This window comes from Cronobacter muytjensii ATCC 51329 (assembly GCF_001277195.1).
GTDB classification, from domain to species: Bacteria; Pseudomonadota; Gammaproteobacteria; order Enterobacterales; family Enterobacteriaceae; genus Cronobacter; species Cronobacter muytjensii.
The window spans coordinates 282,829-338,280 of the sequence record NZ_CP012268.1 but is presented as its reverse complement, the minus strand read 5'-3'; the positions used below and the strand labels follow the sequence as shown (position 1 = coordinate 338,280).

The following is a 55,452-nucleotide window of genomic DNA, read 5'->3' as shown; positions in this document are numbered from 1 at the left end:
ATTCCAACCCGAACGCCTATTTCTGGGCTGGCCGTGATTTCCACCAGCGTCCGCAACAGGGCATCAACGACTACTTCTGGATGAACCACGACGGCCAGGGCGCCGGGGTGAAAAACTTCGATCTCGGTGGCGTGCAGCTCGATCTGGCCGTGGTCGCCGCCGTGGAATCCTGTAGCCCGGAAGTGATGGAAGATGAAGCGAACCCGTCGCGCATCACCTGTACCGGCGGTTCCGGCACCGGCGATAAAGGCAACTACGCCGCCACGTCGAAACTGCACGGCATGAAAATTGGCCCGCTCGATCTGGAGCTGTATGCCAACTACGGCTTTGACTCGAAAGCGGTGGACCGCGACGAACGCCTGAAAGCCTGGCAGGGCGGCGCGGTGCTGAGCCACACCACCGACAGCGGCGTAAACAAGCTTATCGCCCGCTACTCTGATAACTCAGACAACAGCGTGTATAACAAAACCGACGATCTGACTGCCGTTTATGCGAGCTTCGAAGGGCTGCATAAGTTCACGCAGCAGGCGCAGATAGAATATCTGCTGGCGTTCCATGACTACGATAACGACGCCGACAACCGCGATAATCGCCGCAACTACAACGCGATTGTGCGCCCGATGTATTTCTGGAACGACGTTCACTCCACCTGGCTGGAAGCGGGCTGGCAGCGCGTCGATTATAAAGAAGGCGGCGACAATGACGGCTGGAAAGTGACGCTCTCGCAGAATATGTCTATCGCGATGGGGCCGGAATTCCGCCCGATGCTGCGTTTCTACGTGACCGGCGGCGAAGTGGATAACAAACGCACCGCGCGCGTGAACAATACCGAAGAATCACAGCTCGATTCGCTCAACATCGGCGCTATGTGGGAAGCCTGGTGGTAAGGCGACCACCGCGCGGCGCTGACGTGCGGCACGTATAAAAAACCCGCCGCCGGAAAACCGGGGCGGGTTTTAGCGCCTCTGTGCGCAGGTAAACCGTTACGCCGGGCTTGCCGCCTGCGGCGAGTCGTCCTGTGGTTTACCGTCCTGAGTCTTTTCTTCCTCTGGCGCGTCAGGCTGAATAATCACGCGGCTTGGCAGCGCCAGACGCACGCCAAGCTCCTGTAACCCTTCCATAATGCGCAGGTTAATCTCCTGCTGCAGATCCATGTACTGGTTGTAATCCGCCGTATTGAGAATGTGCACCACTTCATAGGTCAGGCGATCCTGATCGAACGTCGCGAAATGCGCGCGGTCGAAGCGGGTTTCGCCATATTGCTCAATGATCGATTTCACCATCGGGCCGATTTTGCGCAGTTTCTCTGGCGGCGTGGCAAGCGAGACGCCGAACGTAAACACGATGCGGCGGGTCTGCATGCGTTTATAGTTATGGATAGTCTGCTGAAGCAGAATGGCGTTGGCACAGACGATCTGCTCGCCGCTTAAGCTGCGGATACGCGTGGTTTTGAGTCCAATATGCTCGATAGTGCCGGACACATCGTTAAACACCACGAAATCGCCAATCTCAAACGGTTTATCGAAACCAATCGAGAGCGAGGCGAAGACGTCGCTTAACACCGTCTGTACCGCCAGCGCGATGGCGATACCGCCAACCCCAAGGCTCGCCACCAGCGCGGTGATATTGACGCCGGCGTTGGCAAGAATCGACAGCAGCATCACCGCCCAAATCAGCGCGCGGATCATCAGCCCAAGAATAATCGTCGTCACCGGATTGCGGTGCGCGCCGGGGCGCATCAGTGAATGACGCAGCCACGACTGCACCGCCTGATCGAACCACAGCGCGATTTGCAACGCCAGCACCAGGAACCAGGCGTGGGAAATCGTGCTGTGCAGACGGTCAGGCAGGCTGACGAACTGCAGGCTGAACAGGAACGCCGCAAATAAAATCAGGATCCGCCGCGTCTTTTTCAGCACATCGAGAAAGACTTTATACGCGGTGCTGTTGTTGTGCTCTTCCGCCCAGCGGGCGATCCGCTTGTGCAGCAGCGCCAGGATTTTATTCACGACCCAGTAGGTGATGGCGGTAACCGCCAGGACCAGCAAGACATTTCCCCAGAACGTTAACGAGGTCATCAGCCGCAAAAAATTGGTGTGCAGAATGTACTCCATTCATCCTCCGTGGTTGGCAGCCCTAAAGTGAAATCTGAGTATAGACCATCGCTAAGGACGCTCTTTTCATAGGGTTATGCACGGGCAGATGACAAATTGATGAATACCGCGCGCCGCGTTTTCACTTGTCGGCACGCCGGGGTACGTTAATATAGAAACGGCGTTTCAGATTATGAAAATAACAGACAGGAGAAACCATGCCGTACCTTGCCAACCCCGCCCGTTACGAACAGATGGAATATCGCTTCTGCGGCCGCAGCGGTCTACGCCTGCCGGCGCTCTCGCTCGGCCTGTGGCACAGCTTCGGCCATGTCGCCGCTCTGGAGTCGCAGCGCGAACTGCTGCGCAAAGCGTTTGACCTCGGCATTACGCATTTTGATCTCGCTAATAACTACGGGCCGCCGCCGGGCAGCGCCGAAGAGAACTTTGGCCGCCTGCTCAAAACCGATTTCGCGCCCTATCGCGACGAGCTGATTATCTCCACGAAAGCGGGTTACGACATGTGGCCAGGCCCCTACGGCAGCGGCGGTTCACGCAAATATCTGCTGGCGAGTCTCGATCAGAGCCTGACGCGTATGGGGCTGGATTACGTCGATATTTTCTATTCGCACCGCGTTGATGAAAACACGCCGATGGAAGAGACCGCCGCCGCGCTGGCTCAGGCGGTACAGAGCGGCAAAGCGCTCTATGTCGGCATTTCGTCCTATTCGCCAGAGCGCACCGAAAAAATGGCGCAGCTACTGCGCGAGTGGAAAATCCCGCTGTTAATCCATCAGCCGTCTTATAACCTGCTAAACCGCTGGGTCGATAAAAGCGGCCTGCTGGACACGCTTGAGCAGAACGGCGTCGGCTGTATCGCCTTTACGCCGCTGGCGCAGGGGCTGCTGACCGGCAAATACCTCAACGGTATTCCGGAAGGCTCGCGTATGCAGCGTGAAGGGAAAAAGGTGCGCGGCCTGACGGAAAATATGCTGACCGAGGCGAATCTCAATAGCCTGAAGCTGTTAAACGAGATGGCGCAAAGCCGCGGACAGAGCATGGCGCAGATGGCGCTAAGCTGGCTGCTTAAGGATAATCGCGTGACGTCAGTGTTAATTGGCGCGAGCCGCCCGCAGCAACTGGAAGAGAACGTGCAGGCGCTGGCGAATACCCATTTTACGCCGCAGGAGCTGGAGACGATTGATAAACATGTCGCCGATGGCGAACTGAATCTCTGGCAGGCGTCGTCCGACAAATAATAAAAAGCCCCTTCATCGTAAGGGGCGCATTCTTGCACAGCGTCTGACGGTGCGTACCGTTGGGAATTATTTGTGCTCGTTGCGGGAGATTTTATCCAGATACCCCATCACGAACGCTGACAGCACAAACGTGAGATGGATTATCACATACCACATCAGTTTATTATCCGGCACGTTTTTCGCGTCCATAAAGACGCGTAACAGGTGAATCGAAGAGATAGCGACAATCGACGCCGCGACTTTATTTTTCAGCGAACTGGCATCCATTTTCCCAAGCCAGCTCAGCTTTTCCTTACCTTCGTGAATATCGAGCTGGGAGACAAAGTTTTCATAGCCGGAAAACATCACCATCACCAGCAGCCCGCCGACCAGCGTCATATCCACCAGCGACAGTAACAGCAGAATAAGATCCGCTTCCGCTATCGATAAAATGTTCGGCAGAACGTGGAAGATTTCCTGGAAGAATTTGACGGTGAGCGCCAGCAGAGCCAGCGACAGCCCAAAGTAAACCGGGGCCAGCAGCCAGCGCGAAGCGTACATTGCGTTTTCGATAAAGCGTTCCATAGCGTCCTGAAAAATAGCCATAATGGCTTTTCAGTATAACGCACAGACGTTACTGTCTGGCAACCACCCCGCCAGCCGCGCGTAACAACCGCAAACAAAAGATAAACACGCAGAAAGGCGGTTACACCTGAGTGATGTCGACCTGCGGACGCTGATATTCCGGCCAGACGATGGCCACCAGTTGCGGGTACGCCTCCTGACTGAATTCATGGAAGCAGTGGCGCAGGTTGAGGACTTCGATATCAGAGAAAGTGACTAACTCGCCGTTCAGACAGCGTTTTTTTAAATTATCGTAATATTTATAAACCGCGGAATTAAGATTACTGCAACGGCGCTGCGCCTCAAATAAACCTGGCGTCGCGTTCAGCTCTTCAAATGTCATTTTTTTAATAGTGGCATTAGTAAAATCAATATATTCATGATTAACGCGCCAGTACCACAACGGCGTAATTGCGTTAAGGAGCGCAGAGAAATGGTCTTCACCCTCTTCTTTGTTGCGCGGCGGCATGGGCTCTGCGCCAGAGCCGTTTTCTGGTTTATTGCCACCATTTTCTTTCATAAAGAAAAGCACGCCGCTTAAAAGTAGCAGCAAGGTAATGACAGAATAAAAAATACTGTTCATGCGCAGGCTCCGTTTTTTTTGATTTTAATTTTACGGCATGTTATTGTCAACGAAAACCATCCAGCCTATTTCTTTATCCTTCTGATATAAAAGGAAATAACATCAATGTTGCCCGACAATCTTGTGCCGGCGCGTTATCGTATTCCCACACCAGACAACCAACCCTCCGGCGAACAAAATAGCGAAAATTTAACTCAGGGAAAGCCAAAGCTCGAAGAATATGAAACCGACATATTGAGTGGCAAATCTCTGGCGGGTCAGAGCGGCAACGTACTGCTTGAAGAACGCGACCGTCATATTAAAGCACGCCTGCTGAGTGTGGTTAAAATTGAGGCTTACACTAAAGTCCTGAATAAACTGGTCGAAGATAATGCTATTAGCGCTGAAGAATTGGCAGAACTGATCGCCACCAAAACCGCGCAGATTAATGAGGCGGGTAATAAAATTTGGCTTAATCTCATTACCCAGGAAAAAGACGCCCCTGTTTTTTATAAGTTCGAGGATTAACTGGCGTGACGGAAATTACCTCCAGCCACCAATATTTCACTTTAGATAAGCAAGAAGAACAGAAATTTATCTTAAGTCAGAATTTGCAGGCGCTGATTAATGAAAAGAATGAAGCCATTGCGGGTTATACCCGGGCAGTGCTGACGATCCCGGCGGCCCTGGTTCAGCTGAAATGGCACAATCGCCGCGAAATCTATCCGTTTCTGGTGAAAGAAGAGGTGTATGGCGCGGTGCTTGAAGAAATCATGAACCGGCATCCGCAGCTGCGTGCGCCAGTTATGGCGGCGATTGAAGAACATTATCAGCAGATTAAAGCGCAGGAAGCCGCAACGCTGATGTTGAGCCGTCAGCTTGCCGATGGTAACTGCCTGACCTCATCCGTAACGCCGCTTGCGCAACCGCCCGCTCCCTCAACCGACAAATAGCGCGCCCGCTTTTTGCCTGCCGTTTTCCTCCTGCGTTATCACCTCCGTTACCTGCTCCAGCGTTCCGATTTGCACTTCGCCGGTACGATTGCGTTTGCTGCGGTCGATAAGCAACAGCGATTGCGCCGCCCGGCGCAGCAACAGCGTTTTATACTCCGCATTCCACGAGCGCGCGTCCCAGATGCCGCCCGCCTCATCAATGCCCTGGCACGAAAACAGAAACAGATCGATATCGATATGTTTGAGCAACGCTGGCAGCGACGGGTTTTCATAACAGGCTGCCTGCCGGTGCAGAATGCCGCCAGTGCTGATAAGCGTCACCTGTTCGCGTCGCGCGACCTCCTGCCCTATCCGCACGCTGTTGGTAAGAATAGTGAGCGGCACGTCAGGGAGCTGGCGCGCCAGATACCAGCAGGTCGAGCTGGCGTCGAGCGCCACCACCATTCCCGCATCCAGCCAGTTTAGCGCATTGCGCGCGATATCCATTTTATGCGCATGATGGCTTTTCGCCCGCGTCTGGAAAGGATCGTCATGGTTTTCCACATCACGACGCAGCGCCCGCGCCCGCCCGTGGCTGCGCAGGATATTCCCGGCGCGTTGCAGCTCGCTTAAATCGCGCCGGATCGTCTCCTGGCTGACGTTAAGACGGCTCGCCAGCGCCTGGGTCGTCAGCGCCTCATGCGCCCATAAGAGCCTGATAATCTTCTGCTGTCGCTCGGTTTTCATCATGCTGCTCCGTCGGTGGATGGCCTGGGTGACGCGCCGTTTCATTATTGCAGCAGGTCGTCGCAAAGGAGAACCAGACCGCGCCGGAAATACAGAAAATCCTGATAATTTTCGACAGCGCAGCATAAGGCACTACCCTTAGAAATACGCTTTGATAACGAGGAGGAACTTATGGCGAACGACCAGAACAAGATCCAGGACCCGACGACCCAGTACTTCACCGGGGAATATCCAAAGCAGAAACAGCCTGCGCCGGGCATTCAGGCAAAAATGGAGCCGGTGCCGGACTGCGGCGAGAAAACCTACAAGGGAAGCGGTCGTCTTCAGGATCGTAAGGCACTGGTGACAGGGGGCGATTCCGGTATCGGGCGCGCTGCCGCCATTGCTTACGCGCGAGAAGGCGCAGACGTGGTGCTGAATTACCTCCCGGACGAGCAGCAGGACGCCGAAGAGGTCAAAGCGCTGATTGAAGAGGCAGGCCGCAAAGCGGTGCTGATCCCAGGCGACCTGACCGATGAGAAATTCGCCCGTGAACTGGTGCATCGCGCCATTGACGAACTCGGCGGCCTGGATATCCTGGCGCTGGTAGCCGGTAAACAGACGGCGGTTGAGCAGATTGCGGATCTGACCAGCGAGCAGTTCCAGAAAACCTACGCGACCAACGTGTTCGCGCTGTTCTGGATAACCCAGGAGGCGCTGCCGCACCTGAAACCGGGGGCGAGCATTATTACGACGTCGTCCATTCAGGCGTATCAGCCGAGCCCGCACCTGCTGGATTACGCCTCCACGAAGGCCGCTATCCTGAACTACAGCCGCGGCCTTGCGAAACAGGTGGCCGAAAAAGGCATTCGCGTGAATAGCGTCGCCCCTGGCCCCATCTGGACGCCGTTGCAGATTTGCGGTGGTCAGCCGCAGGAGAAAATCCCGCAGTTCGGCCAGCAGACGCCGCTTAAACGCGCCGGCCAGCCCGCCGAGCTGGCGCCGATTTACGTCTACCTGGCAAGCCAGGAGTCGAGCTACGTGACTGCCGAAGTCCACGGCGTAACCGGCGGTGAGCATTTAAGCTAACCCCTGGCGCCCGCGACGCGGACAATAAAAAAGCGCGGCGAATGCCGCGCTTTTTTTTGCCAGCGCCGAAAGCTTATTTCGCTTTCGTCACTTCCTGGCCGACCAGGCCGATTTTCAGATAACCCGCCTGATGTAGCGTATCCATCACGTTCATCATGGTTTCGTAGTCAACCGTTTTGTCAGCGCGGAAGAAAATCGTGGTGTCTTTCTTGCCGCCGGTCTGCGCGTCCAGCGCGCTGACCATCGTGTCGCGGGTGACCGGGTCGTTGCCGATAAACATCGTTTTATCCGCTTTCACCGACAGATAGACCGGTTTTTCCGGCCGCGGCTGCGGCTGGCTTGACGACGCCGGCAGGTTAACTTTTACATCGACAGTCGCCAGCGGCGCGGCCACCATAAAGATAATCAGCAGCACCAGCATCACGTCGATAAACGGCGTGACGTTAATTTCGTGCATTTCGCCGTTATCATCGAGATTTTCGTTAAGACGCATCGCCATAGGGCATTAACCTAAACGCAGTTTCTGAGCAGTACGTACCGGCTGCGCCTGAGCGCTTGCCTCGAGATCCAGATCGCGGCTTTGCAGCAGCAGCACCTGTGCCGCGACATCGCCAAGCGTCGCTTTATAGCTGCCGATGGTACGCGCGAAGATGTTATAGATAACCACGGCCGGGATAGCGGCGATAAGACCGATGGCCGTTGCCAGCAGCGCTTCAGCGATACCCGGCGCCACAACCGCGAGGTTGGTGGTCTGCGACTGAGCGATACCGATAAAGCTGTTCATGATGCCCCATACGGTGCCGAACAGGCCGACAAACGGGGAGATAGCGCCGATGGTGGCGAGATAGCCGTTGCCGCGCCCCATGTGACGGCCTGCCGCCGCGACGCGACGCTCAAGACGAAAACCGGTGCGCTCTTTAATGCCTTCGTTATCTTCGCTGCCTGCCGAGAGTTCGCGCTCGTTCTGCGCTTCTTCAATCAGGCGGGCGCTGAGGCTTTTCGGGCCAAAACGCTCGGCCATGTCGCGTGCGTCGTTCAGCGTGCGGGCGCCTGCCAGCTCCTGCTGTTCGCGCTTGAGGCGGCGCTTGTGACCGGCGAGCTCAACGCTTTTGCTAAAGAAAATCGCCCAGGTCACAACGGACGCCAGGATAAGACCGATCATGACGATTTTCACCACGATGTCGGCATGCTGATACATGCCCCAGACGGAGAGATCCGTCTGCATCAAATTATTTCCCACTCTGCATCTCCAGGACGAAAGTCACAAAACTGCTCACAATGATATCAAAATGACATCGAATTGATAGTAGTTCTCATTAGTATTTGCATGGTGCGCCAGCGCACATTTTTTTCTTTGCGCTCAGACAGGAAAGCGGCGCAGATGACGTTTTTTCATCTTTCCCGACAAACGCAAAACAGCGCGAGGCGGCGACCGTTTTCCGTGGTAACGTAGTTTTAGACATCCAGACGTTCAGACAGGGGACTTCCATGACCAGCAAACACATCGAGACGACGCTTATCCATGCCGGACGCGCGAAACGTTATACGCAGGGGTCGGTCAACAGCGTGATCCAGCGGGCGTCCTCGCTGGTGTTTGACAGCGTCGAGGCGAAAAAGCAGGCCACCGCCGGGCGCGCGCAGGGCGAGCTGTTTTATGGCCGTCGCGGCACCCTGACCCACTTTTCGCTCCAGGAGGCGATGTGCGAGCTGGAAGGCGGCGCGGGCTGCGCGCTGTTTCCATGCGGCGCGGCGGCAGTCGCCAATACGATTCTGGCGTTTGTCGAACAGGGCGATCATGTGCTGGTGACCAACAGCGCATATGAGCCGACGCAGGATTTCTGCACCAAAATTCTCGCGAAGCTCGGCGTCACCACCAGCTGGTTCGATCCGCTGGCGGGCGCAGATATCGCACAGCAGATCCGGCCCAATACCAAAGTGGTGTTTCTGGAGTCGCCAGGCTCGATTACGATGGAAGTCCACGACGTGCCCGCAATTGTCGCCACGGTGCGCCGCATCGCGCCGGAGGCCATCATCATGATGGACAATACCTGGGCTGCGGGCATTTTGTTTAAGGCGCTCGATTTCGGCGTCGATATCTCCATTCAGGCGGGCACCAAATATCTGGTTGGCCATTCGGACGCGATGATCGGCACCGCCGTCGCCAATGCGCGCTGCTGGGATACGCTTCGTGAGAACGCCTATCTGATGGGCCAGATGGTGGACGCCGACACCGCGTATGTTACCAGCCGTGGCCTGCGCACCCTTGCCGTGCGCCTGCGCCAGCATCACGAAAGCGCGCTGAAAGTCGCGCAGTGGCTGGCGGCGCATCCGCAGGTGGCGCGCGTCAACCACCCTGCGCTGCCGGGCAGCAAAGGCCATGAATTCTGGAAGCGTGATTTCAGCGGCGCCAGCGGCCTCTTCTCTTTTATTCTCGACAGGCGGCTGAGCGAGGCGGAGTTCGCGCGCTATCTGGATAACTTCACCCATTTCAGCATGGCGTATTCCTGGGGCGGCTATGAATCGCTGATCCTCGCCAATCAGCCGGAAGAGCTGGCGGCGATACGTCCGGCGGGTGGCGTCGACTTCACCGGCACGCTGGTGCGGCTGCACATCGGGCTTGAAAATGTCGAAGATTTAATCGCCGATCTGGAAGCAGGCTTTCATCGCATCGCCTGAAGTGAAAAAAAACGCCATTATCACGGGAAAAGAGAGGGTTTGTTGAACCTGTAATGCAGATGCGCCGGTACATTTAGAGGTACAATAGTGGCAATTCCGCTGTTCCACAGGATCTCCCATGGCTGTTATCCAGGATATTATCGCTGCGCTCTGGCATCACGATTTTGCCGCGCTGGCGGACCCGCATGTCGTTGGCGTTGTCTGGTGCGTGATGTTTGCCACGCTGTTTTTAGAAAACGGTCTGCTGCCGGCCTCTTTCCTGCCGGGTGACAGCCTGCTTCTGCTGGCGGGCGCGATGATTGCCCAGGGCGTCATGGATTTTGTGCCGACGCTCGTGATCCTCACGTCGGCGGCGAGTCTCGGCTGCTGGCTGAGCTATGTTCAGGGGCGCTGGCTTGGCAATACGCGCGTCGTGCGCGGCTGGCTCGCGCAGTTACCGGCGAAATATCACCATCGCGCCACCTGCATGTTTGACCGTCACGGCCTGCTGGCGCTGCTGACCGGGCGTTTCCTGGCTTTTGTACGTACCCTGCTGCCGACGATGGCGGGCATTTCCGGGCTATCAAACCGCCGCTTTCAGATTTTCAACTGGCTGAGCGCGCTGATTTGGGTCGGCGTGGTCACCGGTTTTGGCTATGCGCTCAGCATGATCCCGTTCGTGAAGCGTCACGAAGATCAGGTCATGACGTTTCTGATGATCCTGCCAATTGCACTGCTCGTGATTGGCCTGCTCGGCGCCGTGTTGGTGGTGCTGAAGAAAAAAACGCACTAATGTTCTGCGGGCGGAGCGCCAGCTCCGCTCACGACAGCGCGCGCAGGCGCGCGGCATCCTCTCCCGGCGTCACCCCGAAATAACGTTTAAACTCCCGGCTAAATTGCGACGCGCTCTCATACCCCACCTGCATCGCCGCCGCGCTGGCTTTCATGCCGTTATGCGCCATCAGCAACCGCGCTTTTTGCAGCCGCCAGGTTTTCAGGTATTGCAGCGGCGAGGTGCTGGTCACCGCTTTGAAATTATGGTGAAACGCCGACACGCTCATGTTGGCCTCGGCGGCAAGCTGCTCTACCGTCAGGCTTTCGGCATAGCGCGTTTCGATGCGCCGCAGCGCGCGGCTGATGAGGCTGAAATGGGTCTGACGGCTCACCAGCGCCATCAGCGCCCCGCCGCCCGGCCCTTTCAGGACGTGGTAGAGGATCTCGCGCACCACCTGTTTGCCGAGAATACGCGCGTCGAGCGGCTCTTCCAGCACCTCCAGCAGCCGCTCGACGGCGCAGAGGATCTCATCGGTCAGCACGCCGGAATTAATGCCGCACGAACAGGGCGCGGGCCGGAAGTGGTCATCTTCGCCAATCTCCATTACCAGCGCCTGAAGCTGTAACAGATCGATATTAATGCGAATGCCCGCCAGCGGCTCCTCCGGGGTGGCGAATGTTTCGCACTCGAACGGCAGCGGCACCGTCAGCAGCAGATATTCGCGCGGATCGTAGCGGAACACTTTATCGTTGAGATAACCCGTTTTATGGCCGGAAAAGAGAAATATGATGCCGGGCTGATAAATCACCGGCGTGCGCGCGCCGGGCGTCGTGCCGTACAGGAGTCGCACCTCCGGCGGCAGAAACGCCAGCGATTTTTCTTTCTCTTTCAGTCTCCTAATCTCGTCGGCAATCTTGCGGCAGACGCTGTCACGGTTCATCAATCACGGCTCCTGATGCGCTTTAATCCGGCCTCCATTGTGCGCAAAAAAACGCGTTTCCTCCAGCGGCAAAGAGAAATGGGCAAGAGAAAGGCAGGAATGAGCATTGAGGCCGCGCCGCCCCATGCCGACAATAGTCGTCATCCCTTCACGCCCGGCGTGACGCTTATTCCAGAAGGAGTTTTCGATGAACAATTTCAACCTCCACAACCCGACCCACATCGCCTTTGGTAAAGGCGCTATCAGCGAACTACGCGCGCTCATTCCGGCTGACAGCCGCGTGCTTATCACTTACGGCGGCGGCAGCGTTAAAAAAACCGGCGTGCTCGATCAGGTTTACAGCGCGCTGAATGGTCTCGACGTGCTGGAGTTTGGCGGTATCGAGCCGAACCCGTCTTATGAAACGCTGATGAACGCGGTCGAACTGGTGCGTAAAGAAAACGTGACATTTTTACTGGCCGTCGGCGGGGGTTCGGTACTGGATGGCACTAAATTTATTGCCGCTGCCGCGCACTATGCTGCCGCCAGCGATCCGTGGCATATCCTCGAAACCCGCGGCAGCGATATCACCGATGCCATCCCGATGGGCTCGGTGCTGACGTTGCCTGCGACCGGCTCGGAATCCAATAAAGGCGCGGTCGTCTCACGTCGCGCCACCGGCGATAAACAGGCGTTCCACTCGCCGTTCGTGCAGCCGCGTTTCGCCATTCTCGATCCGGTTTACACCTATACCCTGCCGCCGCGCCAGGTGGCGAACGGCGTGGTGGACGCGTTTGTGCACACCGTTGAGCAGTACGTTACATACCCGGTGAACGCGAAAATCCAGGATCGCTTCGCCGAAGGCATTCTGCTGACGCTTATCGAAGAAGGCCCGAAGGCGCTGAAAGAGCCGGAAAACTACGACGTGCGCGCCAACCTGATGTGGGCCGCCACCCAGGCGTTGAATGGCCTGATTGGCGCGGGCGTGCCGCAGGACTGGGCAACGCATATGCTCGGCCATGAGCTGACCGCGATGCACGGGCTGGATCACGCCCAGACGCTGGCGGTAGTGCTGCCAGCGCTGTGGAATGAAAAGCGTAACGAGAAGCGCGCCAAACTTCTGCAATACGCGGAGCGCGTGTGGAATATCACCGAAGGCAGCGACGATGAACGCATCGACGCCGCCATTGCCGCCACCCGCCGCTTCTTCGAAACCATGGGCGCGCCGACCCGCCTGAGCGATTACGGCCTGGACGGCAGTTCCATCCCGGCGCTGCTGGCGAAACTTGAAGAGCACGGCCTTACCGCGCTTGGCGAACATCAGGATATTACGCTCGACGTGAGCCGCCGTATTTACGAAGCCGCCCGCTAAGCTTTTTGCGCGCGACCTTTCGTTTTTGGCTATTTCGACCAGACTTAACTCACCTGACTTGCACCGGGGCAACAGCCCCGGTGTGTTAGCTCGAAAGGAGGAAATATGGCAAATCCAGGCGTAATTAAGCTGCATGACGGCAACCTGATGCCCCAGCTCGGCCTCGGCGTATGGCAAGCGAGTAACGAAGAGGTCGTCACCGCTATCCATAAAGCGCTGGAGGTGGGCTATCGTTCCATCGATACCGCGGCGGCCTATAAAAACGAACAAGGCGTGGGCGACGCGCTGAAAAGCGCGGGCATCGCGCGCGACGAACTGTTTATCACCACCAAACTGTGGAATGACGACCAGAAGCGCCCGCGCGAGGCGCTGGAAGAGAGCCTCGAAAAGCTGCAGCTCGACTATGTGGATCTCTATCTGATGCACTGGCCGGTGCCGGCTATCGACCGCTATGTCGAGGCGTGGAAAGGCATGATCGAACTCCAGCAGGAAGGGCTTATCAAGAGCATCGGCGTGTGTAACTTTAACGTTGAGCATCTGCAACGCATTATGGATGAAACGGGCGTGACGCCGGTTATCAACCAGATTGAACTGCACCCGCTGCTGCAACAGCGCCAGCTCCACGCCTGGAACGCCACGCATAAGATCCAGACGGAATCCTGGAGCCCGCTGGCGCAGGGCGGCGAAGGCGTGTTTGATCAGAAAATCATCCGTGCGCTTGCCGATAAATACAGTAAAACCCCGGCGCAGATTGTCATCCGCTGGCATCTCGACTGCGGGCTGGTGGTCATTCCGAAATCCGTCACGCCGTCGCGTATCGCCGAAAACTTCGACGTCTGGGATTTCCGGCTGGATAAAGACGAGCTGAGTGAAATCGCGAAACTCGACCAGGGCAAACGCCTCGGCCCCGACCCGGATCAGTTCGGCGGTTAATCGCGCCTGTTGGCGGCAAAAAGAAAAAACAGCATACTACGCAAGCCTGTTTACGGACGTTTGAGGACCAGTTCCGATGAAGCACCGCTTAGCGTTAGTTATGCTGTTTTTTTCCGCCAGCGCGCTGGCGCAAGGGGCCGCGCAGACCCCCACGCAATTTCTGAAAGCGCTCTATCAGAGTTACGCCAAAGGCAATGAACCGGTAGATTTCGCAAGCACTGGCGAGCAGCAGATCCTCTCCGACCGCCTGCTGAATCTGGTGGACGAAGACACGCGTCTCGCGGGCGGCGAAGTGGGCTTTCTTGATTACGATCCCATCTGCTATTGCCAGGACTGGGATGATCTGGCGGTAGACAAAATCAATGTCACCAGCAGCGACGCGACCCATGCCAAAGCCACGGTCACCTTCCGCCCGTTCCGCAGCTCGCCGGACGCCACCACGCAAAGCTTCGCGCTTATTAATGAAAAAGGCCGCTGGCGCATCGACGACATCATGAACGGCAACGGCAGCCTGTATCAGTCGCTGCAGGAGAGCAGCCAGCAGCTCCGCGCCGACCGCACCAACAGCGACGCGGTTTCGCCCTGATAGCGATAGCGCGCAATAAAAAAACGGCATGCCCCTGGCACGCCGTTTTTATTTGTTAATGCCGTTTTACTTCGCTTTGCCGCCTGCGAGCTTGTCCAGCAGCATCACGTCTGAGGTTTCGATATATTTCGGCAGCTCAGAGAACAGATGAACGATGTGCGACGACTGCAAATGTTTTTGCAGCAGCTCGCGGCTCTCCCACTCTTCAGTCCAGACGAAACGGCGCGGGTTTTCACTGTCGCGGTTTAGCTGATACACAATGCAGCCCTCTTCCGCGTGCGTTTTCTCAATCACACCGCGAAACAGCTGCTCAAGCGTCTCTTCATTGCCAGGCTTACTGACGAAAACAGCGACTACTGGAACGGTCATGATGTACTCCTGAAGTGATGTTGAATAAACAGGCGGCGCTTACGCCCGTTACGGTTATTTCGCCTGGTCGCTTAACAGCGCCACCTGCGTTTGCGCCGACACGCGCGCGATATACGCCTGCGTCTGCGGGCCAAACGCCGCGCCTTTGACGATGGTGAGCGAGCGCAGCAGCGGGAAGAGTATGAAATCGGTGGTATCGACAGTGTGACGTTCAGCCACCAGCGGCTCAAGCGCCGCGAGCTGCGCGTTCACCTGCTCAAGCAGCGCCGGGGTCTGCGCGCGCAGCGCGGCTAAATCGCCAAACGCGTTCTCTTCACGCGCCGTATAGGCCCGGCGGGCTTCCGGTGTCGCCAGCTCGGCGAAGTCGCCCTCGGTAAAGCGCGGGATAACCAGATCAAAAAGCGGAGTCGAGACTGACTCGCACCACTGTTTGATGGCCTCATCAACCGGCGCATCGGCAACGCGCGGCCCGGCAAGGCCGTCGACATAACGCACGATATCCATGCTCTCCGGCATATATGTGCCGTCATCTTTTTCGAGAATCGGCACCACTTTGCGCCCGACCATGCGGGTCGGCGTTTCGGCGTCGCCTTCCATAATGACCGAGACCTCGAAAGGCAGCTTTTTCAGGCCGAAAATCATCAGGGCGCGGACACAGAACGGGCAGTGCTCGTAGATATGCAGCTTCATGCAATTCTCCATGATGGAAGGCGGCGACGGCAGTGTTTATCGCTCGCAAAAAGTACTACTGATGAGTAACATTACTCGATAGTAACATAACGCACTGGCGTGACAAGGCCAACGAAATCGCCCCTCGCGATACCCTTGCCCCACGCCTTACAGTAAGCTAGCGCCCTTTAGGCCGCATGCAGGAGAGTGGATTTGCAGACAGACGCTGACAACCCGGAACGCCAGAAACCGAAACGGGGCGCCGCTACCCGCCGTCGGCTGTTGAAGCACGCCTGCGCCGAGTTCGCGCGGCTTGGCTATCACAGCACGAAAGTCAGCAATATCGTCAAGGCGAGCGGCCTGAGCCAGCCGACGTTTTATCTCTATTTCGAAAGCAAAGAAGCGGCTTATGAAGAGCTGGTGGGCGAGTTCCGCCAGCGCCTGGAACGGCTCACCGAAACGCTGCTGATCCGCACCCGCGTGGAGGGCGTAGCGCTGGTGAAAAGCGTCCAGCAGAGCATTATCAAGCTGCTGGAATTTCTGGCAGAAGATCCGGCGTTGACTGAAATTGGCTTTTTCCAGCCGCCCGGTTGTACACAGACCAAAGCGGCGCTGGCGAAATGGATAGCCAGCAATATCGCCAAAGAACAGGCTATCGGCGTGTTTCGCCGCGATATCGACGCGCTGCACATGGCCCGCTGCATCGTCGGCATGGTCGATCAGATGGCGCGCGTCCCGGCCGACGACGCGACGCCGCACACGCTGGCCTCAGGTTGCGCGCAACTCTTATGCGAAGGGATCTGGGTGCGCCATCCGCCTCACGAGGCATCAGACGCCTGATCGCGTCTCTTCCCTCGCCCGCCAGACAGACGACGGGCGCACAATTTAGCCGCTGCCCGATTGATAAGCCACCTGCCATCGGCGAAGATAGCCGCCGCTTCGCTTACCCGCATAAAACGACGGTAAATCATCGCCGTTCGCCGGAATCTGCCTGAACCAGATTTTGCCCATTGCGCGCGGCGCGGCGCGCATTACCTTAACGCATAACACCTTTTCGATCGCCAGCCAGAGGAATGGACGATGCAAACCCGTCTCACCATCAAAGATATCGCGCGCTTAAGCGGCGTGGGGAAATCCACGGTCTCGCGCGTGCTCAATAACGAGAGCGGCGTCAGCGAGCGCACCCGCGAAAAGGTGGAGGCAGTGATGCGCCAGCACGGTTTTTCTCCTTCCCGCTCGGCGCGGGCGATGCGCGGGCAGAGCGATAAAGTGGTGGCGATTATGGTCACGCGCCTGGATTCGCTGTCGGAAAACCTGGCGGTGCAGACGATGCTGCCGGCACTCTATGAGCAGGGATATGACCCTATTATGCTGGAGAGCCGCTTTTCGCCAGCGCTGGTGCGGGAGCATTTAGGCGTGCTGAGCCGACGCCATATCGACGGCGTGATTTTATTTAGCTTTACCGGCGTTAACGAGGCGCTGAGCGCCGCCTGGCAGGATTCGCTGGTGCTGATGGCGCGCGACGCGCCGGGCTTCGCGTCGGTCTGTTTCGATGACGAAGGCGCGATACGGCTTCTGATGCAGCGTCTGTATGAAAAAGGCCACCGGCGCATCAGTTTTCTTGGCGTGCCGCACAGCGATATCACCACCGGCAAACGCCGTCACGAAGCCTATCTCGCCTTTTGCGAGCAGTACGGGCTGACGCCCCGCGACACGCTGCCGGGGCTTGCGATGAAACAGGGCTTTGAGCACGCCGCCGAGGTGCTTTGCGACGACACTACCGCGCTGGTTTGCGCCACTGATACCCTGGCCATTGGCGCCAGTAAATACCTCCAGCAGCGCGGCGGCGCGCCGTTGCAGCTCGCGAGCGTCGGTAATACGCCGCTGCTGAAATTCCTCCACCCGGAGACGATCGCTGTCGATCCGGGGTATGGCGAAGCCGGTCGCGCGGCAGCGAAACAGCTTATCGATCAGATTACCCGCCGCGCCGATCCGCGCCAGATAGTGATCCCCGCTCATCTTGACTGACTGTGGCCCGCAGCCACGTTTATTGTGATCGCCCTCCGTTTTCGGGAACGTTCCCTTTCACGTTCGGGCGGTTACTCGCTACTCTGCGCAACAGGCCATCCGAGCCTCGTACCTACCTCTGCGACAGGGCTTCATCATGAGCAAAGTAAACCAACAGGATATCGATAAGCTGATAGAACTGGTGGGCGGCCGTGAGAATATCGCGACCGTCAGCCACTGTATTACCCGCCTGCGCTTTGTACTGAACCAGCCAGCCAAAGCCGATCCGAAAGCCATCGAAGAACTGTCGATGGTCAAGGGCTGTTTCACCAATGCCGGACAGTTCCAGGTGGTGATCGGCACCAACGTCGGCGATTACTATCAGGCGCTGATCGCCACCAGCGGTCACAGCGCCGCCAGTAAAGATCAGGCCAAACTCGCCGCGCGCCAGAACATGAAATGGCACGAGCGGCTCATTTCCCACTTCGCCGAAATCTTTTTCCCCCTGCTGCCCGCGCTGATTAGCGGCGGTCTGGTGCTCGGTTTTCGCAATGTGATAGGCGACGTGCCGATGAGCGGCGGCAAAACGCTGGCGCAGATGTTCCCGGTATTGCAGACGGTGAACGATTTCCTGTGGCTGATTGGCGAGGCTATCTTCTTCTATCTGCCGGTCGGGATCTGCTGGTCGGCGGTGCGCAAAATGGGCGGCACGCCGATCCTTGGGATCGTGCTCGGCATCACGCTGGTCTCCCCGCAACTGATGAACGCCTACCTCCTCGGCCAGCAAACGCCGGAAGTCTGGAATTTCGGGCTCTTTTCCATCGCCAAAGTCGGTTATCAGGCGCAGGTGATCCCTGCGCTGCTTGCTGGCCTCGCGCTCGGCATGATTGAGATACGCTTAAAACGACTGGTGCCGGATTATCTCTATCTGGTGGTCGTGCCGGTCTGCTCGCTGTTGCTCGCCGTGTTTCTGGCGCACGCGTTTATCGGCCCGTTCGGGCGCCTTATCGGCGACGGCGTGGCGTTCGCGGTGCGTCACCTGATGACTGGCAGCTTCGCGCCTGTCGGAGCGGCGCTGTTTGGCTTCCTCTATGCGCCGCTGGTGATAACCGGCGTCCATCAGACCACGCTCGCCATCGATATGCAGATGGTCCAGAGCCTCGGCGGAACGCCGGTATGGCCGCTGATTGCGCTGTCGAATATCGCGCAGGGCTCAGCGGTGATGGGCATTATTATGACCAGCCGCAAACACAACGAGCGTGAAATTTCCGTTCCGGCGGCGATTTCCGCTTACCTTGGCGTCACCGAGCCTGCGATGTATGGCATTAACATGAAATACCGCTTCCCGATGCTGTGCGGCATGGTGGGTTCCTGCATTGCAGGGCTGCTGTGCGGCTTAAGCGGCGTGATGGCGAACGGTATCGGCGTCGGCGGCCTGCCTGCCATTCTCTCCATCCAGACCAGTTACTGGGAGGTGTATGGCATGGCGATGCTGGTGGCGATTATCGTGCCTTTTATCCTCACAACGTTCCTTTATAAGCGTAAATCCCGCCAGGGAACGCTATTAGTCGTCTAACTTTTAGAGTGGTACGGGGAGCGCTGCGGCGCTCCCTTTCAGCAACGGCAGGAATGCGTTATGACTAAAACTCTGCCCTGGTGGCAAAACGGGGTGATTTACCAGATTTACCCAAAGAGCTTTCAGGATACGTCCGGCAATGGCACGGGCGATCTGGCGGGCGTTATCCGGCGTCTTGATTATCTGCGCACGCTCGGCGTCGACGCCATCTGGCTCACCCCGTTTTATCTCTCCCCGCAGGTCGATAACGGCTACGACGTCGCGAACTACACCGCCATCGATCCGGCCTACGGCACGCTGGAGGAGTTCGACACGCTGGTAGCCGAAGCGCACGCCCGCGGCATCCGGCTGATTCTGGATATGGTGTTTAACCATACGTCGACCCAGCACGCCTGGTTTCACGACGCGCTGACCCGCGAAAGCGCGCACCGCGATTTTTACATCTGGCGAGACGGCACGCCGGAAGAGGCGCCGAACAACTGGCGCTCGAAGTTCGGCGGCAGCGCGTGGCGCTGGCACGCGGAGAGCGGCCAGTACTATCTTCACCTGTTTGCGCCCGAGCAGGCGGATCTTAACTGGGAAAATCCGCAGGTGCGCGACGAAGTCAAAAAGGTTTGCGAATTCTGGGCCGATCGCGGCGTGGACGGCCTGCGCCTTGATGTCATCAACCTGATTTCAAAAGACCAGGATTTCCCCTCCGATGACCAGGGCGACGGGCGGCGTTTTTACACCGACGGGCCGCGCATTCATGACTATCTGCAGGAGCTAAGCCGCGACGTCTTTACGCCGCGCGGGCTGATGACCGTGGGCGAAATGTCCTCCACCACGCTCGATAACTGCCAGCGCTACGCCGCGCTGGAGGGCCACGAGCTTTCGATGACCTTTAACTTTCACCACCTGAAAGTGGATTACCCGAACGGGCAGAAGTGGACGCTGGCGCAGCCCGATTTCGTGGCGCTGAAAGCCATCTTCAACCACTGGCAGCAGGGGATGCATAATGTCGCCTGGAATGCGCTGTTCTGGTGTAACCACGACCAGCCGCGTATCGTTTCGCGCTTCGGCGATGAGGGCGAACTGCGCGTCCCGGCGGCAAAAATGCTCGCGATGGTGCTGCATGGCATGCAGGGCACGCCCTATATCTATCAGGGCGAAGAGCTCGGCATGACCAACCCGCACTTCACACGCATCATCGATTACCGGGATGTGGAAAGTCATAACATGTTTGCGGAGCGGCGCGCGCAGGGACAAAGCCCGGAGACGCTGCTGGCGATCCTCGCCAGCAAATCGCGCGACAACAGCCGCACGCCGATGCAGTGGGACGACAGCGAAAATGGCGGCTTTACCACCGGCACGCCGTGGATAGGGTTGTGCGATAACTATCGCGAAATCAACGCCGCGCGCGCGCTCGACGATCCGGATTCCGTTTTTTACGCCTATCAGAAGCTTATCCAGTTGCGTAAGGCCCACCCCATCTTTACCTGGGGCGACTATCAGGATCTGCTGGCGGATCACCCTTACCTCTGGTGTTACCGCCGCGAATGGCAGGGCCAGCAGCTGGTGGTGATGGCTAACCTCAGTCGCGAAACGCACTGGTGTACGCCGGGCGAATTCAGCGGCGAATGGCAGCTGTTAATGAGCAACTACCCGGACGCGGCCTCTAAACCTGCAGAAACGAACCTGCGCCCGTTCGAAGCCGCTATCTGGCTGCAACCCTGAACCTTGCCCGGCACCCGCCGGGCATCAGCTGACCAGCGCGTTCACGCGGCTGAGCCACTGCGCCACGCCCGCGTCGAGATCGGCATCGCTCAGCACATGCGTGCCCTGAATCAGCGCGGGCGTCTGCCAGACCATGCCGGTCATATTGGCCATCGCGTGGAACGGCAGCCAGAACTCCTCTATCGGATACCGGTTGTAGCCCTCTGGCGAATACGCCTGGGCGTTGCCGCCGGTCGACACCATCAGCATAAACGGTTTGCCATGCAGGCGGTCACCGCCGCTGCCATACGCGAAACCGTGCTCCAGCACGTGGTCCTGCCACTCTTTTAAAATCGCGGGCGCGCTGTACCACCAGAACGGGAACAGCATCACCACCGCGTCATGGGCCAGCAGCAGCGCCTGCTCGCGCTTCACGTCGATCCGGAAATCCGGGTATTCGCGCATCAGCTCATGCACGGTCACCTGCGGCAGCGCCTTCAGCGCTTCGATAGCGGCGTGGTTAACGCGTGATTCATCCGGGTAACGGTGCCCGGCCAGCACCAGCACTTTTTTCATTTTTTCTCTCCTCAACGGTGATGTTGAGGTAATGTTGGCACGACGCAGGATTAACCTGTAGCGCGGTTCCGGGCATATCTGTTTCAACCAAAGGTATCAACCATGACGCTGACTTCCGACGTGCATCGCCTGCTGCCAGCTTTTCTGGCCGCGGCGCAGAGCCAGAGTTTTTCCGCCGCCGCGCGCCTGCTGGGCGTGACGCCCGCCGCCGTGAGCAAAAGCGTGCGCCAGCTGGAAGCGCGGCTTGGCCGCGTGCTGTTTCAGCGCAACACCCATTTTGTAGTCCTGACGGAAGAAGGCGCGGCGCTGCGTGACCAGGTGGCGCCGCTGTGGCACGCGTTAAATCAGGCGCTGGAAAAACCCGCCGACGAGCCGCAAGGGCTGGTACGCGTCAGCGTTATCCCCGGTTTTGGTCGCTATCTGCTGATGCCAGCCCTGCCCGCGTTTCAGGCGCGATACCCGCAGGTACGGCTGGATCTGGCGATGGACCCGCGCCGCGTCAATCTCATTGGCGAGCGGATAGACGTGGCGGTCGGCCAGCGCACCGTGCAGGACAGCCGGGTGGTGACGCGCGAGATCCGCCCGATGCGCATGATGCTCGCCGCTTCGCCCGCTTATCTGGCGCGCTTCGGCACGCCGCAGCACCCGCAGGAGCTGCTGCATCATCGCTGCCTCGTTCACCGCAACCCCGGCAACGGCAAGCTGCAAAGCTGGCTTACTGACGAACTGGCGATGGAAGAGCAGCACGCGTTTCTTATCAGCACGTTTCCCGACGTGCTGGTCGACGCGGCGCTGGCGGATATGGGCATCGTCTCGCTCGCTGACTGGTATCTGGCGCCGCCCATCGCAGCAGGCCGCCTGGTGCCGCTCATGGAGCCCTACTGGCCCATGCCGCAGCCGCTGTGGGTGAAGTATCCCAACCACCGCCTGGCCCCACGGGTGCGGGCATTCGTCGACTTTTTAATCGAAAAATTCACGGCGTAAATATTTCGCATCCGTCAGCGCAGATGTTGAGCGCGCTCGCCGCTTTGCTTTGTCCTGCATCAATAAAATCGCAAACTTGTTTGATGCAAATCACTATATATAGACATTAAAATCCACCGCGGCCCAACATCTTGTTATTTCAGGCTACCCTTTCACCAGTCAGGCTTTGTTGAAACCGACACAAAGCTGTGGATAAAACGGGCCGGCTTCGCCGTTACTGAGGGTTTATTCAGAAGATAGCCCACATGCCGCGCGACGGAGTTTCTGTGGATAACCTGTGCTTAATATGGAGTGATCATGACACCGCATGTAGTGAAACGAGACGGGTGTAAAGTACCTTTCAATTCAGCGCGCATTCACGAAGCGATTCTTCGTGCGGCGCAGGCAGCGGGAGTCGATGACGCAGACTATTGCGCCACCGTCGCACAAATCGTCAGCAATCAGATGCAGCATCGTCGTGAAGTGGATATTCATGAGATCCAGACGGCGGTGGAGAATCAGCTGATGGCGGGCAATTACAAGCAGCTGGCGCGCGCCTATATTGAGTATCGCCACGACCGCGATATCGCCCGCGAGAAACAGGGCCGCCTTAACAAAGAGATCCGCGGCCTGGTGGAGCAAACCAACCCGGCGCTCCTGAACGAAAACGCCAATAAAGACAGCAAAGTCATCCCCACCCAGCGTGACCTGCTGGCGGGCATCGTCGCACGTCACTACGCCCGTCAGTATCTGCTGCCGCGCGATGTGGTGCGGGCGCATGAACGCGGCGAAATCCACTATCACGATCTCGACTACTCGCCCTTTTTCCCGATGTTCAACTGCATGCTTATCGACTTAAAAGGCATGCTGACGCAGGGCTTTAAAATGGGCAATGCCGAGATTGAACCGCCGAAATCGATCTCGACCGCGACCGCGGTGACGGCGCAAATCATCGCCCAGGTCGCGAGCCATATCTATGGCGGCACCACCATCAACCGTATCGATGAAGTGCTGGCGCCGTTTGTGACGGCGAGCTACAACAAGCATCGTCAGGTGGCCGAAGAGTGGCAGATTGCGGACGTGGAAGGCTACGCCCGTGCCCGTACCGAAAAAGAGTGTTACGACGCGTTCCAGTCGCTGGAATATGAAGTCAACACGCTGCACACCGCCAACGGCCAGACGCCGTTCGTCACGTTTGGGTTCGGGCTCGGCACCTGTTGGGAATCCCGCCTGATCCAGAGTTCGATTCTGCGCAACCGCATCGCCGGGCTTGGCAAAAACCATAAAACGGCGGTGTTCCCGAAACTGGTGTTCGCCATCCGCGACGGGCTGAATCACAAAGCGGGCGATCCGAATTACGACATCAAACAGCTGGCGCTGGAGTGCGCGAGTAAGCGCATGTACCCGGATATCCTCAATTACGATCAGGTGGTGAAAGTCACCGGCTCGTTCAAAACGCCGATGGGCTGCCGAAGCTTCCTCGGCGTTTATGAAGAAAATGGCGAGCAGATCCACGACGGGCGCAATAATCTCGGGGTTATCAGTCTTAACCTGCCGCGCATCGCGCTGGAAGCGAAAGGCGATGAAGACGCATTCTGGGCGCTGCTGGACCAGCGTCTCACGCTCGCCCGCAAAGCGCTGATGACGCGTATCGCCCGCCTCGAAGGCGTGAAAGCGCGCGTGGCGCCCATTCTGTACATGGAAGGCGCATGCGGCGTGCGGCTTAAACCCGATGACGATATCGCACAGATCTTCAAAAATGGCCGCGCGTCGATTTCACTCGGCTATATCGGTATTCACGAAACCATTAACGCGCTCTGCGGCAATCAACACGTTTATGACAGCGACGCGCTGCGCGCCAAAGGGATAGCCATCGTCGAGCGTCTGCGTCAGGCGGTGGATCAGTGGAAGGACGAAACCGGCTACGGGTTTAGCCTCTACAGCACGCCGAGCGAAAACCTGTGCGATCGCTTCTGCCGCCTCGATACCGCCGAATTCGGCGTGGTGCCGGGCGTAACCGATAAAGGGTATTACACCAACAGCTTCCACCTGGACGTGGAGAAAAAGGTTAACCCGTACGACAAAATCGATTTTGAAGCGCCCTACCCGCCGCTCGCCAGTGGCGGATTCATCTGTTACGGCGAATACCCGAATCTTCAGCATAACCTCAAGGCGCTGGAGGACGTGTGGGATTACAGCTATCACCACGTGCCGTATTACGGCACCAATACGCCGATTGATGAATGTTATGAGTGCGGCTTTACCGGCGAATTCGAATGCACCAGTAAGGGCTTTACCTGCCCGAAATGCGGCAACCACGACGCCACGCGCGTTTCCGTTACCCGCCGCGTATGCGGTTATCTCGGCAGCCCCGACGCCCGCCCTTTCAACGCCGGTAAGCAGGAAGAGGTAAAACGCCGCGTGAAGCACCTCGGCAACGGCCAGATTGGGTAAGTGACCGGGGCGAATGCGCGCAGCCAACGCAGCGATGGCGTCAGTGGAGAAGCGGTTTCGCAAAGCAACTGGCGTCAGAGCAAGGCGGCAAGCAAACGAGTCCCCGGGAGCTGACGCCAGTCAGTGACCGGGGCGAATGCGCGCAGCCAACGCAGCGATGGCACCAGTTGAGAAGCGAAATGAATTATCACCAATACTACCCGGTCGATGTCGTCAACGGCCCCGGCACCCGCTGTACGCTGTTTGTCGCAGGCTGCGTCCACGAATGCCCGGGCTGCTATAACAAAAGTACCTGGCGGCTTAATTCCGGCGTGCCGTTCACCGACGACATGGAAAACCGCATCATCAGCGACCTTAACGACACCCGCGTCAGACGCCAGGGGCTGTCGCTCTCAGGCGGCGATCCGCTGCACCCGCAAAACGTGCCGACTATCCTGCGGCTGGTACGGCGGGTACGGGCCGAATGCCCCGGCAAAGATATCTGGGTCTGGACGGGGTATAAAATCGATGAGCTTAACGACGCCCAGCGCGAGGTGGTGGCGCTCATTAATGTGCTGGTCGATGGTAAATTTGTGCAGGATCTCAAAGATCCTGCGCTTATCTGGCGCGGCAGCAGCAATCAGGTTGTCCACCGGCTGCGCTGATCGCAGCGGCTCCCCCCGCAGGAGAGCGACTAAAACCGGCTCAGACACGCCATCGCCACCTCGTGGAAACTGGCGAAATCGCGACACGTTTGCAGCCGTTCTGCCGCGCGTTCCCGCAAAAACGTCACGAACAGATCGTAAATCGTCATCGCCTCTTCATATTCGCGCTTGCTGATGGCGAGCAGAAAAATCACATGCGCGGTTTCTTCGCCCCACGCTATCCCCTGCGGCGCCAGCACGGTATAAACCACGGTTTTGCACGCCATCAGCCCCAGGGAGTGCGGCAGGGCTATCCCGTCGCCAAGCAGCGTACTGACGATAGCCTCGCGCTCCACCACCGAAGGCAGGAAATCGGCACCGACATAGCCCTCCTGCTCCAGCTCTGCGCACAGCTGCGTAAAGAGCTCCTGCTGGGTCAGCGGCCCGTCCACCACGCGAAAATGCCGGGCGTCGAAATATTTCTCCAGCATCCAGGGCCGGGTCCGATCCACCAGCACCAGCTTACCTATCTGCTCAAGCTGGAAATCGGTGGGAAACGGCGACATTACCACCACCGGCTTATCTTTTTCCGCCACCCGCGCGGTGGAAATCACAAAATCCTCGGCGATGGCGGCGCGCTGTTCGTAGTCGCGCAGCGTGGCGATTTCACTCACCTCCAGCTGCGGATATCTGCGCAGCAACATCGACTGGATCATACGCACCGTGGAGTTCCCCGTGTCGCAGACCAGCAGCACGCGCGGATTGCGCTGATAGCCCACGTTATAGTGGCGCTCCAGCCCGACGCCGATATGCAGCACCAGAAACCCCACCTCGTTTTCGCTGATGGTATAGGGCGTATATTTGCCCCAGCCGGAGACCGCCGCGAGCGTCATATCCCAGGCCATCGGATAGTGCTGTTTTATATTGCCGAGCAGCGGGTTAGGAATATTTATCTGGTAGCGCACGCGGGTGATCATGGTGCGGATATGGGTCAGCAGGTCGGCGCGCAGTTGCTCATCGGTCAGCAGGTTGTAGTTATAATGCGTGTTGATATAGCGCAGGATGTAGCTCGCCAGCGCTTCGGCATCATCGGCGCTGATGGCGCTGGGCTCCAGCTCCTGCACCTGACGCGCGGCGATATGTACCCGCAGCCAGTTTTCTTCGGCGTCCGATAGCGGTTTGCCGCACAGCGCCTGCAGCAGAGCCGCAATATCGCGCGCCGCCTCGCGCACATTGTCGTCCACATCGTCGGCGACGAATTCAGGCAGCGGGTAGCCCTCGCTGATGCGCCGCACCGCCACGGCGCAGTAAAGCTGAATAAACTGCTCGCCCTCGTCGGTAAAGCGCAGTCGCGCGCGTGCGAAAATCGCCGGCAGCCCGCCGCCGAGGCGCTCCTGCACGCCGGCGTTCAGCGCCTCTTCGGTAATCAGCGGGTTGGCGCTGTCCTGTTGGGCAAGTTGCCAGAGCAGGTCAGTCAGGCAGGCGCGCAGCGCCATCTCGCTGCCAAAAAGCTTCATGCCGTGGCGCGGGCGGGTCTCCAGCGTCAGGTTATAGCGGGTGAACAGCTCGCGCACTTCGGCCATATCGCTTTGCAGCGTGGCGCGGCTTACAAACCACTCGTCGGCAAGATCCTCAAGCTTCAGGGAAAACGCGGCCGTCAGAAAGCGCACCGCCAGGTAATTAACGCGCTCCGGCGCGGTACGCGGAATGCGCAGCGCCTTCGGACGGCTCGCCTGCAATGCCTGATAACGCCCCGGGTCGTCCACGTTGAGCTGATAGCCGCTGCCGCGATTAAGCACCAGCTGGACGCCGTGCTGGCGCAGTAACGCATTGAGCGCGCTGATGTCGGCGCGCACGGTGCGCGTGGTGACGTTTAACCGGCGCGCCAGCTCATCCTGCGGCAGCGCTTCGTTTTGCAGCAGATCAAACAGCCGGGACAGACGTTGACTCGGGAATCGCACACCGGTTTCCTCTCGTTAAACGGGCGCGCCATCGCGCCCGCGAATGGCATCAGGCAGGGCTTATATTTATCACGGTGATAAATATATTCTCCAGCCCTGACGTAAAACGGCTTAGCCTACCTGCTCGCGCGTCATCGCCAGCAGACGTCGCACATCCTGCGGGCGCGTGTCGCCGCTGGCGCTGTCGATTATCGAACTGTAAATATGCGGGATCACTTTGCTCACCCCCGCCTCCAGCGCAATGCGCAGGATCTCCGTAAAGTTATCCAGATCGATGCCGCCGGTCGGCTCCAGCCAGAAGTCGTGACGCGCGCACGCCTGCGCCACCGCCTGATACTCCTCGCGGCAGGCGAGCCCGCCCATGGGGAAATATTTAATCGAGCTGCCGCCCATATCCTTCAGCAGGGCGATAGCGGTTTCTACCGGCACGATGCCGCCGGGCGCGGCGCTGCTCAACGGGCCGGTGGAGATTTTCACCTGTCCTGGCGTGCCGGTCGGCGACACCAGCCCGTTGACGACGGTCTCGTTTTGCCCCAGCAGCGCGCGGCTCGCGCCCACGCCGGTAAACACCTGATTCACATGCTGCGGCTGTAACTCGCGCGCGATGGCGCTGACCATCGCCGACTGGTTCGGATCGCCTGCGCCAAGCCCTACCGACAGCGCGTTATCAATGCGTGCCGCGTAGTCGCGCATGTCGGCGACGGCGCTCGCCACGTCCGGGTAGTTTTTAGAGAGCACGCCCACCAGCACATGCCCTTCGGCGGCTTCATACACCGCGCTGGCGTTTTCTTTGGAACCCGCCAGCACGTTCAGGCAGACGCGGTCCCGGTAAAAATTCGGTGTCAGTTTCATGCGTCAGCCTCCTGATTCAGCTCGTCGCGGATACGGCGGAAAACAATATCCAGTTGCGCGGCGCTGACGCTGCGCACGTCGGCTTCGATGATGCCTTCGTTGGCCTTGTAGCCGCGAAAATAGATAGCGTATTCGCCCTGCCGGAGCGCGTTAACCAGTTCGCCGGTCGGTACGCCGGTCACGGCTTCGTCGAATTTGATTTCGCTGCGGGCGATGTCGCGTCCGGCGCTGTCCCACACCACACGCGCCGTCACGCCGTTAAGCGTGTTGAGCTGTTCGATAAACGGCGTCATCTTAGCGACCATCTCCGCCCCGCTCTCTTTTGGCGCGCTGAGGTAGTGTTCAATGGCGCAGGTCAGGCCGAGAATGCCCTCTTTACCGACTTTCATCGCGCGCCCGATGCCGTTCGCCTGACGTTTCACCCATTCGACATGCCGGGTTTTACCGATGACCAGCCCGCTGCCCGGCCCTTCGATGGCTTTCGCGCCGCTGTAAATCACCAGATCGGCGCCGGCGCGGTAGTAGCACTGCAAATCTTCTTCCGCGGCGGCATCGACAATAAGCGGCAGCCCATGCGCGCGCGCCACCCCGGCGGCCTGCGCCACGCTCAGCATGCTTTTCTGCACGCAGTGGTGGGATTTCACATACAGGATCGCCGCCGTGCGCGGCGTGATCGCGGCAGCCAGCTGTTGCGCCGAGCATTCATTGGCGTAGCCCGCCTCGACCAGCTTTCCGCCGCCCAGCGCCACCATCGTGCCGACCGGCGCGCCGTAATTCACGTTGTGGCCTTTCGGCAGCACGATTTCGTTTTGCTCAATCGCCGTGGTATGCAGATTTTCCAGCAGCCAGTCGCTCTCTTTTACCAGCACCGCCGCCACCGACTGGGCAAGCCCCGCCGACGCGCAGGAGACGATCGTCGCCGCCTCCACCTCCAGCAGCCTTGCGATGTAAGCGCCGGTTTTATTCACCAGATCTTTCATCTCGAAATAGTGATTAAGCCCTTCGGACATGGCTTCGACCACGGCCTGGCGCGGCGTGGAGACGCCTAATACCGTCATGCGTCCTGAAGCGTTAATCACCTGTTTTAAATCATATTTTTCATACACTGAAGGCATTTTCCGCGCTCCCTTGTTCGGTCATGTGCCAGACGCCCGCGCGCACGGCGGCAAGCGGCACCAGTCGCCGCTCGCCATGCAGGTTATGGTCGTCGGCGTCGGTAAACCGCACCGGCTGGCGGCGCAGGTCGAAAATAGTCAGATCGGCGTCCGCGCCTGGCGTCAGACGGCCTTTATGTTCAAGGCGTAGCGCCTGCGCGGCATGCAGCGTCACGCAGTCAATCACCTGCGGCAGCGACAGGCCGATGGCGAGAAACTTCGACATCACATGGGCAAGGCTTTTCACCGGGCCGTTGATGCGGTTGCGGCAGTAAATGTCCGAGCTGATAGTGTGCGGCACAATGCCCTGCGCGATAGCCAGACGCGCCACGTCAAAGCTAAAGCTGGCGCTGCCGTGGCCTACGTCCAGCCGCACGCCGCGCCGCAGCGCGTCACTGATGCTGGCGCGAAGCGCGCCCTGCGGCGTCAGAATGCGGTTCGGCTTGCCGTTATAACAGTGGGTGATGATGTCGCCGTCGCACAGCCGCGCGGCAATGTCATCGAGCGGCGGCGGGCCGTTGCCGATATGCACCATCAGCGGCAGATTGCCGTTCTCCTGCTGAATGGCTTTGGCGCGCTCAAGCGGCGCGATACCGTTATCGCCGATCACGCTGCTGCTCATGCGCGCCTTCAGGCCGACAATAAAGCCGGGGTGGCGGGCAATCGCGTCACGCGCGGCGGCGGCATCGATATTCGCCATATCCGCCAGCTCGTTCTGGGCGATAAGCCCGACCTTCGAAATATTGAGCAGCGCCAGCACGTCGGTCACGACGCCGCGCGTCAGCGCGTAAAAATCGTCGATATCGTTCGCGCCGGTACTGCCCGCATCCACAACCGTGGTGACGCCCGTCGCGATGCCGACCGCGTCCGGCTCGTCGTGATAAATCGGCGATTTCGGGTAGCAGTGAACGTGCAGGTCTATCCAGCCTGGGCTGACGTAATGCTCGCCGTTGAGGTCGCGCGTTTCGCGCGCCGCGCCGGACACCTCGCCGAGCGCCGCGATGACGCCGTCTTTCATGGCGATATCCGCCAGCGTGTCATCCACCAGCCGCGCCTGACGCAGGATCAGATCAAACATAGGCACTCCTTAAGGGCGGGCGCCGTAGCGCCCGCGCGGTTAACCGATCGCCACCGGGAACAGCGAGCCCAGGATCATCGCGCCGAGAATAGCGCCGCCGGTGATGGGCTTCTGCCAGAGGTAGAACAGCAGCGCGCCGACGAGCGAGCCGATGCCGACAGGAATCGAGGCCGCCATCGCGCTCAGGATAATCAGCGGCCCGAGGAAGCGTCCGGAGGCGTTGCCCGCGCCCATCATCACGTCCGCCCCGTAGGTGGAGTCGCTCTGGTTGATGGTGAATTTGCGCGCCAGAATGATGACGTAGCCGATAGCGAGACCTATCAGCAGCCCGGTCACCAGCGAGGCGGCGAAGTTCGCCACCGGAAAGACAACCCCCGCGCCCAGCAGCAGCGCCGGGACGCCAAGCCCCACGCCGGTCTGGATGGCGCCGCCGATATCCAGGATCCCCACCAGCGAACCTTCGATAATGCGCGCAAAGAGAAAACTCGCGCCGAACGCCGCCACTGCGCCGTAAACTCCTGTATCGATCCCGGCTTTGAGCATCGCCACGAACGCCACTTCGTTAAACGCGCCGATGCCGTAGAGGTAATACATGTGCGTCCCGGCGAACACGCCGGAGGAGAGCAGGCCGACGAAGATCGGGAATGACCAGTCGGCGTACCAGAAACCTTTATTCTCTTCCATCACGCGCTCCTTATTTGCCGCTCAGGGAGTTGTGGATAAGACTGAGCCAGTCCGGCACGGTCAGATGGAAAGATTCGATCATTTTCATATCGAAGCCGCGGAAGAAGGCGCTCAGCACGAACAGCAACACGATGGCGACCATCATCACTTTAGTGACGCGGTTCCAGCCGCTCTCTTCGATGCCTTTGCCGATAAGAATGCCGAGCACCAGGCCCGGTACGGCGTTGCCCATAATCAACTGCGCCGCGCCGCCGAAAACGGTGGCCCAGAAGCCCGATTTTTTACCGGCGTCGATAGCGGCCAGCCAGAAAATCACCGGCATGACGGTATTCACCAGCAGGTTGGCGGCAGGCACCAGTACTTTGACGGCGGTGACCTGTAAGGCTTCCGGCACGGCGGAGGCCGTGGTGTTGAGGAAGGTGACGACCGCCATGCCGATAAGTCCGCAGGCGATAGCCATTTTTTTCGGATTGTGCAGGGTTTCGCCGAGGTTGCGGTTTTTCACCATCAGCGCCGCCGCGCCCCAGTTGGGGATAATGCGGTGGTCGACATCCTGCGTGAACGAGCCCGCCGCGACGGACGAGGCCCAGGCGTTAAAGAAGAACCCTAACCCAAAGGAGAAGTGCGAGGCCGGATCGCCTTCGCAGGAGTTTAACTCGCCTAATGTACGAAAGGCGCCCATCCCCTGCGTGGTGGGCGCATGAAACATGCGTGCGGCCCCGGCGCCCACGCCAACGCCGACCAGGCCGCCGATGATGAGCGATTTTATTAATATTATCAGGAACATTCGTCTGCCCTTATAGTAACAATCAGCTGTGTTGCGTGACGAAATCCACCTTGTCGAGATTGATGGCGGTCACGTTGACGGTAACGTCCAGCTCCACGCTGAAAGCCCGTCTTTCCCGGCGCAAAAAGAAAAACAGAAACGCTTCTTTGCGCACCGTTTCCCGCGCATGAACAACCTGCACCTCCTGTGGCTCAATGCGCAGTAAGATATGCGGCGAGGCTTTCATCACCGCCGCCTGAACCTGATTCAGGGCATCGGCAAACGCGCGCGCTTTGGCCTCGCCTTTGCCTTTTACCCTCACCGTGGTGGTGAACTGTTCTTTCATGCGTTATGCGCCATATTTCTTTTTCCAGGCGTCCACCAGCCGCTCGCCCAGCTCTTCTTTGTCCATAAAGCCAAAGCCCAGCACGTTGCAGCCTTCATTAATCGCAGTGACGCCCTCTTCCACGGAACGCATGCCATATTTCGCTTTGTAGCCATGTTTGGTCTGGGCGGTGATGGCACCTGCGCCGCCGCTGCCGCAAAACGAAATGCCGAACGTCGCGCCTTCGGTTTTCATCACGTCGCCAAGCTTCATGTCTGCCGCCACGCCAGGCACCACAACGGCGCGCCCGCCCGCTTTTTCCACACCCGCCGCCACCTTCTGGCCTTTGCCCAGACGATCGCCAATCACTACCGTAATCTGTTCCATGGTTCGCTCCTGAAGGTTAAAGATTTTCTTTCGCTACCTCGAAGTGCACCGACAAAAGCCAGGCCTCTTCGTCAGGCAAATTGCCGAACTGCGCCACGACTTCCCGCGCCAGCGCCATCGCGTCGGGCGAGATCTCCTCAAAAAGACTCTCCTCGACCTCCGGCAGCGGTTCGCCCGTTACCGAGCGGTGCGCCATGGCCCGCACGTGCGAGTTGAGCATCTGCCGCTGCACGGCGTTGGGCATTATCTGGTGGCGCTCAAGGAGCGCGTAAACTTCATCCAGCATCCGCCCGGCAAGCGTCGCGGTCTCTTCCGCGTGTTGACATCCGGCGTTGTTCATTACCGCTCCGTTATTCACTCTGCATACCTGGTTGATTGCGCTGAAGTCACAGTAACGGCGGGTGTTAAAGGTTTGTAGCGAGTTGTTTTCCACTTCGAAGTGGAAAGGAGAACGGCGGCAGTGATCTGTTCCACATAAAAGCTGTGAATAGATATAAACCACTAAATAAATGTGATGAATATCACTGGCGGTCACGCCGGGAGAAAGGAAAAGAAAATATCGGGCTTGCGACGTCGCGCGCGAAAAACAGCAGTGAATAAGCGTTGCTTATGGCCGTTGAGACGTCGGGAGCGCGGCGGAACACCGCCGCGCAGAAAGGGCTTAGCGGAACTTTTTGTGGTAGGTGTTGCGGGTGGTTTTGAATGCTTCGGCGCTGGCCTGCGCCTCTTTGATTTTGCCTTCATCGACAAGCTTCAGCGCGCCGTCAATCTGGCCCACCAGCGTGTCGAGACCGTGACGGAAATCTTTCATTTCCGGGCTGTCCGCCGGTTTATCTTCGAGCTTCGGCGGGGTTTCTTTTTTGGCATCCAGCGCCGCCTCGCGCATTTTCGTCAGCGCGGTTTTCATCTCCGCCGCGTCGCTGGTTTTCTGTACGACTTTCAGGTTTTCATTCAGGGTGTCCATGTTGTCTTCCAGATCCGCCCACGCCACGGCGCTGGTGAACAACAGAGAGGAGACCGCTAACATCGCTAACGCTTGCTTACGCATTGACTCACCTTTTTATTGTTATGACGAAAAAAAGGCGCCTCGCCGGGCGCCCTTGCCTTACTCACCGGCGATTTTCATCTCCGGCAGTAATACTGAACCACACTGAATATTGCTGCGTGTTTCAATATCGTCACCAATGGTAACCATATTGCGCCACATCTCTTTAAGATTGCCGGCGATAGTGATTTCGCTCACCGGATACTGGATTTCGCCGTTCTCCACCCAGAAGCCCGCCGCGCCGCGCGAATAATCGCCGGTGATGCCGCTGACGCCCTGGCCCATCAGTTCGGTCACGACAAGACCGGTGCCCATCTCTTTCAGCAGTTGCTCAAAGCTCAGGCCGCGCCCTTTGATGCGCCAGTTATGGATGCCGCCCGCATGCCCGGTGCTTTTCAGGCCCAGCTTGCGCGCGGAGTAGTTAGTGAGCAGCCACTGCTGCAGCACGCCGTCTTTAATGATGTCGCGACGCGACGTCGCCACGCCTTCGCTGTCAAACGGCGTAGAGGCGAGCCCTTTACGCAGGTGCGGATGCTCTTCAATAGTGAGCCAGTCCGGCAGGATCTGCTTGCCGAGCGCGTCGAGCAGGAACGTGGATTTGCGATAGACCGCGCCGCCGCTGATAGCCCCGACCAGATGGCCAAACAGCCCGGTCGCCACTTCGCGGCCAAAAATCACGGGCGCTTTCATGGTTGGCAGTTTGCGCGGCGAAAGGCGCGACAGGGTGCGGCGGGCGCACTCTTCACCGACCCACTCCGGCGATTCCAGGTCTTTCAGCGCGCGGCCAATGGTGTAGGCGTAGTCGCGTTCCATATCGCCGTTCTCTTCGGCGATAACACAGCTTGAAAGCGAATGGCGCGTCGAGCTGTAGCTTTGCAGCATGCCATGACTGTTGCCAAAGACTTTGATGCCGTAATGGCTGTTAAAGCTGCCGCCTTCGGTGTTGGCGATGCGTTTATCCGCCTTTAAGGACGCCTGTTCGGCGCGCGCGGCGTATTCGATAGCCTGTTCCGGCTCGATTTCGGCCGGGTGGAAGAGGTCGAGATCCGGCGCGTCAAAGGCCAGCAGATCTTTTTCCGCCACGCCCGCGCACGGGTCCGGCGAGGTATAACGGGCGATATCCAGCGCCGCCTGTACGGTGCGGGCGATAGCGTCCGGGCTTAAATCGGTCGACGAGGCGCTGCCTTTACGGTTCTGATGATAAACCGTGATGCCAAGCGCGCCGTCGCTGTTGAACTCCACATTCTCCACCTCACCGTAGCGGGTGCTGACGCTGATGCCGGTCGTTTTGCTGACCGCCACTTCCGCGCCGTCCGACTTGCCGGACGCCAGCTCCAGCGCCTGAGAAACCGCCTGTTCCAGCGCTTTGCGCTGCGCTTCAACTTGTGTGATTACTTTCATCGCGAGTGCCATAATGTAAGGTGAAACTTCAAAGCCACATTTTGTGAGTCTAACAGAGAACCATTTCGCAGTGCGCGCCTTAACTGGTAGTATTAGCCTCTTTTTTTGAGGAGCCTGAGATGACAAAGCAGCCCGATGACTGGCTCGATGAAGTGCCCGATAACGAAAACGACGACGATGATGATGAGATTATCTGGGTCAGCAAAAGTGAAATTAAACGCGACGCCGAAGAGCTGAAGCGCCTTGGCGCTGAACTGGTCGATCTCGGTAAAAACGCGCTGGATAAAATTCCGCTGGATGACGATCTGCGCGCGGCCATTGAACTGGCGCAGCGTATTAAGAAAGAAGGCCGCCGCCGCCAGATGCAGCTTATCGGCAAAATGTTGCGTCAGCGTGACGACGAGCCGATCCGTCAGGCGCTGGATAAGCTGAAAAACCGTCACAATCAGCAGGTGGCGCTGTTTCATAAGCTGGAGCAATTGCGCGATCGTCTGATTGAAGAAGGCGACGACGCGGTGCCGGATGTGCTGAACCTGTGGCCGCGGGCGGATCGCCAGCAGCTGCGTTCGCTCATCCGCAACGCCAAAAAAGAGAAAGAAGGCAATAAACCGCCGAAATCCTCACGTCTGATCTTCCAGTATCTGCGCGAACTGGCGGAAGGCGAGCAGTAATTCCCCGCGGCTCAGGCGCTGCCTGAGCTGTTTTTCTGTTTTCCATTTCTTTTATTGATGCTTTACCGCAGCGTCAGCGGCGATTTTACACACCGTCATTTTATCGACACGCATTAGCTGAATCGTTAAAGCTAAAATTGCATCCCTTCACATTTTCAAACACGAAATTCAATACATTTTCGCAGTAAACGCCACACCAATCACAGTTAACCGTGTAAAAAACAGCTTTTTTTGGACAGCTGAAAACGATCACGTTTTCTTTTCAACCGATACGCCAGGCTGCATGAGCAAAACAAAAATCGATTCAGCTAAAAGGACGAAAAGATGAACAAAATCGTATGGCTTACCCCGCTTGCCCTGCTGATTTGCGCCCAGGCGAGCGCGCAAACCTGGGTGCTGACCGATGCTGAACAGGGCGTCGAGAAAGGAAACTGGCAAATCAGCAGTCAAAAGCTGAAGTTACAGGGCGCGCCGTTCAGCATTGAGCAGAAAGTGCTGCACGGCGGCAAACAGGAAGGCAGCAAAATCATCACTATTACCAGCAAAGACGGTCTGACTATTGTCTTAAGCCCGACGCGCGGCATGAACCTGCTGCGCGCCGACGGGTTTGGCGTGCGCATGGGCTGGGATTCGCCGGTAAAAGAGGTGGTGAACCCGGCGTTTATTAATCTGGAAAGCCGCAACGGGCTCGGCTGGCTGGAAGGCTTCAACGAGATGATGGTGCGCTGCGGCTATGAATGGACCGGCCATCCGACCACTGCTGACGGTCAGCTGTACACGCTGCACGGCAAAGCGGGCAACACGCCCGCCTCGCGTGTGGAAGTGGAAGTGAGCGAGAAAGCGCCGTATGAAATCAAAGTGCGCGGGCTGCTCAAAGAGAGCACGTTCAAGAAAGCCGATTTGCAGACGCTGACCGAACTGCGCTACGTGCCGGGCAGCAACAGCTTCAGCCTGAACGATGTGCTGACTAACCACGCGGATTACCCGCACGACTACCAGATAATCTATCACAGCAACTTCGGCCAGCCGATTCTGGAAGAGGGCTCGCGCTTTATCGCCCCGGTGGAAAAAGTCAGCCCGTTTAATGACTACGCCAAAGGCGGCCTGAACGGCTGGAACACCTATAGCGGGCCGACCAAAGGCTTTGACGAAATGGTGTTTAACCTGACGCCGCTCGGCGACGCCAGCCAGCAGACCGTCGCCGCCGTGGTGAACAAAGCGGGCGATAAAGGGGCGGCGATGAGCTTTAACCTGAAACAGCTGCCGGTGCTGACGCTGTGGAAAAACACCGACACGCTGAAACAGGGCTATGTCACAGGCATTGAGCCCGGCACCAGCTACGCCTACCCGGTGACGATTGAGCGCGAGCAGAAACGCGTGAAACAGCTTGCCCCTGGCGAGAGCACGCGCTTTGAGCTGACCTATACGCTGCTGCATAACGCGCAGCAGGTGTCGGAAGTGGAAAAACGCGTGGCCGAGATTCAGGGGGATAAAAAGCCCCTCCAGGAAGAGACGCCGATCGCCAAAGAGTGATCGTTGCCTGTAAAAAAGCCTCCGCATGCGGAGGCTTTTTTTATCAGCGAAAACGGCTCAATGCGTCTGCGCCTGTTCAGCTTTTTTCGACAGCGCGTCCAGCAGTTTCTGATGAATGCCGCCGAACCCGCCATTGCTCATCACCAGAATGTGATCGCCCGGCTGCGCGGTTTTAACAATCATCTCTACCAGCGTGTCGATGTCAGCGCTCCAGTGGGCGGGCTGAATGCAGGCGTCCGCCACCTCCGCCACCTGCCACGGAATATGGTGCGGCTGGAACAGGAACACTTCATCAGCGCGACCGAGCGACGGCGCGAGATCGTCTTTGCAGACGCCCATTTTCATGGTGTTGGAGCGCGGCTCCAGCACAGCGATGATGCGCGCGGTGCCGCCCACTTTGCCGCGGAGCGCAGCAAGCGTCGCGAGAATCGCCGTCGGGTGGTGCGCAAAATCGTCATACACGGTGACGCCGTTGGCCTCGCCGCGCAGCTCAAGGCGACGACGCGCGTTGACAAACGCGCCGAGCGCCTGGGCGGCGTCAGCCGGCGTCACGCCCACATGGCGCGCCGCGGCGATGGCGGCCAGGCCGTTTTGCATGTTGTGCTCGCCCACCAGTTGCCATTCCACCTGGCCCACGCATTCGCCGTCCAGCCACACTTCCCATTTCGAGGCATCGTTGGTGAGTTTTTTCGCCTGCCAGCGGCCCTGCTCGCCGAGCTGCTCCTGCTCGCTCCAGCAGCCCATCGCCATCACCTGTTTAAGGTTGACGTCGTTTTCCGGCCAGATGATTTTTCCCTGCCCCGGCACGATGCGCACCAGATGGTGGAACTGCTTCTGGATAGCTTTGAGATCGTCAAAGATATCAGCATGGTCGAATTCAAGGTTGTTCAGCACCAGCGTGCGCGGCGCGTAGTGAACAAACTTGGAGCGTTTATCAAAGAACGCGCAGTCATATTCATCCGCTTCGATAACAAAAAACGAACTGTCGCCGAGGCGCGCGGAGACATCGAAATTGCCCGGCACGCCGCCGATAACGAAGCCAGGCTTGTAGCCGCAGGCTTCCAGAATCCAGGTCGCCATGCCTGCCGTCGTGGTTTTCCCGTGGGTGCCCGCCACCGCCACAACCCAGCGGTCGCGCAGGACGAAATCGTGCAGCCATTGCGGGCCGGACATATAAGGAATGCCCTGCTCCAGCACCGCCTCGACGCACGGGTTGCCGCGGGTCATGGCGTTGCCAATCACGACCAGATCCGGGCGCGGCTCCAGTTGCGAGGCGTCATAGCCCTGAATCAGGTCGATCCCTTGCTTTTCCAGCAGGGTGCTCATCGGCGGATAGACGTTGGCGTCCGAGCCCGTCACTTCATGACCCAGCGAGCGCGCCAGCATCGCCACGCCGCCCATAAATGTGCCGCAAATTCCCAGTATATGAATACGCATAGGTACAGTCCTTATTAAAACTGGGGGACATTCTACCTGTATGCAGCGGGGCGAATAAATGCATTTCAGGATAATCCGCATTTTGCTGGCGCGATTCACCTGTGCGCTACAATTTGAATCTTTGTTAAGATTGTTGCGATCGCTTTACTCAACTTCAGGATGCAGGGAAAGTGTTATGAAAACGTTAGGTGAATTTATTGTTGAAAAGCAGCACGAATTTTCTCACGCCACCGGGGAACTGACGGCGCTGCTGTCGGCAATAAAGCTTGGCGCGAAGATCATCCACCGCGATATCAATAAGGCCGGTCTGGTCGATATCCTGGGTGCCAGCGGCGTCGAAAACGTGCAGGGCGAGACGCAGCAAAAACTCGATCTGTTCGCCAATGAAAAGCTGAAAGCCGCGCTTAAGGCACGCGATATCGTGGCGGGCATCGCCTCCGAAGAAGAGGACGAAATCGTGGTTTTCGAAGGCTGCGAACATGCGAAGTACGTCGTACTGATGGACCCGCTGGACGGCTCTTCCAACATTGACGTTAACGTTTCTGTCGGCACCATTTTCTCTATTTACCGTCGCGTGACGCCGGTCGGCACGCCGGTAACGATGGAAGATTTCCTGCAGCCTGGCAGCCAGCAGGTCGCCGCAGGCTACGTGGTCTACGGCTCCTCCACAATGCTGGTCTATACCACCGGATGCGGCGTGCACGCGTTTACCTACGATCCGTCGCTCGGCGTGTTCTGCCTGTGTCAGGAACGTATGCGCTTCCCGGCCAGCGGCAATACGTACTCCATTAACGAAGGGAACTACATTAAATTCCCGATGGGCGTGAAGAAGTACATTAAATATTGCCAGGAAGAGGACAAAGCGACTCAGCGCCCGTATACCTCGCGCTATATCGGTTCGCTGGTGGCGGATTTTCACCGTAACCTGCTGAAAGGGGGTATTTACCTCTACCCGAGCACCGCGAGCCACCCGGAAGGCAAGCTGCGCCTGCTGTATGAATGCAACCCGATGGCGTTCCTGGCCGAACAGGCGGGCGGTAAAGCGAGCGACGGCAAACAGCGTATTCTGGACATCAAGCCGGACAGCCTGCACCAGCGCCGTCCGTTCTTCGTCGGCACCGAACAGATGGTAAATGACGTCGAGCGGTTTATCCGCGAATTCCCGGACGCGTAAGCGCGCGTTGAGCGGTAACAACAAAGGCAGCCACGGCTGCCTTTGTTGTTGATGGAGAACCGTGGGAAACGGCATAAACGGCGGGTGCGCTTTGCGTACGTGCTCCACAACCCCTTTATCTGCCCTTTTTCGTAAGGCGGGTCAGCGCAGCGCACCGACCACATTATTGACCGCCCCGCCCTGCCGCCTGCTTCGCCGCAAACGCCGCAATATTACTGTACCGTCTGCAACCGGAAAGAGGCCATCGCTTCCACCAGTTGCTGCGCCTGCTCTTCCAGCGAGCGGGTCGCAGCGGAAGATTGCTGCACCAGCGCCGCGTTCTGCTGGGCGGTTTCGTCCATCTGGCTCACCGCGATATTCACTTGCTCAATGCCGCGACTCTGCTCCAGCGACGCATCGGCTATCTCGCGCACCAGCTTCGTCATTCGCAACACTTCTTCGGCTATCTCATCCATTGTCTCCCCGGCCTGCTGGGCCAGCTCGCTGCCCTCGCCTACCTGGCTTTGCGAATTACTGATCAGCGTGCGAATTTCTTTAGCCGCCTCGGCGCTGCGGCTGGCGAGCGTGCGCACTTCGCCGGCCACCACCGCAAAGCCGCGCCCCTGCTCGCCCGCGCGCGCGGCTTCCACCGCCGCGTTCAGCGCCAGGATATTGGTCTGGAAGGCGATGGCGTCAATCACGCTCAGAATGTCGCCGATACGGTTTGAACTGCCGGAAATATCACGCATTTTCTCAATGACATAACACACCATCTCGCTGCCGCGATCGGCAGTCTCGGAGACCGCTTTCGCCAGCTGGTGCGCCATCCCGGCGTTATCGGCGTTCTGTTTCACCGTCGCGGTGATCTGCTCCATACTCGCCGCCGTCTGCTCAAGCGACGTGGCGGTGGATTCGGTGCGCTGGGCCAGATCGACGTTGCCCGCCGCCAGCTCGCGGCTGCCGGTGTCTATCTGCGCGCTGGCGTCGCGCACGCGCATTACCGACCCGGCGAGTGACAAACGCATGGTTTCGATAGCGCTGACCAGACGCCCCAGCTCGTTATTACTGCTGGCGGTCAGGGCGCGGGTTAAATCGCCCGCCGCCACGTGTTCCAGCTGTTCTACAGACTGCGCCAGCGGCTTTAACAGCAGATGGCGCAGCGCCAGCCAGACCAGCGTCATCATCGCGGCGGTAAGCAGCGCCACCAGCCCTATCAGCGCCAGCATCACCTGTTTTTGCGCCAGTACGCGCTCCACTTCCCGGCTGCCGCGCGCCTCGCCCCAGCGCTGGAACGCGTGTACATCGTTATCAAACGCGCGGGTGAGCGGGATAAGCCCATTGCCGAGCAGATCGTAATAATCGTCCGGGCTTTGCTTGTTGAGCGCGGCCATCATCGGCGCGAGCCCCTGGCTGTTCAGCGCGTTGAAGCTCTGGTTGAGTTTGCTCAGCAACAGCGCACCCTGTTCGTCGTCCACATCGCTGGTGAGTACCGTTTTCAGCAGTTGCTGGCCGCTGACCAGCTCGCCCGCGATCGTTTTAATCGACGTCGCCGCGTCATCCACCATGCCGATTTCCATCAGGCGCACCGCCTGCCCCGCCTCGTTACGCGCGCGCAACAGCAGCGTATAGCCTTCGTTCAGACGCATCATTTTTTCGCCCTGCAACGCGTTAATGCGCTGTAAGGACGCAGAACTTTGTGTGAGTGAATAAATGCCCATGGCGCTCACGAGCAGAAGCAGAAAAGCCATGACCGCCAACAGCGTCAGCAGCCCAGTACGGATAGAGAGATTTCTCAACATGGTGGGGTCCCGGTAATCGCGATAGCTTATTCCATTGAATAAAAAACTATCGGCAATGACCGGGGGAAGTTTAGACAGTTCAGTCAGATCAAGATCTTATATCTGAAAAGTTAGTGCGGCGTCACACGTGTCACTTCAGCGCTCTGTCGGCGTTCCCACAGTACCGTCAGCCCGCGTTGCAACGCGATAAAAATAAACAGCAGCAGGCCGATGGCGATTTTGGTCCACCAGGAGCTTAATGTACCGTCGAAATTAATATAGGTCTGGATAAGCCCCTGGATTGCCACGCCGAACAGCGTGCCGAGCACCGTGCCGACGCCGCCTGAGAGCAGCGTGCCGCCAATCACTACCGAGGCGATGGCGTCGAGTTCAACGCCCACGCCCGCCAGCGCATAACCCGCCGAGGTGTAAACGGAGAAGACAATGCCCGCGAGCGTGGCAAGGCCGGTTGAGAGCATATAGATACGCACCGTGACGCTGCGGGTCGAGATCCCCATCAGATTCGCGGAAGTGGCGCTGCCGCCGATGGCATAAACCTGGTTGCCGAAGCGGGTGCGGTGCGCGAGGAAAATCCCGATAATCACCACGCCGAGCATCAACAGCCCCATCGCGCTGAGCCGTCCGCCGCCCGGTATTTTCCAGGCGAGACTTGAGAGCGTGTCGTAGATCGGGTGGTTAATCGGGAGAGATTCCTCAGAAACCAGATAACTGACGCCGCGCAGAAAGAACATGCCTGCGAGCGTGATGATGAACGCCGGAATTTTGAGCGCGTCGATAAGCCAGCCCATCAGCGCGCCGAACGCGCAACCCATCATCAGGATCAGCGGAAACGCCACCAGTGGCGACATGCCCCAGAAGCCGATCGCCTTGGCGAGAAACACCCCGGTAAACGCGATCACCGAGCCGACCGACAGATCGATACCGCCGGAGAGGATCACAAACGTCATGCCGACCGCGATGATCCCGAGAAAGGCGTTATCAGTCAGGATATTGCAGATCACGCGCGTCGAGGCGAACCCCGGAAACTGCGTCAGGCAGTAGAAGTAGCCGAGCACAAACACCGCCAGCGTGATAGTGAGCGGCAGGTTACGTTTTATCATGGCGGCGCACTCCTTTAATCAGACCAATAAACCACGGCGACTGGACAATCAGCACGCAGAGCACCACGACGGCTTTCACCACCTGGTTCAGCTCCGGCGGGAAGCCGGATAACAGAATCCCTGTATTCATCCCCTGAATAATCAGCGCGCCGACGACCGACAGCGCCAGATTAAAGCGCCCGCCCATCAGCGACGCGCCGCCAATCACCACCGCCAGAATGGCGTCAAGCTCAAGCCACAGCCCGGCATTGTTGGCGTCCGCGCCGCGAATATCCGCCGTGACGATAATCCCGGCGATAGCCGCGCACAGCCCGCTCAGCATATAGGTGAGCATGACGATAAGCCGGGTACTGACGCCCGCGTTTTTCGCGGCGCGAATGTTAATCCCTACCGCTTCAATAAACATGCCGAGCGCGGTTTTACGGGTGAAGAGCCAGAACGCCAGCAGCGTCACCAGCGCGATGATGACCGGCGTGGGGAAGAGCAGCAGCGAGCCGCTGCCAAGCCAGGCGAGCGACGGCGAATCAAAGGTGACGATCTGCCCGGAGGTAATGAGCTGCGCCACGCCGCGCCCCGCGACCATCAGGATCAGCGTCGCCACAAACGGCTGGATTTTCAGTACGGCGACCAGAATGCCGTTCCACAGCCCCGCCAGCACGCCGACGCCGAGCGCGGCCAGGATAACCACCGCTAGGCTGTGCCCTTGCACCGTGAGCGTCGCGGCGGTCGCGCCCGCTATCGCCATGACGGCGCCGACGGAAAGATCGATGCCGCCGGTAGCTATCACCAGCGTCATGCCGATAGCGAGCAGCGCCACGGGGGCGGCGCGGTTGAGGATATCTATCGGGCTGCCGAAAAGTCGCCCGTCCTGTAAAACTATCTGGAAGAAGTGATCGGCCACTAGGCCATCAACCAGCAGCACCAGCAGCAGCGCCGCGAGTTGCGGCATGCCGGGCGGCCACCGCCAGCGGCGCTTCGGCGCTCCCGTTTCCGGTAATGAACGAGACATCACGCGTTGCTCCTTATGCCGCAATGGCATTCATAATGGCGCCAACCGAGAGCTCCCCGAGCGGGATCTCCGCCACCTGCTGGCGGTCGCGCAGAATAATCACCCGGTCGGCGTAGCCCACCAGTTCTTCGAGCTCCGACGAGATAACCAGCAGCGCCAGCCCGTCGGCGCAGAGCGTTTCGATAAGCCGGATAATCTCTGCGTGCGCGCCAACGTCAATGCCGCGCGTCGGCTCATCAAGGATGAGAAATTGCGGTTTTGTCAGCAGCCAGCGCGACAGCAGAACCTTCTGCTGGTTGCCGCCGGAGAGCAATTCGATGGGCTGTTCCGGCCCTGGAGTACGAATGCCGAGCTGGCGAATAAACCGCGCGGCGATCTCATCCTGTTCGCGCCGTGGGATCGGGCGCAGCCAGCCGCGCTGGGCCTGAAGCGCCAGAATGATGTTTTCACGCACCGAGGCGGCGCCGATGATCCCATCCGTTTTACGATCCTCCGGGCAGAAACCGATGCCAAGCCGCGACGCCTGCTGCGGCGAGCGCAGCGTCTGCGGTTTACCTTTGATGGTAGCGGTGCCGCTGTCCGCCGGGTGAATGCCGAAGATCACTTCGGCGGTTTCGGTGCGCCCGGAACCGAGCAGTCCCGCCAGGCCCACGATCTCACCGGGACGAACCTCCAGCGAAAACGGCGCGATGACGCCTTTTTTACCGTAATCCTGGAACGCGGCGACCGGTTTTTCGCTAAGCAGCGTGCGACCGGCGCGCTGGAGAGCGTTACTTTCCAGCTCACGTCCAAGCATCATTTTCACCAGCTCGATTTGCGGCAGCTCGGCGGTCTCCCGCGTGCCGACAAATTTTCCGTTGCGCAGCACCGTGATGCGATCGGTGACTTCATAAACCTGATCGAGAAAGTGGGTGACGAACACCAGGCTGACGCCCTGCGCGCGCAACTGGCGCATCAGGGTAAAGAGCATTTCGACCTCTTTGGCATCGAGGCTCGCGGTGGGTTCATCGAGGATCAATACGCGCGCCGAGAGATCGATCGCGCGACAGATAGCGACGATCTGCTGCATCGCGACCGAAAAGCGGTTGAGCGGTTCGCGCACGTCGAGATGAAAACCATAAGATTCGAGCAGCGCCGTGGCGCGCTTTTCCATCTCCCTGCGACGCAGCAGGCCAAAGCGGCGCGGCTCGCGACCGATAAAGAGGTTATCGGCCACCGACATATTAGGCAGCAGGTTAACCTCCTGGTAAACGGTGCCGATGCCGAGCTGCTGCGCGTGCGCGGTGTTGCGCGGCCGCACCGCCTCGCCGCCGAGATAAATCGTGCCGCCGTCAGGCTGATAGACGCCGGTGAGCGCTTTAATCAGCGTCGATTTGCCGGCGCCGTTTTCCCCCAGCAGCGCCATAATTTCCCCGCGCCGCAGGCTGAAATCGACATGGTCGAGCGCCTTTACGCCAGGAAACGTTTTGCTTAAGCCTTCCGTTCGCAGGATTTCCTGGTGATTATCGTTATGCATTGTCGGACTCTCCTGTGGCCCCGGGCCGGGTGTCGTGCGATGCCGTGAGTGCGCCGGCCGTTATAGCGGGCGCGCTGGTCGTTGCGGCGGGTGCGCTTAATCGCCCACTTTCCCTTCCAGGGAGAGGGCCGGGGTGAGGGGCAGTGCCCTCACGGCCCCCTCGCCAGAAGCCGGTCACGCGCGGCGGCTTAATACCCCATCGTTTTCTTCTTCTCTAACATCTCTTTGGCGGTATCCGGCAGATAGAGCACCGACTGGGTGATGGTCAGCTTCTCCGGCTGCGTGCCGTCTTTCCTGAATTTCTCCAGCGCGTCGAACGCCGGGCCGGCCATATTCGGGGTCAGCTCCACGCTCGCGTTCGCCTCGCCGTCTACCATCGCTTTGAAAATATCCGGCACGCCGTCGATAGAGCCCGTGAGGATATCTTTGCCCGGCTTCAGCCCGGCCTCTTTGATGGCCTGAATGGCGCCGATCGCCATGTCGTCGTTATGGGCATAAACCATGCAGATGTTTTTGCCGTTGTTCTCGGCTTTGATAAAGCTCTCCATGACTTCTTTCCCTTTGGAGCGGGTAAAGTCGCCGGATTGCGAACGGATAATCTTGATGTTGGACGCTTTCGAAATCGCCTCGGCGAAGCCTTTCTTACGATCGATAGCCACGCTCGCGCCGACGGTGCCCTGCAACTCCACGACGTTACACGGTTTGCCCGCGACGGTTTTCACCAGCCACTCGCCGATAAGCTTGCCTTCCAGCACGTTGTCGGCGGTGACGGTGGTCATGTAGAGCGACTTGTCTTTCACATCAATGGAGCGGTCCAGCAGGATAACCGGGATCTCCGCGTCTTTCGCCTCTTTCAGCACCGGCTCCCAGCCTGTCGCGACTACCGGCGCGATAAAGATAGCATCCACGCCCTGGGCGATAAACGAACGCACCGCTTTGATCTGGTTCTCCTGCTTTTGCTGGCCATCGGCGACTTTGAGCGTAATACCGCGCTTCTGCGCCTCGCTTTTCGCAACGCTGGTTTCCGCCGCGCGCCAGCCTGATTCAGAGCCGACCTGAGAAAATCCCACGGTTAACGGGGCCGCCAGCGCCATAGACGACATGGCTGCCGAAACTGCTGTGACAACAAGTAAGCGCTTCCACATAAAGGTATCCTCGTCGGGTTATTGTTGGGTAAGGTCCACCTGTGGCGAAACTATAGACAAGCGTGGATGTAACTGAATGCGTTACATCACAATTCAAAAAAGTAACGAAAAGGTTAAAAAACAGGATGACCTTGATTTCACGCCAGCCGGGAGACAGCGCGGCGGGCGGCAGGGCGGCATCGGGCAAAAATTTTTAGCGTAAAAATGCCCGTTAACGACGCTTTGTAAACGGTTTCAGTAATTTATTGAGGATGCAGCTGGCTTTATGGATTAATTTGTTATGGGAAAACGCTGAAAGCACCACCAGGCGCGCGGGCGAAAGAAAAGAGTCCACGACTTTCCATTGCAGTTGGCTATAATACCGGGCACTTGTTTGCCATACATTTTTAAGGAAACAGACATGAGCTTACTGAACGTACCTGCGGGCAAAGATCTGCCGGAAGACATCTACGTTATTATCGAAATTCCGGCTAACGCGGACCCGATCAAATACGAAGTGGATAAAGAGAGCGGCGCGCTGTTTGTTGACCGTTTCATGTCCACCGCGATGTTCTATCCGTGCAACTACGGCTACATCAACCACACCCTGTCTCTGGATGGCGACCCGGTTGACGTACTGGTCCCGACGCCGTACCCGCTGCAGCCGGGCTCTGTGATCCGCTGCCGTCCGGTCGGCGTGCTGAAAATGACTGACGAAGCAGGCGAAGATGCCAAGCTGGTTGCGGTACCGCACACCAAACTCTCTAAAGAGTACGATCACATCAAAGACGTGAATGACCTGCCGGAACTGCTGAAAGCGCAGATCGCTCACTTCTTCGAGCACTATAAAGATCTGGAAAAAGGCAAGTGGGTTAAAGTGGAAGGCTGGGATAACGCCGAAGCCGCTAAAGAAGAGATCCGCGCCTCTTTCGAACGCGCGAAGAAGTAATTCGCCGCGAAGAAAACACCGCCTCCGGGCGGTGTTTTTTTATGGGCGTTACGCCAGCGCTTCATCCTGACGCGCGGCCAGACGGAAAACGCTGACGGAGTCGAGCAGCTTCTCGGCCTGATACTGCATCGACTGCGCCGCCGCGGCGGATTCCTGCGACAGCGCGGCGTTCTGCTGCGTCGCAGCGTCCATCTGGGTGACCGCGATATTCACCTGATCGATGCCGGTGCTCTGCTCGCGGTTCGCCATCGAAATGGTTTCGACCAGCTCGCTCACGCGCTGCACGCTTTTCAGGATCTCTTCCATCGCGCTGCCCGCGCCTTTCACCAGACTGTTGCCTTCATCAATACGGCTGACCGAACGGTCAATGAGGTTACGGATATCCTGCGCCGCCGAGCCGGAACGCTGCGCCAGCGCGCGCACTTCCGCCGCCACGACCGCAAAGCCGCGCCCTTCCGCGCCTGCGCGCGCCGCTTCTACCGCCGCGTTGAGCGCCAGAATGTTGGTCTGGAAGGCGATACCGTCAATGACGCTGATAATGTTGCTGATTTCAGTGGAGAACTGGTGGATTTCGCTCATGGTTTGCACCACGCGCTCAACCACTTCGCCGCCCTGCCCGGCCACCTGACACGCGTCGCGCGCGATGTTGCTCGCAAAACGCGAGTTTTCGGCGTTGTTTTTCACAACCGACGTCAGCTCTTCCATCGACGCCGCGGTCTCTTCCAGCGCGCTCGCCTGCGCCTCATTACGTGCCGAAAGCTCGCGGCTGCCGGTGGCGATTTGCGCCGACGCGGTAGCGATGGTCTCCGTACCGCTGCGCACGCCGGAAACGATGCGGGTCAGGTTCGCATTCATCTCCTGGAGCGCGCCCATCAGTTCGGCGGTTTCATCACGCCCGCTGACGGTGATCGGCGTTTGCAGATCGCCTGCGGCGACGTTGCGCGCGATAGTGACCGCCTGCGCGAGCGGGCGCGTAATGCTGCGCACCAGCCAGAACGTGATGATGATGCTGGCGATAAGCGTCAGCGCCATCGTGATAAGCAGCATGGTGCGGGTCTGCTGATACTGCTCAAGATTGCGCGCTTCGGTCTGCCGGGTCAGCAACTCCGCCTGTTTCAGCGTTTTGGCGACCACCTCGTCAATCATCCGGGTCGGCTCGCGGTCAATGCCGCTGACCTGCTTATCGACGCGCTGGGCGCTCGTCACATCGGCGATGTCATACTGCGCAATCGCCGCCAGATAGCTTTTTTCCAGCTCGTCGTGCAGCGTGATGGTCTGGCGTACTTCATCGGCGTTCAGCCCCAGTTGCGGCAGCAGCGTCGTCAGGCGGTTTAACAGCGCCTGGGTTTTATCGCTCTGAGCAATAAACGCGGCTTTGTATTTATCAAAGTCCGCCTGCCCATGAGAGCCGCGCAGCAGGGTGTTTTTCCACTCCTGAACCTGAATTTTGAACTGCACCTGCGCATTACGCGCGGTGTCGATGCTCTCCGCTATCACCTTTTCCGTGGCCATAATCTGGTTATTTTGCTCAAGCCCGTCGGCGTTGATAGTCAGGCCGCGAATGCCGATAAACAGCACCGCGACAAGCAGTAACGCCGCCAGCAGACCGAGCCGTTGCCCGATAGTCAGGTGGTTTAATTTCATACTCTGTCTTTCCCATGGTGTAAGCGCGCCTGAAAGGGACGCGTCAGATCTATCGGCCTGCAAAATGCAGGCTTTATGGGGCGTAAGCGAGCAGAAAGAGTAGCACTGGTTAAGTTGTTAATTAGCCACGCTAAAACATTTATGGCAGTTTTATGACAGCGCAGATTTACGGCACATTGCTTATTTGCGCAGCAGGAAACAGGCGCTCATACTGCGCGCGCAGGCGGGCCGCAGCGGCCATATCGCCGCGATGCTGCGCAATCATTATCTGACTTTGCCAGAGATTTTTATCGTTATGGCGCTGCGACCAGCGCTGCGCCTGCGCCATAAATTCGTCCAGATTCGCCTCGTTATGGGTGCGGTTGTAGTCGATTAAGAGCGCCACCATCGCGTCGAATCTTGCTCGCTCAAACTGCGTGGCGAAATACCAGGGCGCAGGCGCAGGAAAGCCTGCCAGGCCGCTGCGCTCAAGGCGCGTGAGCTGGTGATTCGCATAAAGCCCGGTCGCGCTGAAGGCGATAAGCGTGAGCGCCAGAGCGCCGCACAGGACGCGCCGCCACAGACTGACAGGCGCCGGTGCTGGTAGTGACGACTCCACCGCGCCGAGGCGCAGCAGCAGGATAAACAGCCCGAAATGCACAAAGGACTGATAAAACGGGTACTCAAGATTCAGATGCACCAGCAGCGGTACTACCAGCAGCGCAAATGCCGTGGCTTCACGCCCGCGCCGCCAGGCGTTTTTCAGCATCAATAGCCAGCCCGCCACCAGCAACAGCATACCGGCGAGCGCCACCACGCCGCCCTGGAACCACATAAAGAGCAGCTCGTTATGCGGATGGGTGATTGGCACAGCATAGCGGTAGCCCAACCCGGGATGCGCCAGCGCCCAGCGGCTGAAAGCATATTCAAAGGTGCCGTAGCCCCAGCCGAGCCACGGTTTTTCCATGATCATTTGCCAGGTAATCACCAGAATATGCCAGCGCTCGCGGGTGGATCCGGCATAGTCACGCGCCATCAGATACGGCTCGCCGTTGACCATTACCGTGACGTGCTGCGTGATGTACCAGCCCGCCCCGGCGCAGAGCGCCATCATGGCCAGCGCCGCGCCTGCACGAGGCGCTTTCCCACGTCCGGCAACGGCGCAGAGCGCAGCAATAACGACGACCGCGCCGATAGCGCCAGCGCGTGACTGGTTGAGCGCCAGCACAAACGCAAGCACGCCGAGGCCTGCCGTGAGCAGCCACACCTGACGGCGGTGCGTCGTCAGTAACAGCAGAAAACCGCAGCCGACGCCTGTAGCGAGAAAGCTCGCCAGCAGATTGACCTGCTGGAAAATGCCGTAGGGGCGGCCCTGGTTGTGCAGCCAGTCGAACTCATACAGCCGGGCGGCGAGGTGCGGGCAGAAAGCCTGCAGCAGGCCGCTTCCCGCCTGGCCCAGCGCCAGCACAAACACCGCCAGCAGCGCCGCGCGCCGGTGGCGTGGCGTGAACGGCAGGCGCAGCAGCGCCTGCCACAGCAGGAGCGCCGCCAGCAGCACCCACACGCCGGGGTTGCCGCGCGCCTGCAAAAGCCACGGTAGCAGGAGCAGCAGCCCACCCGCCAGCAGCAGCGGCTGACGCTCCGCCCCGCCTTTGCTATGCCGCCACGCCAGCACCATCATCACCAGCCCCAGCCAGCAGAGAAACGTGAGGTTAAAAGGCAACGCCACGCCGGACCCGCCGGAGTCGGGGATATAAAACAGCGTCAGGCAGAGTAATAATAAAAGAAGGGTTTTCATCTGGCTTTCACAGTACAAAAAATGACAAACAGGATAACATCAGCCAGAAGGTAGCGGCTTATTATAAGTTTTAACCTTCCCGACCATATTAAAAAATAATAACCAATAAACCTTAATAATCCGGTATAAAACAAAAGCCAGCTCATAACAGGCTGGCTTTAATAAAATCAACCTTTTCTTTCAATATAATAATTCATAAAGCAAAAAATGTAACAATTGCACTCATTAAGCGCCACGTGTAAATTATTGCTGAGTCATTACAAGTACCGCACTGGCGGTAAATGGTCCAGTTTCAATATCCCCAATATCTATGGACGGGTTACGCACTGCCTCAAAATTTAGTGTTACGTTACTGGTTCCTTCAATCAAATTCATAGTCGTCACGTCTGATGGTGCCAGTACTTTGTCATCATAGCTTACCGCCACGCCCAATCCATTAATCGATGAGTTGACTACCTGACTACCACTCACAGTTAATGGAGTATAGTTAAGCTGCATTTTCATGGTGGCCGCTCCTCCAGTACAGGTTACCGGAAACTGCACCGCCTGCGGCTGCCCCGAGCCAGGTACGGTGGAGATGCTTGATCTGTCAAGCGTACCTAAATTGACATCCAGATTGTTACCATTGTTAATCTTACAGGATATTACTGGCTGGGGTGGTGTTGTAGGCAGTGGAGTTCCACAAATTTTTGTGCCATAAGTTCCACCTCCATTTATTGAATATTGGTTACCCATACTATTTTGAATGTATACACAGTACCGTGCCACGGTTATATTATTAAATTCGGATGAAACGAAAGGCCTCGAGCCGCCAGAGAAATTTAAGTTCTGTTCGCCCAAAGGTTTAGAGGCATCAATCCATAAAGAATTCGTTGTGGTAAAATCCCCGGTAGTATCCCATTGGTACGGGTATAATTGTACCATCACAGAATAATTCCCAGAGACAGGAACATAATTTCCTGAAGGAATTGGTATGGTGCACGCACCAGCCACCCAAGAGGGATTAGTTCCCACTGAAATGGGATTAACTCCATCCGGACACTGCGTAGATCCTACCCCCTGGCTACGCACCCCTGGGATCCCACTGATTGTTCCTGCCTGAACAAGCGGCACAGACATTAAAAAAGACAGCGCTATTATTAATAAAGACAAATACTTACACATATATTCTCTCACTATCAGCACCATCCTCCCTGTATTTTACGGAAGAGTTGGATTTTTGATCTACGTATTATATTCCTGTCGTGAGCGAAATAATCCTGTCTATATTTCGCAGACGTCATTCTTATAAAGGTGTTTGGTATTATTGATAACTCGCCGTCAGGGTCGCCGTGGCGCTGAAGGTTCCTTCAGCCAGGGTTTTAACCGGATCCTGCACCGGGACCGCCGTGAGCTTCAGCGACGGCAGCGCACCCAGCGTGGTCTCCAGCGGCGTGTTCAGCGCCAGCGGCTGGCCGTTGGCTTCTATCCGAATACCGAGCCCGTCCGCGCTGGTGGTGACCGCCGCGTCGTCGTAGCCCGTCGCCGTGCCGCTCATCGTCAGGCTCAGCGAGGAATCATCGGTGCTCCCCTGGCAGTCCACCGTAAAAGGGATTATTTGTCGGTAGTTAGTGCCGTTCACCTTGTTCACGCCCACTTGACCGAATATCACATCAATGACCTGGTCATTATTAATAGTGCAGGCAGTAGCCATTACAAATTCACCGCGAAAATTCACGCTCATGGTGTCACCGGTCTGTTCTGCCCGCGCCGTTTGTAACAGCGCGGATGTCAATATACTGGAACCGGCAAGCAGCATGGCGATGCATTCATTTCTCATCCTTCACCCTCTCAGTTAAACGCCATTACCAGCGAGCCGGAGGCGGTGAAAATATCGCCGTTAACGACATTTTGAGTGTTTTCGGTACTCACCTGCACCAGCTTCGCCTGCAGGCTGGGCGGATTTTGTTGATCAATATTGAACCATGTGTCCATGGTCTGCGCCGTGCCGTTCACCATTAACTCAATTCCTACAATGCCCTTGTCTGTGCCCAGCACTTTGGTGCCGTTATAAGTTTCATAGCTGCCGGAAGACGAGGTGAATTTCATCTGTAATAAACCCGCACTATCGCCTGAACAGGTAAAGCTGGCGGCGAGCGGCTGCTCATAGTTACCATCCAACTGGACAGAAGCCTCGCCCGTTTCTTTCAGCCGGACCGGGCCGAAATCTACCTGCAACGCTCCGCCATGGTTAAACATGCAGCGCCCGTTCGCCTGTACCGTTCCTGTGATATTAATGTTCATGGAGAGCTGGTCGCCAGCTTTTGCCGCGGCTTCCCGGATGATGCCGCAAGGCAACAGCAATAACGCAGCTAACAGCAGTTTGCGTGCTCTGCCCGCACGGGTGGCCCACCGCCGCCCTTTGGCTCCGGTCAGGCCGTCTGTCGTCCTTTTCAACTTCATCCCCTTACTGATAGCTCAGGATAAACGTGCTGATGGCCGTGAAGCTGCCTTCGGTCAGCGACTTGTTTGCCAGTACGGTCGGCTGTATCTGCACGAAGGCGTTAAAGTTCAGCGTGGTGTTGCCGCTCACCAGCGGCATCTCCGGGCTGGCTTTATTCACTGGCAGCAACGTACCGTCCTGCCGTTCAATGCCTATCGCCACGCCCTTCGCTGTACTTGATGCATCCAGCGCCAGCAGGTCTGTCAATTCGGTATCGACTGTGCCCTGGAAAGTCACGCCGACCGTGCTCATGATGGCCGGATCGCATTCCTGCAGATGGATAGCGAACGGCTGGCTTTTTGTCCGCTGATACTGGTAGAGGTATTTCGTCACCACCGTACCGAAATCCAGACTGATATCTGTATCGGCGTCCGGCAGGGTGCAGGGCTCCGCCACCAGCGTGCCGGAGAAATGCACGTTATCCGCCGCCGCCAGCGCCTGCGTGGTACAGACCAGCAGCAGGAACAGCATCCGTTTCTTCATTACCTGCTCCTTACTGGTAGATCATGCTGAAGTTAATCAACGCATGGTAAGGCCCGGCCGTGAACGGTGCGGCGGTGCGCTCGGGCGTCAGCGTGAAAGTCACCTGGTCCTGGCCTGGATTGAGCAGCACCGTATCGCTCTGCCGGGCCATTTTTACCGTTTGCCCGCGGCTGTCTTTCAACCGCAGCCCGATACCGGAGGCGCCCGTGACCTTAATCAGATCCGGATTGAACGCATCGGTCGGCGCCACAAACCGCGCCTGATACGCAGGCTGCTCCGCGCTATGGGTGTGCGTTAATGCCGTGAGGTTAGCGCTGCGCGTCGCGATTTCCGGGCAGTCGCGCAGGTAAAGCGTCACCGTTACCGGTTTCGCCATCTTGCCGACAAGGCTTACATCCGCGCGGGAGATATCGCCAAGGTCAACATCCTGCCAGGCGGAATCCATCTCTAACCGGCAGGTATTTTCACGCATAACACCATGTACATAGAGCGCGCCGCCATCCGCCGAGACCGGCTCATCCGCCATCACTGGCGCGATAAAGCCAAGCGCTGCGCTAAGCGCGAAAATGTGAGCCATCCTTTTCATAAACGAGTCCTTTGCCGCCGCTTAGTTTTTATCTTTCAGCAGTTTTGCCGTGCAGGTTGCACCGCCGCAGCTGAACTGGATTTTCGGACGTCCGCCGTAGTCGTTCACGTAAGTGAGCACCGGGCTGTTGCCAAACGCGGCTGCGGAGGCGGCAATCGTTGCGCTGCCTTTCGGGCTTACCATCACAGGTTCAAAACCTACCGGTTTTCCTTTAGCTGACGGGGCCCCTTCGACAATCGTCAGGAAATACGGCGTCGGGTTATTCACCACAAATTTATCGCCCTGGCGCGTTAGCGTTACTTTCTCTACCCAGTCGCCTTCCGCCGCCTGGGTTTTGTCGAGTGCGATGGCCGCCGGGCGATAAAAGAGCTTGATGCGTGTCTGCAGCGCAATTTGCAGCGTATTCGGTTTATTGCTGCGCGGCGGGATCTCGCGCAGGTTGAAGTAGAACAGCGTTTCTTTGTCCTGCGGCAGCGTTCCCGCCGCAGACGATGCCTGCACTTTCACCTGGCTTTTCGCTCCGGCTTCTATGCGCTGTACTGGCGGCAGCACCGTCAGCGGGCCGGTGATTTTGTTGCCCTGCGCATCTTCAATCCACGCCTGGGCAAGGTAAGGCAGGTTTTTATTTTCATTACTGATATTCAGGCTGATGGATTTCTCCTCGCCGTTATAGACCACGCGGGTGCGATCGAGCGCGATAGCGGCAAACGCCTGCTGAGTCGCCATAACACCGGTCAGCGCCAGTGCGGCGGTAAAAATTGTGTTTCTCATACTTAACATAATGAATGACCCGTTGAGGTTTAATCGGTTTACCGCCGCGCCTTAACGGCACGGCAACAGCAGATTTCCGTTCTCACTCGTTCCCTGCAGGTTTTCTGGCAGCGTGACCGCACATTGCGTTGCGCCATTCCAGTTCACCTGTAATTTGTGGCCCGGCTTCAGACCGCTTAACCAGGCCTGGCCTTCGTCATTGACGATGCCGACTTCCTGATTTTCCGCGTTACGCACGCTGGCGCCGAATGGCGGGAAAGTGCCATCCGCGAGACGGATAATCGCCATCGCCTTGAGGCCGGAAATCACATTAAATTTGCGGTAGCCAA

The 55,452-nt window shown here is 58.1% G+C and carries 58 protein-coding genes (2 of these 58 cut by a window edge); 21 read left to right on the top strand and 37 right to left on the bottom strand.

All coding sequences use genetic code 11. From position 1 onward, the window contains the following. Window positions 1-887, top strand: partial view of a carbohydrate porin gene (locus AFK63_RS01690; protein WP_038867719.1) — the 3' portion only. The gene continues 493 nt to the left of window position 1, outside the view; 887 of the gene's 1,380 nt are visible here — the last part of the coding sequence; its start codon lies beyond the left edge, outside the window; it ends in the stop codon at window positions 885-887. A gap of 96 nt (window positions 888-983) precedes the next feature. On the opposite strand, the gene AFK63_RS01685 is transcribed toward AFK63_RS01690, so the two are convergent. Continuing rightward, window positions 984-2,114 carry a mechanosensitive ion channel family protein gene (locus AFK63_RS01685; protein ID WP_038867716.1) on the bottom strand — a complete coding sequence of 377 codons (1,131 nt, stop codon included), beginning with the start codon at window positions 2,112-2,114 and terminating at the stop codon, window positions 984-986. A gap of 197 nt (window positions 2,115-2,311) precedes the next feature. On the opposite strand from AFK63_RS01685, the gene AFK63_RS01680 reads away from it, so the two are divergent. Beyond that, window positions 2,312-3,352 carry an aldo/keto reductase gene (locus tag AFK63_RS01680; protein ID WP_038867713.1) on the top strand — a complete coding sequence of 347 codons (1,041 nt, stop codon included), beginning with the start codon at window positions 2,312-2,314 and terminating at the stop codon, window positions 3,350-3,352. 66 nt (window positions 3,353-3,418) lie between these two features. On the opposite strand, the gene AFK63_RS01675 is transcribed toward AFK63_RS01680, so the two are convergent. Together AFK63_RS01675 and AFK63_RS01670 are read right to left on the bottom strand one after the other, a co-directional pair. Further along, window positions 3,419-3,916 (bottom strand): TIGR00645 family protein, encoded by a 498-nt coding sequence (locus AFK63_RS01675; RefSeq protein ID WP_038868356.1) that lies wholly within the window; start codon window positions 3,914-3,916, stop codon window positions 3,419-3,421. A 121-nt stretch (window positions 3,917-4,037) separates the two neighbouring features. Beyond that, complete coding sequence (locus AFK63_RS01670) at window positions 4,038-4,538, bottom strand: ESA_00282 family adhesion-associated protein (protein WP_038867709.1); 501 nt, start codon at window positions 4,536-4,538, stop codon at window positions 4,038-4,040. Between the two features lie 105 nt (window positions 4,539-4,643). Here AFK63_RS01670 and AFK63_RS01665 point away from each other — a divergent pair, with 105 nt between their 5' ends. Beyond that, entirely contained in the window at window positions 4,644-5,045 is a 402-nt protein-coding gene (locus AFK63_RS01665; RefSeq protein WP_038867706.1) for a hypothetical protein, read from the top strand. 5 nt (window positions 5,046-5,050) lie between these two features. Further along, window positions 5,051-5,470 (top strand): hypothetical protein, encoded by a 420-nt coding sequence (locus AFK63_RS01660; RefSeq protein ID WP_038867704.1) that lies wholly within the window; start codon window positions 5,051-5,053, stop codon window positions 5,468-5,470. On the opposite strand, the gene fucR is transcribed toward AFK63_RS01660, so the two are convergent. After that, a complete protein-coding gene (gene fucR / locus AFK63_RS01655; RefSeq protein ID WP_038867702.1) occupies window positions 5,456-6,196 on the bottom strand; it encodes an L-fucose operon activator in 741 nt (246 codons plus the stop codon). The genes AFK63_RS01660 and fucR overlap by 15 nt on opposite strands. Window positions 6,197-6,367: 171 nt before the next feature. On the opposite strand from fucR, the gene AFK63_RS01650 reads away from it, so the two are divergent. Beyond that, window positions 6,368-7,264, top strand: a complete 897-nt coding sequence (locus tag AFK63_RS01650) for an SDR family oxidoreductase (RefSeq protein WP_038867700.1) — start codon at window positions 6,368-6,370, stop codon at window positions 7,262-7,264. 73 nt (window positions 7,265-7,337) lie between these two features. On the opposite strand, the gene exbD is transcribed toward AFK63_RS01650, so the two are convergent. Together exbD and exbB are read right to left on the bottom strand one after the other, a co-directional pair. Then, on the bottom strand, window positions 7,338-7,763 hold the full coding sequence (exbD, locus tag AFK63_RS01645) for a TonB system transport protein ExbD (RefSeq protein ID WP_038867698.1): 426 nt from the start codon (window positions 7,761-7,763) through the stop codon (window positions 7,338-7,340). Window positions 7,764-7,769: 6 nt separating this feature from the next. Further along, window positions 7,770-8,504, bottom strand: a complete 735-nt coding sequence (gene exbB / locus AFK63_RS01640) for a tol-pal system-associated acyl-CoA thioesterase (protein ID WP_038867696.1) — start codon at window positions 8,502-8,504, stop codon at window positions 7,770-7,772. Between the two features lie 248 nt (window positions 8,505-8,752). On the opposite strand from exbB, the gene metC reads away from it, so the two are divergent. Together metC and yghB are read left to right on the top strand one after the other, a co-directional pair. After that, a complete protein-coding gene (gene metC / locus AFK63_RS01635; protein WP_038867688.1) occupies window positions 8,753-9,940 on the top strand; it encodes a cystathionine beta-lyase in 1,188 nt (395 codons plus the stop codon). A gap of 118 nt (window positions 9,941-10,058) precedes the next feature. Next, window positions 10,059-10,712: a DedA family general envelope maintenance protein YghB gene (gene yghB / locus AFK63_RS01630; RefSeq protein WP_038867686.1), complete on the top strand. Its 654-nt coding sequence runs from the start codon at window positions 10,059-10,061 to the stop codon at window positions 10,710-10,712. A 28-nt stretch (window positions 10,713-10,740) separates the two neighbouring features. Here the strand turns inward: yghB and AFK63_RS01625 are convergent, their stop codons facing one another. Both AFK63_RS01625 and AFK63_RS01620 read right to left on the bottom strand, forming a co-directional pair. Next, complete coding sequence (locus AFK63_RS01625; protein ID WP_038868354.1) at window positions 10,741-11,634, bottom strand: AraC family transcriptional regulator; 894 nt, start codon at window positions 11,632-11,634, stop codon at window positions 10,741-10,743. A gap of 3 nt (window positions 11,635-11,637) precedes the next feature. Beyond that, window positions 11,638-11,829: a hypothetical protein gene (locus AFK63_RS01620; RefSeq protein ID WP_038867684.1), complete on the bottom strand. Its 192-nt coding sequence runs from the start codon at window positions 11,827-11,829 to the stop codon at window positions 11,638-11,640. Here AFK63_RS01620 and yqhD point away from each other — a divergent pair. The 3 genes from yqhD (at window position 11,822) to AFK63_RS01605 (ending at window position 14,504) form a co-directional block, all read left to right on the top strand. After that, window positions 11,822-12,985, top strand: a complete 1,164-nt coding sequence (gene yqhD, locus AFK63_RS01615) for an alcohol dehydrogenase (RefSeq protein ID WP_038867682.1) — start codon at window positions 11,822-11,824, stop codon at window positions 12,983-12,985. The genes AFK63_RS01620 and yqhD overlap by 8 nt on opposite strands. Window positions 12,986-13,090: 105 nt before the next feature. Next, complete coding sequence (dkgA, locus tag AFK63_RS01610; protein ID WP_038867680.1) at window positions 13,091-13,918, top strand: 2,5-didehydrogluconate reductase DkgA; 828 nt, start codon at window positions 13,091-13,093, stop codon at window positions 13,916-13,918. 76 nt (window positions 13,919-13,994) lie between these two features. After that, window positions 13,995-14,504 (top strand): DUF3828 domain-containing protein, encoded by a 510-nt coding sequence (locus AFK63_RS01605; RefSeq protein ID WP_038867678.1) that lies wholly within the window; start codon window positions 13,995-13,997, stop codon window positions 14,502-14,504. Window positions 14,505-14,570: 66 nt separating this feature from the next. Here the strand turns inward: AFK63_RS01605 and AFK63_RS01600 are convergent, their stop codons facing one another. Both AFK63_RS01600 and grxB read right to left on the bottom strand, forming a co-directional pair. Beyond that, the gene (locus AFK63_RS01600) at window positions 14,571-14,873 is read right to left on the bottom strand and encodes a putative quinol monooxygenase (RefSeq protein ID WP_038867676.1); all 303 of its coding nucleotides are present in this window, start codon (window positions 14,871-14,873) and stop codon (window positions 14,571-14,573) included. Window positions 14,874-14,927: 54 nt separating this feature from the next. Further along, window positions 14,928-15,563 (bottom strand): glutaredoxin 2, encoded by a 636-nt coding sequence (gene grxB / locus AFK63_RS01595; RefSeq protein WP_038867674.1) that lies wholly within the window; start codon window positions 15,561-15,563, stop codon window positions 14,928-14,930. A gap of 192 nt (window positions 15,564-15,755) precedes the next feature. Between grxB and AFK63_RS01590 the strand changes: the two genes are divergently transcribed. The 4 genes from AFK63_RS01590 to treC all read left to right on the top strand — a co-directional run bounded on the left by AFK63_RS01590 (window position 15,756) and on the right by treC (window position 20,841). Continuing rightward, window positions 15,756-16,382 carry a TetR/AcrR family transcriptional regulator gene (locus tag AFK63_RS01590; protein WP_038867672.1) on the top strand — a complete coding sequence of 209 codons (627 nt, stop codon included), beginning with the start codon at window positions 15,756-15,758 and terminating at the stop codon, window positions 16,380-16,382. Between the two features lie 240 nt (window positions 16,383-16,622). Beyond that, entirely contained in the window at window positions 16,623-17,570 is a 948-nt protein-coding gene (gene treR / locus AFK63_RS01580; protein ID WP_038867666.1) for a trehalose operon repressor TreR, read from the top strand. A gap of 136 nt (window positions 17,571-17,706) precedes the next feature. Next, window positions 17,707-19,125, top strand: coding sequence for a PTS trehalose transporter subunit IIBC (treB, locus tag AFK63_RS01575; RefSeq protein ID WP_038867664.1), 1,419 nt, complete (start codon window positions 17,707-17,709; stop codon window positions 19,123-19,125). 60 nt (window positions 19,126-19,185) lie between these two features. Next, a complete protein-coding gene (gene treC / locus AFK63_RS01570; protein WP_038867662.1) occupies window positions 19,186-20,841 on the top strand; it encodes an alpha,alpha-phosphotrehalase in 1,656 nt (551 codons plus the stop codon). A 24-nt stretch (window positions 20,842-20,865) separates the two neighbouring features. On the opposite strand, the gene AFK63_RS01565 is transcribed toward treC, so the two are convergent. Continuing rightward, window positions 20,866-21,396 carry an NAD(P)H-dependent oxidoreductase gene (locus AFK63_RS01565; RefSeq protein WP_038867659.1) on the bottom strand — a complete coding sequence of 177 codons (531 nt, stop codon included), beginning with the start codon at window positions 21,394-21,396 and terminating at the stop codon, window positions 20,866-20,868. A gap of 102 nt (window positions 21,397-21,498) precedes the next feature. Between AFK63_RS01565 and AFK63_RS01560 the strand changes: the two genes are divergently transcribed. The 3 genes from AFK63_RS01560 (at window position 21,499) to nrdG (ending at window position 25,457) form a co-directional block, all read left to right on the top strand. Beyond that, the gene (locus AFK63_RS01560; RefSeq protein WP_038867656.1) at window positions 21,499-22,380 is read left to right on the top strand and encodes a LysR family transcriptional regulator; all 882 of its coding nucleotides are present in this window, start codon (window positions 21,499-21,501) and stop codon (window positions 22,378-22,380) included. A gap of 297 nt (window positions 22,381-22,677) precedes the next feature. Next, window positions 22,678-24,813 carry an anaerobic ribonucleoside-triphosphate reductase gene (nrdD, locus tag AFK63_RS01555; RefSeq protein ID WP_038867654.1) on the top strand — a complete coding sequence of 712 codons (2,136 nt, stop codon included), beginning with the start codon at window positions 22,678-22,680 and terminating at the stop codon, window positions 24,811-24,813. A 179-nt stretch (window positions 24,814-24,992) separates the two neighbouring features. Beyond that, entirely contained in the window at window positions 24,993-25,457 is a 465-nt protein-coding gene (gene nrdG / locus AFK63_RS01550; protein ID WP_038867651.1) for an anaerobic ribonucleoside-triphosphate reductase-activating protein, read from the top strand. A gap of 29 nt (window positions 25,458-25,486) precedes the next feature. Here nrdG and AFK63_RS01545 read toward each other — a convergent pair whose 3' ends face one another. The 11 genes from AFK63_RS01545 to pmbA all read right to left on the bottom strand — a co-directional run bounded on the left by AFK63_RS01545 (window position 25,487) and on the right by pmbA (window position 35,101). Further along, entirely contained in the window at window positions 25,487-27,397 is a 1,911-nt protein-coding gene (locus AFK63_RS01545; protein ID WP_038867649.1) for a BglG family transcription antiterminator, read from the bottom strand. Between the two features lie 111 nt (window positions 27,398-27,508). Continuing rightward, window positions 27,509-28,249, bottom strand: a complete 741-nt coding sequence (gene dagF, locus AFK63_RS01540; protein WP_038867647.1) for a 2-dehydro-3-deoxy-phosphogluconate aldolase — start codon at window positions 28,247-28,249, stop codon at window positions 27,509-27,511. Next, a complete protein-coding gene (locus tag AFK63_RS01535; protein ID WP_038867645.1) occupies window positions 28,246-29,364 on the bottom strand; it encodes a DgaE family pyridoxal phosphate-dependent ammonia lyase in 1,119 nt (372 codons plus the stop codon). The genes dagF and AFK63_RS01535 overlap by 4 nt, the downstream gene beginning before the upstream one ends. Beyond that, entirely contained in the window at window positions 29,348-30,481 is a 1,134-nt protein-coding gene (locus tag AFK63_RS01530; RefSeq protein WP_038867643.1) for an amidohydrolase/deacetylase family metallohydrolase, read from the bottom strand. The genes AFK63_RS01535 and AFK63_RS01530 overlap by 17 nt, the downstream gene beginning before the upstream one ends. A 39-nt stretch (window positions 30,482-30,520) precedes the next feature. Further along, on the bottom strand, window positions 30,521-31,165 hold the full coding sequence (locus tag AFK63_RS01525; protein ID WP_038867642.1) for a DUF4310 family protein: 645 nt from the start codon (window positions 31,163-31,165) through the stop codon (window positions 30,521-30,523). A 10-nt stretch (window positions 31,166-31,175) separates the two neighbouring features. Then, window positions 31,176-31,952 carry a DUF4311 domain-containing protein gene (locus AFK63_RS01520; RefSeq protein ID WP_038867640.1) on the bottom strand — a complete coding sequence of 259 codons (777 nt, stop codon included), beginning with the start codon at window positions 31,950-31,952 and terminating at the stop codon, window positions 31,176-31,178. A gap of 22 nt (window positions 31,953-31,974) precedes the next feature. Then, entirely contained in the window at window positions 31,975-32,277 is a 303-nt protein-coding gene (locus tag AFK63_RS01515) for a DUF4312 family protein (RefSeq protein WP_038867638.1), read from the bottom strand. 3 nt (window positions 32,278-32,280) lie between these two features. Continuing rightward, window positions 32,281-32,643 carry an SFCGS family glycine-rich protein gene (locus tag AFK63_RS01510; protein WP_038867636.1) on the bottom strand — a complete coding sequence of 121 codons (363 nt, stop codon included), beginning with the start codon at window positions 32,641-32,643 and terminating at the stop codon, window positions 32,281-32,283. A gap of 16 nt (window positions 32,644-32,659) precedes the next feature. After that, entirely contained in the window at window positions 32,660-33,001 is a 342-nt protein-coding gene (locus AFK63_RS01505; protein WP_071603785.1) for a glycine dehydrogenase, read from the bottom strand. Window positions 33,002-33,304: 303 nt separating this feature from the next. Continuing rightward, window positions 33,305-33,691 carry a cytochrome b562 gene (cybC, locus tag AFK63_RS01500; protein WP_038867632.1) on the bottom strand — a complete coding sequence of 129 codons (387 nt, stop codon included), beginning with the start codon at window positions 33,689-33,691 and terminating at the stop codon, window positions 33,305-33,307. A 57-nt stretch (window positions 33,692-33,748) separates the two neighbouring features. Continuing rightward, window positions 33,749-35,101 carry a metalloprotease PmbA gene (pmbA, locus tag AFK63_RS01495; protein ID WP_038867631.1) on the bottom strand — a complete coding sequence of 451 codons (1,353 nt, stop codon included), beginning with the start codon at window positions 35,099-35,101 and terminating at the stop codon, window positions 33,749-33,751. A 107-nt stretch (window positions 35,102-35,208) separates the two neighbouring features. Here pmbA and yjgA point away from each other — a divergent pair, with 107 nt between their 5' ends. Then, window positions 35,209-35,760 carry a ribosome biogenesis factor YjgA gene (gene yjgA, locus AFK63_RS01490; RefSeq protein WP_038867629.1) on the top strand — a complete coding sequence of 184 codons (552 nt, stop codon included), beginning with the start codon at window positions 35,209-35,211 and terminating at the stop codon, window positions 35,758-35,760. A gap of 324 nt (window positions 35,761-36,084) precedes the next feature. Continuing rightward, window positions 36,085-37,293: an aldose 1-epimerase family protein gene (locus AFK63_RS01485; protein ID WP_038867628.1), complete on the top strand. Its 1,209-nt coding sequence runs from the start codon at window positions 36,085-36,087 to the stop codon at window positions 37,291-37,293. Window positions 37,294-37,350: 57 nt separating this feature from the next. Here the strand turns inward: AFK63_RS01485 and mpl are convergent, their stop codons facing one another. Further along, window positions 37,351-38,730 (bottom strand): UDP-N-acetylmuramate:L-alanyl-gamma-D-glutamyl-meso-diaminopimelate ligase, encoded by a 1,380-nt coding sequence (gene mpl, locus AFK63_RS01480; protein WP_038867626.1) that lies wholly within the window; start codon window positions 38,728-38,730, stop codon window positions 37,351-37,353. A gap of 175 nt (window positions 38,731-38,905) precedes the next feature. Between mpl and fbp the strand changes: the two genes are divergently transcribed. Beyond that, entirely contained in the window at window positions 38,906-39,904 is a 999-nt protein-coding gene (fbp, locus tag AFK63_RS01475) for a class 1 fructose-bisphosphatase (protein ID WP_038856242.1), read from the top strand. A 212-nt stretch (window positions 39,905-40,116) separates the two neighbouring features. Here the strand turns inward: fbp and AFK63_RS01470 are convergent, their stop codons facing one another. The 5 genes from AFK63_RS01470 to ytfQ form a co-directional block, all read right to left on the bottom strand. Then, entirely contained in the window at window positions 40,117-41,682 is a 1,566-nt protein-coding gene (locus AFK63_RS01470; protein WP_038867624.1) for a methyl-accepting chemotaxis protein, read from the bottom strand. Window positions 41,683-41,792: 110 nt separating this feature from the next. Further along, window positions 41,793-42,782, bottom strand: coding sequence for a galactofuranose ABC transporter, permease protein YjfF (gene yjfF, locus AFK63_RS01465; RefSeq protein WP_038867623.1), 990 nt, complete (start codon window positions 42,780-42,782; stop codon window positions 41,793-41,795). Next, window positions 42,769-43,794, bottom strand: a complete 1,026-nt coding sequence (gene ytfT, locus AFK63_RS01460) for a galactofuranose ABC transporter, ATP-binding protein YtfT (RefSeq protein WP_144420881.1) — start codon at window positions 43,792-43,794, stop codon at window positions 42,769-42,771. The genes yjfF and ytfT overlap by 14 nt, the downstream gene beginning before the upstream one ends. Before the next feature lie 10 nt (window positions 43,795-43,804). Then, window positions 43,805-45,307: a galactofuranose ABC transporter, ATP-binding protein YtfR gene (ytfR, locus tag AFK63_RS01455; protein WP_038867621.1), complete on the bottom strand. Its 1,503-nt coding sequence runs from the start codon at window positions 45,305-45,307 to the stop codon at window positions 43,805-43,807. Between the two features lie 188 nt (window positions 45,308-45,495). Further along, complete coding sequence (gene ytfQ / locus AFK63_RS01450) at window positions 45,496-46,452, bottom strand: galactofuranose ABC transporter, galactofuranose-binding protein YtfQ (RefSeq protein ID WP_038867620.1); 957 nt, start codon at window positions 46,450-46,452, stop codon at window positions 45,496-45,498. Between the two features lie 400 nt (window positions 46,453-46,852). Here ytfQ and ppa point away from each other — a divergent pair, with 400 nt between their 5' ends. Beyond that, a complete protein-coding gene (gene ppa / locus AFK63_RS01445; protein ID WP_038867619.1) occupies window positions 46,853-47,380 on the top strand; it encodes an inorganic diphosphatase in 528 nt (175 codons plus the stop codon). A 48-nt stretch (window positions 47,381-47,428) separates the two neighbouring features. Here the strand turns inward: ppa and AFK63_RS01440 are convergent, their stop codons facing one another. The 9 genes from AFK63_RS01440 to AFK63_RS01405 all read right to left on the bottom strand — a co-directional run. Continuing rightward, window positions 47,429-49,024 (bottom strand): methyl-accepting chemotaxis protein, encoded by a 1,596-nt coding sequence (locus tag AFK63_RS01440; RefSeq protein WP_038867617.1) that lies wholly within the window; start codon window positions 49,022-49,024, stop codon window positions 47,429-47,431. A 166-nt stretch (window positions 49,025-49,190) separates the two neighbouring features. Beyond that, a complete protein-coding gene (locus AFK63_RS01435) occupies window positions 49,191-50,801 on the bottom strand; it encodes a PglL family O-oligosaccharyltransferase (protein ID WP_038867615.1) in 1,611 nt (536 codons plus the stop codon). A 243-nt stretch (window positions 50,802-51,044) separates the two neighbouring features. After that, entirely contained in the window at window positions 51,045-51,725 is a 681-nt protein-coding gene (locus tag AFK63_RS19985; RefSeq protein ID WP_236613142.1) for a fimbrial protein, read from the bottom strand. 379 nt (window positions 51,726-52,104) lie between these two features. After that, window positions 52,105-52,620, bottom strand: coding sequence for a fimbrial protein (locus AFK63_RS01430; RefSeq protein WP_038867607.1), 516 nt, complete (start codon window positions 52,618-52,620; stop codon window positions 52,105-52,107). Between the two features lie 11 nt (window positions 52,621-52,631). Further along, complete coding sequence (locus AFK63_RS01425) at window positions 52,632-53,243, bottom strand: fimbrial protein (RefSeq protein WP_081642105.1); 612 nt, start codon at window positions 53,241-53,243, stop codon at window positions 52,632-52,634. 4 nt (window positions 53,244-53,247) lie between these two features. Beyond that, complete coding sequence (locus AFK63_RS01420; protein ID WP_038867604.1) at window positions 53,248-53,766, bottom strand: fimbrial protein; 519 nt, start codon at window positions 53,764-53,766, stop codon at window positions 53,248-53,250. Between the two features lie 10 nt (window positions 53,767-53,776). After that, window positions 53,777-54,352, bottom strand: a complete 576-nt coding sequence (locus AFK63_RS01415) for a fimbrial protein (RefSeq protein WP_038867602.1) — start codon at window positions 54,350-54,352, stop codon at window positions 53,777-53,779. Between the two features lie 21 nt (window positions 54,353-54,373). Further along, window positions 54,374-55,132 (bottom strand): fimbria/pilus periplasmic chaperone, encoded by a 759-nt coding sequence (locus tag AFK63_RS01410; protein WP_038867600.1) that lies wholly within the window; start codon window positions 55,130-55,132, stop codon window positions 54,374-54,376. Between the two features lie 42 nt (window positions 55,133-55,174). Then, window positions 55,175-55,452, bottom strand: the final stretch of a protein-coding gene (locus AFK63_RS01405) for an outer membrane usher protein (protein ID WP_081642104.1). The gene runs 2,233 nt beyond the window's last position; 278 of the gene's 2,511 nt are visible here — the last part of the coding sequence; its start codon lies beyond the right edge, outside the window — the gene reads right to left on this strand; it ends in the stop codon at window positions 55,175-55,177.

What these genes read in the sequence shown, in the direction of transcription:
- grxB (WP_038867674.1), bottom strand. Translation starts at nt 15,563, where the DNA reads ATGAAGCTGCATATCTACGAGCACTGCCCGTTCTGTGTCCGCGCCCTG.
- AFK63_RS01520 (WP_038867640.1), bottom strand. Translation starts at nt 31,952, where the DNA reads ATGTTCCTGATAATATTAATAAAATCGCTCATCATCGGCGGCCTGGTC.
- nrdD (WP_038867654.1), top strand. Translation starts at nt 22,678, where the DNA reads ATGACACCGCATGTAGTGAAACGAGACGGGTGTAAAGTACCTTTCAAT.
- dagF (WP_038867647.1), bottom strand. Translation starts at nt 28,249, where the DNA reads ATGAAACTGACACCGAATTTTTACCGGGACCGCGTCTGCCTGAACGTG.
- fucR (WP_038867702.1), bottom strand. Translation starts at nt 6,196, where the DNA reads ATGAAAACCGAGCGACAGCAGAAGATTATCAGGCTCTTATGGGCGCAT.
- ppa (WP_038867619.1), top strand. Translation starts at nt 46,853, where the DNA reads ATGAGCTTACTGAACGTACCTGCGGGCAAAGATCTGCCGGAAGACATC.
- AFK63_RS01530 (WP_038867643.1), bottom strand. Translation starts at nt 30,481, where the DNA reads ATGTTTGATCTGATCCTGCGTCAGGCGCGGCTGGTGGATGACACGCTG.
- AFK63_RS01565 (WP_038867659.1), bottom strand. Translation starts at nt 21,396, where the DNA reads ATGAAAAAAGTGCTGGTGCTGGCCGGGCACCGTTACCCGGATGAATCA.
- treC (WP_038867662.1), top strand. Translation starts at nt 19,186, where the DNA reads ATGACTAAAACTCTGCCCTGGTGGCAAAACGGGGTGATTTACCAGATT.
- AFK63_RS01600 (WP_038867676.1), bottom strand. Translation starts at nt 14,873, where the DNA reads ATGACCGTTCCAGTAGTCGCTGTTTTCGTCAGTAAGCCTGGCAATGAA.
- yjfF (WP_038867623.1), bottom strand. Translation starts at nt 42,782, where the DNA reads ATGATAAAACGTAACCTGCCGCTCACTATCACGCTGGCGGTGTTTGTG.
- fbp (WP_038856242.1), top strand. Translation starts at nt 38,906, where the DNA reads ATGAAAACGTTAGGTGAATTTATTGTTGAAAAGCAGCACGAATTTTCT.
- AFK63_RS01665 (WP_038867706.1), top strand. Translation starts at nt 4,644, where the DNA reads ATGTTGCCCGACAATCTTGTGCCGGCGCGTTATCGTATTCCCACACCA.
- AFK63_RS01675 (WP_038868356.1), bottom strand. Translation starts at nt 3,916, where the DNA reads ATGGAACGCTTTATCGAAAACGCAATGTACGCTTCGCGCTGGCTGCTG.
- AFK63_RS01435 (WP_038867615.1), bottom strand. Translation starts at nt 50,801, where the DNA reads ATGAAAACCCTTCTTTTATTATTACTCTGCCTGACGCTGTTTTATATC.
- AFK63_RS01440 (WP_038867617.1), bottom strand. Translation starts at nt 49,024, where the DNA reads ATGAAATTAAACCACCTGACTATCGGGCAACGGCTCGGTCTGCTGGCG.
- cybC (WP_038867632.1), bottom strand. Translation starts at nt 33,691, where the DNA reads ATGCGTAAGCAAGCGTTAGCGATGTTAGCGGTCTCCTCTCTGTTGTTC.
- treB (WP_038867664.1), top strand. Translation starts at nt 17,707, where the DNA reads ATGAGCAAAGTAAACCAACAGGATATCGATAAGCTGATAGAACTGGTG.
- AFK63_RS01510 (WP_038867636.1), bottom strand. Translation starts at nt 32,643, where the DNA reads ATGGAACAGATTACGGTAGTGATTGGCGATCGTCTGGGCAAAGGCCAG.
- AFK63_RS01410 (WP_038867600.1), bottom strand. Translation starts at nt 55,132, where the DNA reads ATGTTAAGTATGAGAAACACAATTTTTACCGCCGCACTGGCGCTGACC.
- ytfR (WP_038867621.1), bottom strand. Translation starts at nt 45,307, where the DNA reads ATGCATAACGATAATCACCAGGAAATCCTGCGAACGGAAGGCTTAAGC.
- AFK63_RS01430 (WP_038867607.1), bottom strand. Translation starts at nt 52,620, where the DNA reads ATGAGAAATGAATGCATCGCCATGCTGCTTGCCGGTTCCAGTATATTG.
- mpl (WP_038867626.1), bottom strand. Translation starts at nt 38,730, where the DNA reads ATGCGTATTCATATACTGGGAATTTGCGGCACATTTATGGGCGGCGTG.
- ytfQ (WP_038867620.1), bottom strand. Translation starts at nt 46,452, where the DNA reads ATGTGGAAGCGCTTACTTGTTGTCACAGCAGTTTCGGCAGCCATGTCG.
- AFK63_RS01670 (WP_038867709.1), bottom strand. Translation starts at nt 4,538, where the DNA reads ATGAACAGTATTTTTTATTCTGTCATTACCTTGCTGCTACTTTTAAGC.
- AFK63_RS01425 (WP_081642105.1), bottom strand. Translation starts at nt 53,243, where the DNA reads ATGAAGTTGAAAAGGACGACAGACGGCCTGACCGGAGCCAAAGGGCGG.
- AFK63_RS01525 (WP_038867642.1), bottom strand. Translation starts at nt 31,165, where the DNA reads ATGGAAGAGAATAAAGGTTTCTGGTACGCCGACTGGTCATTCCCGATC.
- pmbA (WP_038867631.1), bottom strand. Translation starts at nt 35,101, where the DNA reads ATGGCACTCGCGATGAAAGTAATCACACAAGTTGAAGCGCAGCGCAAA.
- AFK63_RS01625 (WP_038868354.1), bottom strand. Translation starts at nt 11,634, where the DNA reads ATGAACCGTGACAGCGTCTGCCGCAAGATTGCCGACGAGATTAGGAGA.
- dkgA (WP_038867680.1), top strand. Translation starts at nt 13,091, where the DNA reads ATGGCAAATCCAGGCGTAATTAAGCTGCATGACGGCAACCTGATGCCC.
- AFK63_RS01650 (WP_038867700.1), top strand. Translation starts at nt 6,368, where the DNA reads ATGGCGAACGACCAGAACAAGATCCAGGACCCGACGACCCAGTACTTC.
- AFK63_RS01415 (WP_038867602.1), bottom strand. Translation starts at nt 54,352, where the DNA reads ATGAAAAGGATGGCTCACATTTTCGCGCTTAGCGCAGCGCTTGGCTTT.
- AFK63_RS01535 (WP_038867645.1), bottom strand. Translation starts at nt 29,364, where the DNA reads ATGCCTTCAGTGTATGAAAAATATGATTTAAAACAGGTGATTAACGCT.
- AFK63_RS01685 (WP_038867716.1), bottom strand. Translation starts at nt 2,114, where the DNA reads ATGGAGTACATTCTGCACACCAATTTTTTGCGGCTGATGACCTCGTTA.
- metC (WP_038867688.1), top strand. Translation starts at nt 8,753, where the DNA reads ATGACCAGCAAACACATCGAGACGACGCTTATCCATGCCGGACGCGCG.
- AFK63_RS01420 (WP_038867604.1), bottom strand. Translation starts at nt 53,766, where the DNA reads ATGAAGAAACGGATGCTGTTCCTGCTGCTGGTCTGTACCACGCAGGCG.
- AFK63_RS01680 (WP_038867713.1), top strand. Translation starts at nt 2,312, where the DNA reads ATGCCGTACCTTGCCAACCCCGCCCGTTACGAACAGATGGAATATCGC.
- AFK63_RS01470 (WP_038867624.1), bottom strand. Translation starts at nt 41,682, where the DNA reads ATGTTGAGAAATCTCTCTATCCGTACTGGGCTGCTGACGCTGTTGGCG.
- yqhD (WP_038867682.1), top strand. Translation starts at nt 11,822, where the DNA reads ATGAACAATTTCAACCTCCACAACCCGACCCACATCGCCTTTGGTAAA.
- exbD (WP_038867698.1), bottom strand. Translation starts at nt 7,763, where the DNA reads ATGGCGATGCGTCTTAACGAAAATCTCGATGATAACGGCGAAATGCAC.
- nrdG (WP_038867651.1), top strand. Translation starts at nt 24,993, where the DNA reads ATGAATTATCACCAATACTACCCGGTCGATGTCGTCAACGGCCCCGGC.
- AFK63_RS19985 (WP_236613142.1), bottom strand. Translation starts at nt 51,725, where the DNA reads ATGGTACAATTATACCCGTACCAATGGGATACTACCGGGGATTTTACC.
- AFK63_RS01560 (WP_038867656.1), top strand. Translation starts at nt 21,499, where the DNA reads ATGACGCTGACTTCCGACGTGCATCGCCTGCTGCCAGCTTTTCTGGCC.
- yghB (WP_038867686.1), top strand. Translation starts at nt 10,059, where the DNA reads ATGGCTGTTATCCAGGATATTATCGCTGCGCTCTGGCATCACGATTTT.
- yjgA (WP_038867629.1), top strand. Translation starts at nt 35,209, where the DNA reads ATGACAAAGCAGCCCGATGACTGGCTCGATGAAGTGCCCGATAACGAA.
- AFK63_RS01515 (WP_038867638.1), bottom strand. Translation starts at nt 32,277, where the DNA reads ATGAAAGAACAGTTCACCACCACGGTGAGGGTAAAAGGCAAAGGCGAG.
- treR (WP_038867666.1), top strand. Translation starts at nt 16,623, where the DNA reads ATGCAAACCCGTCTCACCATCAAAGATATCGCGCGCTTAAGCGGCGTG.
- AFK63_RS01605 (WP_038867678.1), top strand. Translation starts at nt 13,995, where the DNA reads ATGAAGCACCGCTTAGCGTTAGTTATGCTGTTTTTTTCCGCCAGCGCG.
- AFK63_RS01485 (WP_038867628.1), top strand. Translation starts at nt 36,085, where the DNA reads ATGAACAAAATCGTATGGCTTACCCCGCTTGCCCTGCTGATTTGCGCC.